The sequence below is a fragment of the Pseudomonas sp. SDO52101_S400 genome (assembly GCF_054071635.1).
On record NZ_JBSVWF010000001.1, the window covers coordinates 1 to 55,687 of the forward strand.

Sequence of the window (55,687 nt, forward strand, 5' to 3'; positions counted from 1 at the left end):
GGCAAAAACTCATGTTGCCTGACACGCCACTTTCGCGAGCAAGCCCGCTCCCACAGTTGCCGTATTACCAAGGCAAGAAGGACTTTTCACCCACCGTCCATCGAACCTGCTGAGCAACACCGACAAACGTGATTTAATAGCCGCCTTTCACGGTTCCGGGACACGGGAGCAACGTGATCCGCGCGACCTGCGCGGCACCCGCCACCCACCCCCATCGCCCTTAAGTCGTTCTCACATAAGGCTGTCATGGATACGGGTTCTCGACTCAAACTAGTACGCGAAAGCTACAAACTCTCCCAGCGCGAGCTGGCCCGGCGTAGCGGCGTGACCAATGCCACCATCTCCCTGATCGAACAGAATCGTGTCAGTCCTTCCGTCAGCTCACTGAAAAAGCTGCTCGAAGGCATCCCGATGTCCCTGGCCGACTTCTTCACCTTCGACCAGCCGCCCCGCGAACACCAATACGTCTTCCGCGCCAACGAACAACCCGACCTCGGCCGCCACGGCCTGCGCCTGCTGCTGATCGGCGCCTCGGTCCCAAGCCGCCAGATGCGCTTGCTGCGCGAGCAATACGCACCGGGCGCGAGTTCCGGGGAAGAGCCGATTGTTCACTCGGAAGGTGAGGAGTGCGGGTTGGTGACCCGTGGCACCGTGGAGTTGACGGTGGATGGGCAGGTGAGCGTTTTGAGTGCGGGGGATGGGTATTACTTCCCGACGACGCTGCCGCATAAGTTCCGGAATATCGGGGCGGATGAGGCGGAGATTATTAGTGCGAATACGCCGGCGAATTTTTGAGAGTGAATCGTTACTAAGCGCTAAGAATAACCTTTTTTCACAAGGATGATGCCGCCAGATTTTTTTTGCCAGCAATAGAATATTTAATTTGCGTAATGCTGAAGGGACTGTCAAAGGAAAAGGGAGAATTTCAATGATAAAGTAAAGACGGAAATTTTATTGGAGCGTTTTTTTGGATTGCGGGTTGCTTTGGTAAAGCTCTGCTAGTTAAAGTTAAAGTGAATTTGTGTGATTTATAAGGATGTATAATTAATGAGTCAGGATCTAAATTTTACTAATTTTTCTACGATTATTTCGGACCTGTACAGTGTAAAAAACTCAGAGCGAGAGTTTGAGGAGATATACTCTTATTTGTGCAGAAATACTTCTTATTTGTCGAGGGCGATTTTGCGTGGAGGTGATGCTAAGTCGTTTTTTATAAAATCATTTTCTTGGCTTTTTGCAGCGGCAAACAAACTTGATATTAACCTAGAGCATGCTTTTAGGAAGAAGTTTCCGAATGTGTGTCCTTATTGTATTGCCTCGCCGTGCCAGTGTGCAGAAACACATAGAGCGCCTGTAAAGCATATCCCTATCGACGAGGTTCGCGTTGAACTTAATGATAAATACAATATAGATATAAATAGATATCCGCAGATTACATTGGATCAAGCAATTTCCAGGATTTCGTTAATATACCCGGCAAATAAATCTATTTGGAAGGCTTTTGGTAGCTTTTATCATTTTTCTAGGGTTTTTGAAGAGTTGGGAGAAGTGCATGAGGCTTTCTCTTCTTACAAAAAAAATGGGAAAAAAGTAAACTTAGAAGAAGAGCTCGCCGACGTCACTGCATGGATGTTGTCAGCTTGGGCTATACATCAATACCCTTTGCAGTTATCTCATGCAATAAAGGATTACTACGCAGATAACTGCCCTATATGCAAGTCTTCCCCCTGTGAATGCAACAAATATTCTGACAGATCTCAAATGCTTTCTGACTCGAAAAGTCTCAAAGAAGTCAAAGAAAAAATAACTGAGTTGCTTGGACTGGATCCGGATTACAAAAAAGAAATTCAAGATGTTTTATCTTCATTTGATAGTGCTATATCTACAGCTTCCACAGTGGATGCTAAGCAAGTTATAACTAGCGCTAGACAAGTTTTGAAAGATTTGGAAGAGAGCATTGAATCTGCAAGTGCGGATGGTGGTTCGGAAAAGATCAAAAACGCAATTCAAGAGGTATATTCTTCCATAGATACAAATAAGTATTTTTGGAAATAGAATGGCATTGATGCCGCTGGTAGCGGCAGCGTATAAGGCACGTTCGAATAAATGCTTTTGCGTAATGTGCAACTAATTGGTGTTGTAAAGAACCGACAGGTGTAGCTTGGATCTGTCGGTTTGTAAATGTGCTTTGTTGATATTGATTAGAGAGTTGCGGTGTATATAGAGCTCAACAATGTCAGTGAGGTGTAAATAAAGGTATAGGTGGTGACATGGATGTAGAGAGTTTTAATCAGTGTTTGATATATATGCAGTCCGTTGCGCCAAATAAATCGCTTATCGAGAAGTTCTTGCCGGCTATTGGTGGCGTTAGTGGAGCCGTATTGGGTTTCTTGCTGACTAGTATGGTTGCGTTCTCGAAAGAGAGGAAGGTTCTTGCAAACAAGTTGATGTGTTGCAATGAGGATGTTGCCAGGGTGCAATCCTCGGTGGAACAGCTCATAAAGGAACTCTTCAAGATCTTGATGTGTATATCTGTAGGCGATTTGCCTAAGGGGCATGGGTTGCCAACAAATATAGGTGCGCTGTGCTTAAGTGAGTACTTCAAAGATGTCGCGCATAAATTCAGCAAGAATCAGCGGTACTTAATTCAAGCGACTCTAGAAAATACTAGTGAGATAAATTCGCTAATAGATGTTCTTCAGAGAAGCTCTTCTTTGGAGGATAAGTACAAGTATTCTCTGGGGTTGCTTAGTGCTATTGGATTGGCGTTGCAGATTTCCAATGGTTGCAAAAATATCATAGGTAATACTAATAAAGAACAACTCGATCAGATAGAGGAACTTGAAAGGATTGGGGTCTCCTCAAGTGAAATCAAAGCTTTTTTATTGTTGAAAAGTAACGCTAGCAATCAGAATGATATTCTTAAGTTGAAGTAAATTTAATAGCTTTTTAGGTTGGTGTGTGCTGCTTGTGGAATAGGAAAAGTTTAAAAAGGTGACAGATTTATTTTATGAGTCTGTCACCCTCAAACTTTCTAGCCAAGAACATTAAACCCTCTTTGCTCTATAACTCGAAACAGATCACTTACGTCTTGCACCATGATTCTGGCGATTGTGGTGACTGTGTTGATGTCATGTTCAGCGTGGTCAGGTAAGTGAATGCAGGCCATGAGATCGAGAAATTTGAGTACGGCATTCAGGCGTTCACTGAGGCAGGCGTGTAAATCGCGCAGTGGGATGTCGGCGTCGATGAGCAGCACCGGGTGGTCGGTGGCTGGATGGGACATGTTCACGCAGTGGCGGAGCGAAGTTTTGCTGGTCATGATGGAGCACTCTTCAATAGATTAAGGAGCGCCACCTTTTTGCTGCGAAACAAATGGGTGGCAGCTGTATGTGGGTTCGCAGACCGGAGAAGAGCTAAACCGGCAGACCTGAAGGTCTCCCACACACAGCCGCCATAAATGAAACTGCGGCGAATTTTGCCACAGTTGTTATTGAGCGGTGTGCGTCACTTCTGAGGGCTGCGAAACCCTATCGCCAAATTTGTTCAGCGACAGACCCACTCTAGGCATCGACCCCTACCGTCGCAATCAGCCTGTAGGACGTGGAATCACCACGTGTGGCCAGCGATTTTGCTCCTGTTCGGTGGCGTAACCCGCGTAAATCAAGGGCTGCGGTGTATCAGGGAAAAATGACTTGCCCGGTTTCGGCCCGCTTCGCAGCCCCGCAAGAACAAGCTCCCTCACCACGCGGAGTGATTTCCTACAGCGTTCTCAGATCAAAAAAATCATCACACATACCAGCCCCGGAACTTTCCTCAAAACCGATGTCAATTTGATGGCGTGTCGCGACGCTCATTCATCGGCTCAAGCAGTGCCAGGCTGTTTCCTGGTCGACCAAGGAAGTGTGTGATGAGACTAGTGCTTGCGATGTTGTTGATGTTCAGCGGATACACGTTTGCCGGGTGCGCCAGCATCAATGACAGTGACCAGCGGGCTTATTGCGAAGCCAGAGAAAAGGGCAGCAGTTGTTCGTACATCCACGACTCGGATTTGCGTTCGGCCTGTGATGCTGAAGTGAACGGTAGATCCTGCTCGTACATCGCCGACAGTGACCAACGTGACTACTGCAACGCCAAGAAGAACGGCAGCAGTTGCGCGTCCATCCATAACTCGGATCTGCGCTCGGCGTGCGAGGCGGAGCAGAAGGGCTATTCCTGTTCATACATCAGCGACAGTGACCAGCGCGCCCTGTGCAATGCCAAGCAGAGTGGCAGCAGTTGCTCGTACATCAGCAATTCCGATCTACGCAACGAGTGCGAAGCCATGAAGCGCTGATTTGAGGGTGCTTCGCGAGACTCATTTAAATCGGATTAAACAGTGCCAGTCTGCTGACTGGAATACCAAGGAAGCGTGTGATGAAGAAAATACTGGCGATGTTGTTGATGTTTGCCTTCGCCGGCCATGCCTTTGCTAGCTGCATGAATATCAACGATCCGGATCAGCGCAGATATTGCGAGGCCAAGTCCGGCAGTGGCAGCTGTAACGACATCAACAATACGGACCTGCGCAGGATGTGCGATGCGGAAAAAGGCAGTGGTAGTTGCAACTCGATCAATGACGGGGATCAACGCCGTTACTGCGAGGCCAAAACCCGTGGCGGCAGTTGCAACAGCATCAACGATACGACTCTGCGCAGGATGTGCGATGCAGAAACAGGAGGCGGTAGCTGCAACTCGATCAATGACACGGATCAGCGTCTTTTCTGTGAGGCCAAAACCCGTGGTGGCAGTTGCAACAGTATCGGCAGCCAGGATCTGCGCAATCAATGCGAAGCCATGAAGCGTTGATTGAGTGTGATTGCGTCAACCAGTGCCAGTCTGTTTACTGGTAAGCCAAGGAAGCGTGTGATGAAGAAAATACTTGCGATGCTGTTGATGTTTGCCTTCGCCGGCCATGCCTTTGCTGGCTGTATGGGCATCAACGATCAGGATCAGCGCAGATATTGCGAAGCCAAGTCCGGTAGCGGCAGTTGCAACGGTATCAACAATCAGGATTTGCGCAGGATGTGTGAGGCGGAAACCGGAAGTGGCAGTTGCAACGGGATCAATGATTCGGACCAGCGTCGTTACTGCGAGGCCAAGACCAACGGGGGCACTTGCAACGGCATCGGTAGTCAGGATCTGCGCAGAATGTGTGAGGCGGAAACAGGCGGTAGCACCTGCAATGGCATCGGCGATTCTGATCAGCGCCGACTCTGTGAAGCCAGGACCAACGGGGGCACTTGCAACGGTATCAGCAGCGAGGACCTGCGCCGTCAGTGCGAAGCCATGAAACGCTGATCCTCGGCCTGATCCAAACGTAAAAAGGGACACCCAACGGTGTCCCTTTTTCGTGGACGCCTGAAACGGAATCCCCGGACCACCCAGTCAAACTTTTCACTTGCCACAACCCGGCTCATCGCCAAAGGTTCCCCCCATCCACACCACGTCGTAGACTGCGAAACAAGTTGTAACGCCTCTCCCACGGACGGAACCGCGCATGATTCAGATCGGCAGCCGCAACAACGCCCCCACGCCGCAGCACAAAACCCAGGACATCTACATCTTCAGCATCGACCTGTCCCGACCGGCGACGCCGTTCTGTTTCGAGCAATCGATTGGCGGCGGGCATGTCGAGCAGGGTGGCGCGCGGTGGCTGGCGCTGGATGAACTGGATGGCTGGCCGGGCGAGTGGCGTGAGCATCTGAAGAAGGCCGGTTGTGCCTGGGTGGCCGAGTTGATGGACGCGCATTCGGGAGACAGTCAGGCTGATCTGGTCTCGCTGATCCTCCAGCGCTACGCCGAGCCGGCGCAGCCAGCCGGGCGTTTGCAGGCGATTGGGCGTTGGTTCAAGCGCCACTTCTATATTGGCGGCCGGTACGGCGTCTGACCCGAGGAAACTTTCATGACCCAGACTCTGGAACGCGCCATCGCGATTGCTGCCACGGCCCACGCGGGGCAGGTGGACAAGGGCGGTGCGCCGTACATTTTGCATCCGCTGAAGGTCATGTTGCGCATGAGCAGCCTGGAAGAGCGCATCGTCGCGGTGCTGCACGATGTGGTCGAGGATTGCGGCATCAGCCTGGATGATTTGCGCAAGGAAGGCTTCAGCGAAGAAGTCTTGTCAGCCATCGAATCGGTCACCAAGGTGCCGGGCGAATCCTACGAGGACTTCGTCGAGCGCGCGGCGCAGAACCCGATCGGGCGGGTGGTGAAGCTGGCGGATCTGGAAGAAAACAGCGACCTGTCGCGGATTGCCTCGCCGAATTGGGAGGATCTGGAGCGGATCGAAAAATATCGACGGGCGATTGGACGGTTGCGCGCCTGATCGCGTTTTGAATCAAATAATCATGGATGAAGAGAGCGGCAGATGGCACGAATTGATTTGAATGTCCCTTTCGCTGAAAAGGATCAAGCCAAACTTCTTGGTGCACGTTGGGATCCTCAAGTGAAGACCTGGTATGTGCCAGAAGGTACGAGCGCGGAGGCTTTTGCGCGTTGGGTGCCACAGTTGACTGCGTTTGGTTTGGAGCATGAGCCGGAATTCCATGTGCGCTCACCGTATTATTTCATCTTGCAGTCGGCTACAGAATGTTGGAAATGCTACTGCCTGACTCGTGTTTTCTCATTCAGGCTTCCAGAAGAACACGAGCAGTTCGAGTTTGCCGAAGAGGACGAAGAAACCGACTTCTCACTGGAACGCGGACTTGGCTACTGGGTATGCGATGGATTCCGGGCTGGATTGTCCGATGTGCTCACCTTGTCGCCTTCAGTCATCAAACAGCTTCGTACCTATACCACTCGCTATCAGCCTGACTACAGCCAAAAGGCGGGAATGGTTTATTACATGAATCACTGCGAACACTGTTCTGCAAAACTGGGTGATTTCTACATGCACAGCGAGCCTGGAGGTGCGTTTTTCCCAATGTCTCCAGATGCAGCAAGTGCGATGACCTTGCACTTGGTCAGGGAACGGTTCGATGGCAACGGCAGCCTGGGATGGTCCACCGAAGACTTCGTAGATTTCATGCAACTCAAAAGCTGTTGACTGCGCGCGTATTGCTCGTACGGCAGTGACCTGCCTTTCTGGTGTCAGGCACTGCATTAGAAAACGAATCACGATTGCGTCCTTTCGACTATTGGAGAGTTGATGAAATCCATTCTGTGTTTGTTGATCGCTGCCGGATTCGGCGCGCTGTTGCAGTTCGAAGGTGTGCCGCACGGTTTGCTGCTGGGCTCGATTCTCGTCACCGCACTGGCCGCCACCAAATTTGGCTTCGCGCCCAGGACCCCTTATGGCTTGGGTTACATTCAGGTCACCCTCGGCATCGCCACAGGCTTGATGTTCGAGGCCTGGGACAGCGCGACCGTCTCGACGATGTTGCCAAGTCTTGGCCTGTTGCTGCTGTGCCTCACAGTACAAGTGGCGCTGTCCGCCTTGTGGCTGGCGCGCGGGGCAGGGTGGAATCGTACCGATGCCTTGCTGGCGGTGTATCCGGGAGCGCTGGCGGCGGTGTTTGATTTGCTGGAATCGCATCAGGCCTCGAGCAAGGTCATCATCGTGCATCTGATGCGTTTGCTGCTGATCACGGTGCTGGTGAGTTTGCTGATTCCCGGTCAGGCAGCAGTCGTGGTTGCGGAGGTCGATCCGCTGTCCACGGGCATGGCGTTGACCGTGTTCTCGCTGATCATTTCGAGCATTGTGGTCGGGCGATTGCTGCTGGCGATGGGTGTGCCGGCGCCGTTCATGTTGACGGCGATTATCCTGACGGCCGTGTTCCTGAAATCGGGATGGCTGCACGGTTTTCACATGCCGGACTGGAGCCTGAATCTGGCGGCGCTGATTCTCGGTGTGCGGATCGGCTCACGTTTTCAGGGCCTTGGCCTGGCGGAACTGGCTCGTCATGGCCGCACGGCGTTGGTGTCGGTGGGTTTGATGATTCTGGTCGCGGCGGGGTTCGCCGAAGTGGCGGCGCGGTTGCTGGGCAGTGATGCGTTGTCGCTGTGGCTGGCGTACATGCCGGGGGCCATTGAGACCATTGCCATCGTTGCGTTTGGTGGCGGGTTGAACGTGGTGTTCATCTTCACTCACCATCTGGTGCGAATGGTGCTGCTGCACTTTGCGCCGGCGTTGTTGGTGCAGGTGCGGCGGGCTCGCGAGGAGGTTTGATCTGCTGGCGTTACCGAACCTGAGGCTCGCGAGCACCCCTCTGAATCACGCATGCCCCAGGGCAATCGCAAACGACACGACGATCATGCACGCAAACGCAAAATTGAGATTCATGGGTGTTCATCCTGAGCCTTATTGAAGTGGTGCCATTCTGAACAGGCCGGATGCAAAGAAAAAATTCGGCTTCATGATTTCAATGATCGAAACAATTGATACCAGCCGGTTTGTGTTTGGCCGAGGCATTGGTTAGTCTCGCCAAACCTGCAATTACAAGCACAAACAGGCATAACCATGCACGATCATTCCACCTCCGAGCTTCCCTCCCTGCGTCGGCAGAAAATCCTCTTGATCCTCGAACGTGACGGCAAGGTCATGGCGTCCGAGTTGAGCCAGCATTTTGCGGTGTCCGAAGACACCATTCGCCGCGATTTGGCCGAGCTGGACAACGCCGGGCTGGTGCAGCGGGTGCATGGCGGGGCGCTGCCGCGACCGAAGGACACAGGCAAGGATTACTTCACGCGGATCAGCGAAACCGACGAGGTGAAAACCAGCCTCGCGCAACTCGCGGCAGGCAGGGTGAAGGACGGCCAGATTGTGCTGTTCGATTCCGGCACCACCACCTTGCAGATCGCCCGTTCGCTGCCCTCGGATATCTCGATCACCGCCGTGACGACGTCACCGATGACGGCGATCACGCTGGCGGAATACAAGGGGATCAAGGTGATTCTGGCGGGCGGGCAGCTGAATCTGGCGACGATGTCGGTCAGCGGTCACGAGACTGTGCGACTGCTGCAAAGCATCAAGGCGGATGTGTTGTTTACCGGTGTATGCGCGATTCATCCGGAGGTGGGGCTGAGTTCGCTGTATTTCGATGAAGTGCCGGTCAAGCAGGCATTGTTCGACAGTGCGGCGCAGGTGATTGCCGTGACCACGGCAGACAAGCTGGGGGCTGTGGAGCCGTTTGTGGTGGCGCCGTGCAATCGGGTGCATACGCTGATTACCGAGCGGCATCTGGCGTCGGGCAGTGCCGAGGATTATCGGCGGTTGGGGATTGAGGTCGAACAGTTGCAGGACTGATGTTTTGCGGCAAATAAAAAGGCCCCACCGTGAACGATGGGGCCAGTTCAATCAGCGCAGTTTTTCCAGCATCTGGTAGTACCACATGCCCGCCGCCAGCATCGGGTTCCCCAGCAGATCCCCCATCGGCACCCGAATGTGCGAGCACGCGGCGAACGTGTCGAACTGCTGCATCTGCCCGGTGATCGCGCGGCTCATGATTTCGCCCATGATGTGGGTCGTGGCGATGCCGTGGCCGGAGTAGCCCTGGCAATACCAGACGTTGTCCGAGAGCTTGCCCAGTTGCGGGATGCGGTTGATGACGATGCCCATCGCGCAGCTCCACTGGTAGTCGATTTTCACCCCTTTGAGTGCCGGGAAGGTCTGTTCGATGCACGGTCGCAGTTCGCCGGCGATGTCCCGTGAGTCCTTGCCGCTGTAGTTGGCGCCGCCGCCGAACAGCAGTCGGCCATCGGCGGTGAGGCGGTAGTAGTCGAGGACGAAGCGGCAGTCGTAAACGGCGAGGTCTTCGGGGTTGATCTGCTTTGCCAGATCCCCCAGCGGTTCGGTGGTGACGATGCCGCCCATTGCCGGGAAAATCTTGCCCTTGAGCTGGCCCGGTTCGAGCTTGTGGTAGACGTCGCCGGCCAGCAGCACTTGATTGGCGTCGATCCGGCCGTGGGCGGTGCGTACGCCAGGGTTGTCGCCGTGAATGATTTCCAGCACTTCGCTGTTTTCGAAGATCAGCGCGCCGAGGCTTTCCGCCGCCCGTGCCTCGCCGATGCACAGATTGAGCGGGTGCAGGTGCATGTTGCGGGTATTCTTGATTGCGCCGTGATAGAGGTCGCTTTGCAGCAGGTCGCGCACCTGGCTGCGGTCGAGCAGGCTGACTTCATCGCCCATGCCGCGACGCACGGCTTCGTCGTAGTCGCTGCGCAGACCCGCCATGTGGCTCGGCTTGTACGCCGCGTGCAAATGGCCGTGCTTGAGGTCGCAATCGATGTCGTATTTCTTGACCCGTTGCTGAATGATTTCGTGGCCGCGCCAGCGCAGGTGCCAGATGAAATCGTCGACCTCATCGCCCAAGGTGTTGCGCATCTGTTTGCGCATCGCGCCGTCGCCGGACAGGCTGCCGGTCACCTGTCCGCCGTTGCGTCCGGTGGCGCCCCAGCCGATCTTGTGGCTTTCGACGATGGCGACTTTCAGGCCTTTTTCGGCGAGTTCCACGGCGGTGGCGACACCGGTGAAACCGCCGCCGATGATCACCACATCGACCTTGTGCCGGCCTTGCAGGGTCGGGTAGTCGGTGTCGCGGTTGAGGGTGGCGGTGTAGTAGGAATTGCTGCGTTCAGTCATGTCAGTGTCCAGATTCGGGAGTCGGTGCACGGACCCTGTGGGAGCGGGCTTGCTCGCGAAAGCGATGCGTCAGTCACCTGAAGTGTTGAATGTGACGACGCCTTCGCGGGCAAGCCCGCTCCCACAGGGGAAGAGTTGTGAAAGATCAGGCTTCGGTCAGGTACCAGCGCCAGTCCTGCTCACCCACTTCGGCCATGAACTGCCGGTACTCCGCACGTTTCACTGCCAGATACACCCCAAGAAATTCCTGCCCCAGCGCATCCCGTGCCCACGCCGAATTTTCCAGCGCCGTGAGCGAGGTCAGCCAGTCGGTCGGCAGCAGTTCTTTCGCCTGCGCATAACCGTTGCCCTGCACCGGTTCACCCGGATCGATGTCCTCTTTTATCCCGCGATGAATGCCCGCGAGAATTGCCGCCGCTGCCAGATACGGGTTGGCATCGGCGCCGCAGATGCGGTGTTCGATGTGTCGGGTGTTGGCCGGGCCGCCGGGCACGCGCAGGCTGACGGTGCGGTTGTCGACGCCCCAGGTCGGCGCCAGTGGCGCGTAGCTGTTGGCCTGGAAGCGGCGGTAGGAGTTGGCGTTCGGGCAAAACAGCAGCAGCGAATCGAGCAACGAGGCGAGCATCCCGCCAATCGCCGTGCGCAGCAGCGGGGTGCCGGCCGGGTCCTCGGAGGCAAACAGATTGCGTCCTTCGGCATCGGCGAGGCTGACGTGCATGTGCATGCCAGTGCCGGCCAGGTGATCGAACGGCTTGGCCATGAACGTCGCCTGCATCCCGTGCTTGTGCGCCACGGCTTTGACCAGCCGCTTGTAGCGCACCGCTTGATCCATCGCTTTCAGCGCATCGCCGTGTTCGAGGGTGATTTCCACCTGGCCTGGCGCGTATTCCGAGATCGCCGTGCGGGCCGGAATGCCGTGCAGTTTGCAGGCGCTGTAGAGGTCGGCGAGGAACGGCTCGATCTGTTCCAGCTCACGCAATCCGTAGACCTGTGTGTGCCTCGGTCGGCCACCGTCGGCATCCAGCGCCGGTTGCGGACGCCCGTTGTGATCGCGCCTGGCGTCGAGCAGATAAAACTCCAGCTCGCAGGCCATCACCGGGTGGTAACCCTCGGCCTTGAGGCTGTCGATCACCTTGATCAGCAGGTGACGCGGATCGGCAATGCTCGCGGGCATGCCTTGCTCCGGGTGCATGCTGACCTGCACCGCGGCGGTCGGAATCTGCCGCCACGGCAGGCGCACCAGACTGCCTTCCAGCGGATAGGCGCGGCAGTCAATGTCGCCGACGTCCCACACCAGACCGGAGTTTTCCACGTCTTCGCCCTGCACGGTCAGGCCGAGGATGGTGCTCGGCAGCGGGCGACCGCTTTCGTACACGGCGAGCAGTTCTTCGCGGTGCAACAGCTTGCCGCGCGGCACGCCGTTGGCGTCGAGGATGAACAGCTCGATCATGTCGATGTCGGGGTTTTGCTCAAGAAAGTTACGGGCGTCTTCAATGGCTGCGAATTTCATAATCAATCACTCACGATGGCGCCGCACAGGCGCGCAGATTCGAACCGGACGCAGCTCGGCAAAAGGCGCGGGCGTCCTGGCAGGGATATCGAAAAAATGAGGAGGGCTGTCGCGATTTTTACCGGCGCGATCAGACGGACAGGCAGATATCCGGCGGGCGTGCGGAGTGACGCAGCTTGGAGCGGCTCAGGGCCATGGGGAGATTGACGATGCGATTCATGCGCGGCCCCTGTGAAAGAGGGCGCACAGTGCAGAGACGTTCAACGATTCTGATTGTTGTAGTGACGTGCTCATGACGCGTGTTTCCGTTGGCGGAAAACGTCGGCGGCGGGAGTGTCCCGCCATGCCGGTGTGGCTGGATAGTAAGGGGGAATTCCCGGATAAGTAAACGCCTGATTCCGAAGGGCGTGGCGAGCCCCCGGTTCAGCGCAACAGGTGAAACCCCAGTCCGACGAGGGCGCAAACGATCAACACCTCGATCACCCCGCGCTTGAAAACAAACAGCCCGAGGGTCGCCGCCAGCGCTAGCAACAGCGCAAAAAAATCAGGCTGTGCGGCAAAACCCTTGGGCCAGAACACATGGTAAGCAAAGAAACACGCCAGGTTCAGGATCACCCCGACCACCGCCGCCGTGATCGCCGTCAGCGGTGCGGTGAACTTCAATTCGTTGTGGGTCGACTCCACCAGCGGCCCGCCGGCGAGGATGAACAGAAACGAAGGCAGGAAGGTGAACCAGGTCACCAGCGTCGCCGCCAGCGCACCGGCGGCAAACGCATGTTCCGGGCCGAACGTCGGTTGCACATAAGCCCCGACGAACCCGACGAACGCCACCACCATGATCAGCGGACCCGGCGTGGTTTCACCCAGGGCCAGGCCGTCGATCATTTGCGTCGGGGTCAGCCAGCCGTAATGCCCGACCGCGCCTTGATACACGTAGGGCAACACCGCGTAGGCACCGCCGAAAGTCAGCAGCGCCGCTTTGGTGAAGAACCAGCCCATCTGCGTGAAAGTCCCGTTCCAGCCGAAGCATGCGGCCAGCAACGCCATCGGCAGACACCACAACAGTGCGCCGACCAGCACCAGACGCAGCAGCCTCGGCAGGCTGAACCGGGCATGTTCAGGCGGTGGCGTGTCGTCATCGACCAACGCCGGGCCGAAGGACTTTTCGCTGCCACGATGACCGCCATTGTTGAACCGCTGAGGCGCCCAGCGTCCGCCCAAATAGCCGATCACTGCTGCACCAAGCACGATCAGCGGAAATGGTACGTTGAAGGCGAAGATCGCCACGAACGCCGCCCCGGCAATCGCCCACAGCCAACCGTTTTTCAAGGCCCGCGAACCGATGCGATGGGCCGCATGCAACACAATCGCGGTCACTGCGGGTTTGATCCCGTAAAACACCCCGGCCACCACCGGCACGTCGCCGAACGCTATGTACACCCAGGACAGGGCAATCAGAATCAGCAGCGAAGGCAACACAAACAGCGCACCGGCCAGCACGCCGCCTCGGGTTCGGTGCAGCAACCAGCCGATATAGGTCGCCAGTTGCTGGGCCTCCGGGCCGGGCAGCAACATGCAGTAGTTGAGCGCATGCAGGAAACGTCGCTCGGAGATCCAGCGCCGGTGCTCCACCAGTTCCTGATGCATGATCGCGATCTGCCCGGCGGGGCCGCCGAAGCCGATGCAGCCGAGTTTGAGCCAGAAGGGCCAGGCTTGGCGCAGGGTGATGGGGTGTGGGCGGGGCAAATCCTTTGGCGTTTGGCTCAAGTGTGGCTCCCGGATTGGTTATTGTCGGAGCGGCTATCTAATCAGGATTTTATGAATTTGTGGGGTCTGCCTTGCCCTCACCCCAGCCCTCCCGAAACGTCGGACCGCCCGGAGGGAGAGGGAGCCGACCGAGTTGTCTTGCGTTATACATCGACCTGAAGAATCGAGTCGATTATGGATTCAACGCCATGCATTCAGGCCAGTATCCGGATTCAGTCCTATCCGTTCAGACCGGCATCCGGATTCAACACTATACGTTCAGGTCGGCGCATTGCTGAAATATCCCCCAATCGGTTCCCTCTCCCTCCGGGAGAGGGCTAGGGTGAGGGCCTTTCGATCGTCAGGCATGCGCCAAACTCCAGCGAACCGCCGCATTCTGATCACTTTCCCGCGCCTCAACCCAATGCGAACCCTCAGGCGTCGTCTCACGCTTCCAGAACGGCGCACGGGTCTTCAGCACATCCATGATGAACGCGCAGGCCTCGAACGCCGCATGCCGATGTTTGCTGCTGACGCCAACAAACACGATCGGCTCGGTCACCGACAGCGCGCCGACCCGATGCACAATCTCCACCGCCAACAGTGGCCAGCGCTCCCGGGCCTGGTCGGCGATCTGCTCCAGAGCCTTTTCGGTCATGCCCGGATAGTGCTCCAGAAACAGTTCGTTAACCGTTTGGCCGACATTCAGATCACGCACGTAACCGATGAAGTTCACCACCGCGCCCACCCGTGGATTGCGTGCATGCAGGTCGGCAATCAACTGACCGGCATCGAAGTTTTTGCGCTGGACTCGAACACCCATGCCTCAACCCCCGGTGACTGGCGGGAAAAACGCGATCTCGTCGAAGTCTTCGATGGCCTGATCCGGCTGGCACAACTCCTGATTCACCGCACACATCAGATTGCCGGCGCCGAGCACTTCACGCCAGAGATCTCCCCGCGCCATCAGCAGTTGCCGCACATCCTCGACACACGCGAGGGTTTCGCTGGCCGGAATTTTTTCACCGCCCAGATTGAGCCGGTCACGGTAGCTGGCGAAGTAGTTGATCAGAATCATTGCGGGTTCTCCCATTGAAAGTGGCCGGAGCGGCCGCCCTGTTTGCTCAGCAGGCGGATGTCGCCGATGACCATCGCCCGGTCCACCGCTTTGCACATGTCATAGATCGTCAGCGCGGCGACGCTGGCGGCGGTCAGGGCCTCGAGTTCGACGCCGGTCTGGCCCGTGAGGCGGCAAGTGCTGGTGATTTGCACGCGGTCCGGCTCGCAGGCCTTGAGCTCGACGTGGATCGAACTGAGCAGCAGCGCATGGCACAGCGGAATCAACTCATGGGTGCGCTTGGCTGCCTGAATCCCGGCGATCCGCGCCACAGCGAACACATCGCCCTTGGGGTGGCCGTTGGACTGGATCATTTGCAGGGTTTCCGGGCGCATCTGCACCCAGGCCTGGGCGGTGGCTTCGCGGCGCGTCGCGGCTTTGTCGCTGACGTCGACCATATTGGCGCGGCCCTGATCGTCGAGGTGGGTGAGGGTATCGCTCATGCGGTGTGCTCCTGGATCGGGCTGTAGATTCGGGGGGCGTTGCGGTGTGGGACGTGGATCAGGTTCAGGCGGTGCTTGAGCGCCCAGCGCACCGTCAGTGCAGTAGGGGCGGACAGGCTGACGAGGGTGCCGAGGCGGGCGCGCACGGCTTTGTGGATCAGTTCGAGGCTGCATCGGCTGGTGACCACGACGAAGCCCTGACGCGCATCGAGGCCTTCGAATTGCAGGGCGCCGATCAGTTTGTCGAGGGCGTTGTGGCGGCCGATGTCTTCGCGGCACAGCAGCGCTTCGCCGTCGGCGTCGAAGTACAACGCCGCGTGCAGGGCGCCGCTGCTGCGGGCCAGTTGCTGGGCCTGCTCGATGCGCTGGCGGATGCCGTCGAAATGCGCGGCCGGTGGCAGCGGTGTCGGCGTCAGGATCTCCAGTTGCGGCAGCGCCTGTTCAAGGGCTTCCACGCCGCAGAGGCCGCAACCGCTGGTGCCGGCCATTTGCCGGCGATGATCTTTCAGGGCCCAGAACGCGCGGCTGGAAATCTGCACGTCGGCCTGGCAGGCCTGGTCGAAGTGGGTCAGGCGAATGTCATGGATATCATCGAGGCTGTCGACGATGGCATTGCTCAGGCTGAAGCCGCGAATGAAGTCCTCGATGTTGCCCGGCGAGACCATCATCACGGCCTGATTCAAGCCGTTGTAGCTGATGGCCAGTGCGATCTCCGCCGCCAGGGCCGCGTGGGACACAGGCGCGTCGTCGAGGTATTCGCGGTAAGCCACTGGCGAAGGTTGTGGCGCGGGGGCGTTGGCGTCGCCCGGTTCGATGAGTTGTTCAACTTGGCACAGCATCTTGAAAGTCCCCGAAGCGCTGAAGTGGGTTCAGGCTACGGGGCAGTGAAAAAAGCGTCCAATCGCTTGTTCCGATGCAGTGATTGGATTGGTCGATGACCGCATGCGGACCTGAAGTCGTTGCACCGAAGTGCAACGTTTCAGGTTACTTCGGAAGGGTTAAACGGCTGGCGCCTCGATCCCGAACATCTTCCGCGCCTCGGCAAAACACTTCTCGGCGATCGCCGAGCGGGGTTCGGTCTTGCGCATCACCAGCCCCAACGGCGCGAGCACGCTGGCATCCGGCAGGTTGATGAAGGCCAGGTGTTCGATCGGCTCCTGCAGACCACTGTCCAGCGGCATGATCGAGCAGCAAAAGCCCTGGTGAATCGCCTGCAGCAGTTGGTAGGTCGAATCGCTTTCCATGATCGGCTGCGGATTGAGCCCGCGACTGCGGAAACTCAGGTCGATGGATTTGCGGTAATGCATGCCGGTGGTGATCATCCCCAGCGGCAATTCGGCGGCGTCTTCCCAACTCATTTCCGGGCCTTCGAAATGGAAGTGGCGGGTGTCGTAAAGCAGGCCGACGCGGGTTTCGCCGATCTCGAAGAAGTCGAAATAGTTCGGGTTGACGTGATCCAGATAACACACGCCCAGGTCCAGCTGATTGTTGCCCAGGCCTTCGATAATCTCGTTGGAGCTCAGCGACGACAGGCTGTATTTCAGTTCCGGATAGATTGCGGACAAACCCTGAATGTAATTGACCGGATTGAAGTTGCTCAGCGGCACCAGCCCCAGGCGCAGGCTGCCAACCAGTTGCCCGCGGCAGGCCGCGGCTTCGGCGAACAACCCGTCGTGGGCGGCCAGCAGGGTGCGGGCCCAGGCCAGTACGCGCTCACCGGCCTGGGTGAAACCTTCAAAGCGCTGGCCGCGATTGACCAGCACCAGATCCAGTTCGTCTTCCAGATTGCGCAGGCGCATTGACAGGGTCGGCTGGGTGATGTGGCAGCGCGCGGCGGCCTGGCCGAAGTGGCGGGTTTCGTCCAGCGCGATCAGGAACTTGAGTTGTTTGATGTCCACGATGGCACCTGCTCGATTGGGAATTTTGATTGAGTATTGACGCAGATGCGTACGGCGCACGGAAAGCGCAGGGGGTGACGATCCCATTGATCGCGTTTTACGTCCAATCGGAAGCGTTTAAGAGGCTATCGAGGGTTTCGATGATGGCCGGTTTCATTGGCTCTGACCGTGGTCGGAGTGTTTAGAAAAGTGACCGATAGATCGGGTCGATAGTGCGGTTGGTTAGAGTGATTAGACAGTCTTGATAAGTGCCACTTAGGCTCTGGCCCAATTGAATTGGCGAATGCCGGAGAGTGTCATGAGTGTTAAAGCGGATGCCTTGTTTGTTCCCTTGAATATTGCCGTGCTGACGGTCAGCGATACCCGCGATTACGCCAGCGATACCTCCGGCCAGTTGCTGGTCAGCCGTCTGCTGGAAGCTGGCCACACGTTGAGCGAACGCAATCTGCTCAAGGACGACCTGTACAAGATCCGCGCCCAGGTCGCGCACTGGATTGCCGACGACAACATCCAGGTGGTCCTGATCACCGGCGGCACCGGTTTCACCGGGCGCGACAGTACTCCGGAAGCGGTGGCTTGCCTGCTGGACAAACAGATCGACGGTTTCGGCGAACTGTTCCGCGCCATCTCGATTCTCGACATCGGCACCTCGACCGTCCAAAGCCGTGCGCTGGCGGGCCTGTCCAACGGCACGCTGGTGTGCTGCCTGCCGGGCTCCACCGGCGCATGCCGCACGGCGTGGGAAGGCATCCTCGCCGAGCAACTGGACAACCGTCACCGCCCGTGCAACTTCGTCCCGCACCTCAAACCGGTGCAAGCCTGCGGGCCACGGGGATGAGCAAGGCTGCGTTGATGCCGGTCGAGGAGGCCCTCGACCAGTTGCTGGCGATGGCCAATGAACAACGTCTGCCGGACAGTGAATCGGTGCCGCTCAATGAGGCACGCGGGCGAGTATTGGCCAGCGATCTGGTCGCCACCCTCGACCTGCCGCCATGGCCGAACAGTGCCATGGACGGCTACGCCTTGAACCTCGCCGATCTGCACCGCCAGCCATTGAGCGTGTCGCAGCGGGTCTATGCCGGGCTGGCGCCTGATGCGTTACTGCCGGGCACTTGCGCACGGATTTTCACTGGCGCGCCATTACCGTCGGGCGCCAATTGCGTGGAGATGCAGGAAAACGTCGAAGTGCTGGAGGACGGCCGAGTACGATTCCTGCAACCGCTGAAGATCGGCCAGAACATCCGTGCCCAGGGCCAGGAAAACCGCGTCGGCGACACTCTGCTGCGTGCCGGAAAACGCCTCGGCCCGTTCGAACTGGCGGTGGCTGCGGGGCAGGGCATGACCCACCTGCCGGTAGTGCGCCGCCCACGAGTGGCATTGCTGTCGACCGGTGATGAGCTGGTGGAACCGGGTCAGCCCCTGCGTCCCGGCAGCATCTACAACAGCAATCGCACCTTGCTCGACCATTGGTTGCGCGAACTGGGCTGCGAGGTGATCGACGCCGGGATTCTTCCGGATCGCCCGGCACAAACGCGGCTCAAGCTTGAGCAACTGCAAGTGGCAGCCGATCTGATTCTGACCACGGGTGGCGTCTCCGCCGGCGATGCCGATTGCCTCGGTCAGGTGCTGCGCGACAATGGCAAGCCGCTGCTGTGGAAGCTTGCGATCAAACCCGGCAAGCCGCTGACGGTCGGGCATTTCGGCAACGTGCCGGTAATCGGTCTGCCGGGCAATCCGACCTCGGCGCTGGTGACCTTCGGCTTGCTGGCGCGCCCGTACCTGCTGCGCATTCAAGGCGTGGAAGAGGTAATGCCGCTGAGCTTTACCGTCGACGCCGGATTCGACTGGCCGAAACCCGGCAGCCGTCGCGAATACTTGCGGGTGCGCCTGGAGGGCGGGCAGGCGGCGCTGTATCCGAATCAGAGTTCCGGGGTCCTGCTCGGCGCGACCTGGGCTGACGGGCTGGTGGAGATCCCGGAGAACAGCACGCTGCGAATGGGTGATCCACTGCGCTTCATTCCGTTCAGCGAGCTGTTCTGAGCACGATCAACAAACTGTCGAAGACTGGGGGCGGCTACCGGGTCAATTTCAGTCGTTCGTGCCATTGGGCAATGGATTCTTCCGGGTAGACCTCGAACTGCTGATCCCTGACGCTTGCCTGCACTTCGACCCACGGTGCCTTGGAGCCAAGCATCAGATGGGTGTGTTCCGGCGGCACCGGCAACGGCGTGTCGATGGCCGAGGCGAACGGGTGGATCAGCTCCGGCCATTCCGGGCTGAACAGCCACAGACCGCTGCCGCACAACGAACAGAAGTGTCGTTCGGCGGAGCTGCGATGGGCGCGTTTATCGCCTTCGTCCTTCATCTTCGCGTGATAAATCGTGATGTGCTTGCGCCCGCGAACCTTGAGGCTGGCCGCGTCGCCGCCGAGGTTGATCGCATAACCGCCACCGCCCTGGGTCTTGCGGCAGATCGAGCAGTAACAGCGCTGATAAGGGTAGGGGTGGGCGCTGTCGAGGGTGAATGAAACCGCGCCGCAGTGGCAGGAACCTTCGAGGTGCATGAGTGGCCTCCGGTGGGTTTTGTCGGTGCGGTTCAGCCTAGAAGAGATGGGGTGAAAGTGCTGCCGCCATCGCGAGCAGGCTCGCTCCCACAGTTGGAACGCATTTCAAGTGTGGGAGCGGGCTTGCTCGCGAAGAACGATAACGCGGTGTAACTGGACGCCCGCGAAAAGCCCGGTCAGCATGGCGCAAAAAATCGGGATCAAAACCCATGCGCCGACTACCTTCCCTGGCCGCCCTGCGAACCTTCGAATGCGCCGCCCGCCACGCGCATTTCGGCCGCGCCGCCGCCGAGCTGTGCGTCACCGACAGCGCCGTCAGTCATCAGATTCGCCAGCTCGAAGAACAACTGGGCGTGTCGCTGTTCATCCGCGAGGGCCGGCAGATCCGCCCGACCATCGCCGCCGGGCGCCTGATGCAAAGCCTGCAACAGGCCTTCGAGCTGATCGGCGATGCCTGCGACGAGTTGCGCGATCCATCCTCCCTCGCCGTGTTGCGGCTGGCGGTGACGGCGGAGTTGGCGCAGAAGTGGCTGATGAGCCGTCTCACCGATTTCTACGCGCGTTATCCGCACATCACCTTGCACCTTTACGAACAACCGATCGACGCCACGGCCCCCGGCGAGGACATCGACCTGGCGATCACCTACGGCACGGGCCCGGCGGACAGCAGTGCGTATTTCGTCCGTCCGTTGCCGGCGTTGCAGTTCTTCCCGGTGTGCAGCCCCGGCCTGTTCAACCAGGGCAACCTGAAAACCCCGAAGGACCTGGCCCGCCATTGCCTGTTGCACGACGATCAGGACGGCAAGACCTGGACCGCGTGGCTGACCAGTCATGCCGGCGACCTGCGCCCGGAGCGCCAGTTGTATTTCGCCCACGCCGGCCTGGCTTTGGAAGCGGCGGCGCAAGGGCAGGGCGTGGCGATGGGCGACAACCTCACCGCGCAGGAGGATTTGCAGAGCGGGCGTCTGGTGCGCCCGTTCACTTCCAGCATGACCGCGCTGGGCCAATACGCGCTGGTCTGCGAACGGGTGCGGCTGGAGCGTCCGGCGGTGGCGCAGATGCTGGAATGGTTCAACGATCAATTGGCGGATTGATGAGTTGAATTCAACTGTTCCGAAATAATCATCGTTGGCGGGCCGACCGCCAGCGACCGTAGCCTGAGGTCATTCCCATCCCGATGACGAGGTTTGACCATGGCGCGTTTGCTCGACACCACCCCGAAACAGGACGGCTTCCGTCTGCCCGGCGAATTCGAAGCCAAGTCCGGTTGCTGGCTCGGCTGGCCGGAGCGCACCGACGTCTGGCGCAACGGCGCCAAGCCTGCGCAGAAGGTCTGGGTGCAGATTGTCACCGCGATCTCCCACAGCGAGCCGGTGACGGTCTGCGCTTCGGCCTCCCAGTTCGCCACCGCCCGCCGCCAGTTGCCGCCGCAAGTACGCGTGGTGGAGATGACCTGCAACGACACCTGGTTTCGCGACAGCGGCCCATGCTTCGTGGTCAACGACCAGAGCGGTGAAGTGCGTGGCGTCGATTTTGAATTCAATGCCTACGGCGGCCTCGATGGCGGGCTCTACTACCCGTGGGACAAGGACGATCAGATCGCCAGCAAGATCCTCGAAATCGAACGCTTCGACCGCTATCGCGCCCCGCTGATTGCCGAACTCGGCGGCATTCAGAGCGACGGCCAGGGCAGCATCCTGACCACCGAGCAATGCCTGCTCAACCGCAATCGCAACCAGCACCTGGGCAAGGACGAAGTGACCCGCCGGCTGACCGACTATCTTGGCGCCGAGCAAGTGATCTGGCTGCCACGCGGTTGCAAGTTCGACGAAACCGACGGCCATGTCGACGACCTCGCGTGCTTCGTCCGGCCCGGCGAAGTGGTGCTGCAATGGACCGACAACCGTGACGACCCGCAATGGGAAATCTATCAGGAGGCCTACGACATCCTGCGCAGCACTCGCGACAGTCGTGGCCGCGAACTGATCGTGCACAAGCTGCCGCAACCGGACGTGCTGGAGTGGACCGCCGAAGAAGCCGAAGGCCTCGATCAGCAGGACAGCACCCACATCCGTCAGGCTGGCACCAAGATCTGCGCGTCGTACATCAACTACTACGCCGGCAACAGCTCGATCGTGGTGCCGCTGTTCGGTGATCGCAACGATCAGGTGGCGCTGGCGACCCTCGCCGAACTGTTCCCGCAGCACAAGATCGTCGGCATCGAAAACTCCCGGGAAATCCTGCTCGGTGGCGGCAACGTCGCGTGCATCACCATGCCGCAATACGCCGGCCAGAAAAAAGGAGCCTGACCATGGGCCTGCACAAACTGAGTAAAGCGTTATTGCTGGTGCTTGCACCCCTGTGTGTGCAGGCTGCCGAAACGGCGCAACCGGTGGTCAACCTGTACATCTGGGGCGAGTATCTGGCTCCGGACACCCTGAAAAATTTCGAGGCGAAGACCGGGATTCGGGTGGTCGCCGATCACTTCGATTCACTGGAAACCGTCGAGACCAAACTGCTCACCGGCCGCAGCGGCTACGACCTGGTGCTGACCGCCGGCCAGCACCTGTCGCGGGCCATCGAGAGCGGCGCGATCCAGACGTTGAACAAGCAGCAGCTCCCGCACTTTGCCGGAGTCGGCGACGAATTCCGTCAGCACATGGCGGTGTTCGATCCGGGCAACCGTTACGCCGGGATCTATGCCTGGGGCACCACCGGCGTCGGTTATCAGGAAGAGGCGGTGAAGCAGCGACTGCCGGAGGCGCCGAGGGATAGCTGGGCGATGCTGTTCGATCCGGCGGTAGTGTCGAAATTCGCCGATTGCGGGGTGAGCCTGCTTAACGATCCGAACGAAGTGTTCGCGGCGGTCATGAAATACATGGGCCTGGACATCAACCGTCAGAGCCTCGATGACCTGAAACTCGCCGAGCAACAACTGGCGAAGATCCGCCCCTACATCCGCTACTTCGACAATGACCTGAATATCAGCGACCTGGCCAACGGCAATACTTGCGTGGCGATGTCGTGGAACGGCAACGTTGCGATTGCGGCGGGCCAGGCTGAAGCGGCGAAAAAACCGTTCAAGTTGAATTACCGGATTCCGAAGGAGGGCACGTTGATCTGGTTCGATGCCATGGTCATTCCCAAGGATGCACCGCACCCCGAGGCCGGGTTGGCATTGATGGATTACTTGATGACACCCGAGGTGATCGCGCCGATCACCGATACCATTCATTACGCCAATGCGATTACGGCGGCGGACGGGTTGATCGATCCGGCGATTCGTAATGATCCGGGGACGTATCCGCCGGAGGCGGTGAGGGCTTCGTTGTATAGCAAGAATGATAATGGGAAGGTGTTTAATCGGGCTTTGATTCGGGCGTTCAGCAAGCTCAAGTCTGGTCTCTGAAAAGCCAACCCTCACCCCAGCCCTCTCCCGGAGGGAGAGGGGGCCGACCGAAGTGTCTTTCGTCATACATCGACCTGAAAGTCCGAGTCGATTATGGATTCACCAAAGTATTGGCAACTATGGATTCACTAACTTCTTGGCGACTATGGATTCACAGTTGCTGTGTCAGGTCGGCGTACTTCTTAAGCATCCCCGAATCGGTCCCCTCTCCCCCCGGGAGAGGGTTAGGGTGAGGGGCTTTTCGGAACCCGCCACAAATACCAAGCCGCCACCGTCCGAAACGGACTCCACCCCAACCCAATCTCAATCATCTCCCTGCGCGCAGGCTGCACCTCCAGCCCCTTCAACCGCCGATACCCCTCGCGCACGCCAAAGTCATCAGCCGGCAGAATATCCGGCCGCTCCAGGCTATAAATCAGCAACATTTCGACAGTCCAGCGCCCAACCCCACGCAGACTGACCAACCGCTCGATCAGCGCCTCATCCTCCATCGCCAGCGCAGTCGGGTAATCCGGCACCACACCGTCCAGAGTCGCCCGGGCAATCCCCTGAATCGTCGCAATCTTGCCCGCCGAAAACCCGCAACTGCGCAACCGGTCGAAGTCCGTAGCCAGAACTTGCTCCGGACGCGGAAACGTCTGCCCGGGAAACAATCCCACCAGCCGCCCCACAATCGCATCGCCAGCCTTGGCATGCAGTTGCTGATAGGCAATCGCCCGCACCAGCGATTCATAGGGATCGCGCGCCGGGTGCGGCTGATGCAGGCAAGGGCCGACTGCCGCGATATGGCGCTGCCAGTCGTCGTCGAGGCTGGCCAGAAACTCGCTGGCCGGTTGGTAGGGATCGGGCATGGCTTACTTCAGCAGACCGTTGACTTCGCCATAGGTGAACGCCTTGAGGTCATGGGTGTCGAGCTTGCCGGTGGCGAGAAAGCTTTTCACCAGTGAGCCCATGGCGCCGTAGAGAAATTCGGCGATGCCGGAGCCGGCGCTCAGGCGGCGCACGCCGAGGGTTTTCAACTCATCGGGGGAGGGCAGGCAAGCGAAACCGAGGACGTTGACCGGCAGTGATGTGCCCTTGCAGATGGCTTCGATTTCGTAGGCGGATGTCACCCCGGCAGCGAACAGCCCATCGGCCCCGGCCGCTTGATAAAGCGCGGCGCGACGCAAGGTTTCGGCGACGCGATCCTCGGCCGGCACCAGGCTTTTGAGGTAAACGTCGGTGCGGGCATTGATGAACAGCTTCACATTGCGCTTGTCGGCAACTTGCCGCGCGACTTCGATCTTGCGTGCCAGCAGTTCCGGCGTGCCGCTGCCGTCTTCGATGTTGATCCCGACCGCGCCGGCGGCGACAACCGCATCGATGACCTCGGCGACCCGCTCGAGGTCATCGGAATAACCGGCTTCGATGTCCACGCTCAACGGCACCTGGATGACACGGGCAATCGACTCCACGGTGCTGACCAAACGCTCCAGCGGCAGGGTGTTGCCATCCGGATAACCGTGGGCCCAGGCAACAGCAGCGCTGCTGGTGGCGACGGCTTTGCCGCCCAACTGTTCGACCAGTCGCGCACCCGTGGCGTCGGCGACGTTGGTCAGGATCAGCAGGCCATCGTGGTGCAACTGGTGAAACTGTGTGTCGAGCGCGTTCATCGAGATCCCTTCTTGTCGGTTTGTCAAAAAGCCAGCGGTTGCGTCAGTTGCACGGCGGCGTTTTCCAGCCGGAGCAAAAACGCCTTGCGCGGTTGCCCGCCACCATAGCCGGTCAGTGAGCCGTCCGCACCGATCACCCGATGGCAAGGCACCACGATCGACAGCCGATTGTGACCGTTGGCCAACCCCACCGCCCGACTGGCCCCGGGCTTGCCCAGCCGTGCGGCGATGGTGCCGTAGGTGCTGGTGTGGCCGTAGGGGATTTGCTGCAGCTCGGCCCAGACCTGCCGGGCAAACTCGCTGCCCGGCAGATGCAGCGGCACGCTGAACTCGCTCAGTTTGCCGGCGAAGTACAGCGCCAGTTCGTTTTCGATCTGCTGCAAATGCGCGTTGTGCCCCGGGGCGACCACGTAGCCGTAGCGGTTTTGCAGCTCTTCGACTTCGCGGGTCAGCGCCGGGCGGTCGAGAAATTCCAGCAGCACCAGCCCGCGTCGTTCGGCCATGGCGATCATCGGCCCCAGCGGCGTGGTCAGGCGGGTGAACAGCAGCGGCTCGCTGGCCGCTGCGCGCCCCGGCGTGATGTGGAACGACTTCTGAAACGCATCGCGAAAGCCGCTGAGGGATTCATATCCGGAGTCGAACGCCGCATGGTCGATGGAGGTGCCTTGCTTGATCCCGCCCAACGCCACGCCGAGCCGACGGGTGCGCAGCCACGTGTGAAAGGTCATGCCGAAATGCTGCTTGAACCAGCGCCGCAGCTTCAGCGGCTCGATGCCTTCGGCGAGCAACTGCGCATCGCTCCAGCGCAGCTCCGGATCGGCGTCGACTGCCTTCAATAGGCGTTGCACCCAGTCCGGGGCGATAGCGGCCGCGTCCAGCGGTTTGCAGCGCAGACAGGCGCGGTAGCCGGCGGACAGGCAGTCGTCAGCGTGGGCGAAGAACTCGACGTTTTCCGGTTTCGGTTTGCGCGCCGTGCAGGTAGGGCGGCAAAAGATCCCGGTGGTTTTCACGGCCGTGAAGAACACGCCTTCATAGGCAGTGTCGCTTGCGAGCATGGCGCGAACCATTTCGGCGTGAGGGGGCAGGACAGCGGTCTGTATGTTCATGGGCCGAGGATAAAACCAGTTATTCGATGGCTCCACCGAAAAATCGACAGTGAATTTTCGGGCCGCTGCACTACAGTGATCGGGTCGCTACAACTCGGGAATTGACTGTATGCCACCGTTCACGATTCACCACATCGATCACATCGTGCTGCGCGTTGCCGATCTGCAACGCAGCATCGATTTCTACGACCGGGTCTTCGGCGCCGAAGTGGTCAAGCGCAACGAAAAGTTCGGCCTGGTACACCTGCGCGCCGGCACGTCGATGATCGATCTGGTCGACCTCGACGGCGAAATCGGCCGCAAGGGCGGCGCCGCGGCCGGCAGCGAACGGCGCAATGTCGATCACTTCTGCCTGCGCATCGAGCCGTTCGATGAAGAGGCTTTGATCAGCCACCTGCAATCCTGTGGTCTGACCGTCGACAAAGCCGCCACCCGTTTCGGCGCCGAGGGCAACGGCCTGTCGTTGTACTGCTTCGATCCGGACGGCAATCAGGTCGAACTCAAAGGCCCGTCCGAGGCTTAGGCCCGTTTGGCCATCAGCAACACCGAAGCCGCCGCCGACAGCAGCCCCGCGCAGCAACGATTGAAGATCCGCTTGCCGCGCGGCTCGGCGAACCAGCGGCGCATGTGCAGGCCCATGTAGGCGTAGGCGCTGATGGCGATCCATTCCAGCAGCAGGAAAAGTACGCCCAGCAGCATGAATTGCGGGGTGATGGCGCGGGCCGGGTCGACGAATTGCGGCAGGAAAGCGGTGAAGATCAGTATTGCCTTGGGATTGCCAGCGGCCACAAGGAATTCCTGACGCGCCAGTGCCAGCAGGCCGCTCGCCGGCGCTGCAACGGCGTCTTCGGCAGCAGGATTGGCCCGCCACAGCTGCCACGCCAGATACAACAGATACGCCGCACCAATGATCTTGATCCCATAGAACAACAACTCGGACGTTTGCAGCACCACCGCCAGCCCCGCCGCCGCGAGGGCGATCATCCCGGCGAACGCCAGCAATCGGCCGATCCCGGCCACACAGGCGCGACGATAGCCATAACGAGTGGCGTTGCTGACCGACAGCAGATTGTTCGGCCCCGGTGCCATGTTCAGGGCAAAACAGGCGGGCAGGAACAGGGAAAGGGTGGCGAGATCCATGGTGCGGGCTCCGGTGACGGGAGCGCTGTTTTTATCACGCGATCGCACGAGCCCGAACCGTACAGTCATGCAGCAGTGTCGCGGTACAGCGACTATCGGGAGTGAATCCGTTCGAACTTTCTGCCGCCCGGTCAACTCTGAATTCGTCACAGGGTGATGAATTCACCATAAAAAACCATCTGCCGGGTCAGAAACTGCAATTGCCGTGTAAGCTTTCGCGCCATGCTTTTCCATTCCCCCATGGCCGCAGGCGGCCCACTGTACGAGCGACCTACATGCAAGCAAAGGCCCGTGAGGTTCATGTGCCACCGGTACTGCAAGATCTGCGGGCCGGCACCGCCAAACTGCACATTGCACTGGAAAAACGCCTTCCTTTTTTCTCTGAATCTCTTGATCTGCACGCTTTCGGGCGACTGATGCGCGCCTATTACGGCTTCTACCAGCCACTGGAAGCCGCATTGCAGGACAGCGGCGCGATCCCCGCCGATTTCGACCTGACTTCGCGCCTCAAGGCGCCGACCCTGCAGCGAGATCTGCAAGCGTTGGGCGCAAACGGCGAGGAGTTTGCGGTCTGCCGCCAGTTACCCTTCATCGACTCCGGGGCCGCCTGCCTCGGCGTGTTGTACGTCCTCGAAGGCGCGACCCTTGGCGGGCAGATCCTGCGCCGGGAAATCGCTACGCGGCTGAGTCTCGGCGCGGACAACGGCGCAGCGTTTCTCGACATCTACGGCGCCGCCACCGGCCGGCGCTGGCGCGATTTCATCGAATACCTGGGCAGCCGCCCGATGGACGCCGACGAGCGTGAAGCCGTCGTGGCGGCCGCCCACACCACATTCAGCTGTTTCGAGCGCTGGCTCGAAAGCCAGGAGGTTCTGGTATGACCCCGCAAGACAAAGAAGCCTTTGAAGAGTTGCTGGCCAACTGCGCCGACGAACCGATCCGCTTTCCCGGCGCGATCCAGCCTCACGGTCTGCTGTTGACCCTGAGCGAACCGGACCTTTCGATCATCCAGATCAGCGCCAACGTCGAGACGTTGCTCGCGCGCCCGGCGCAGGAACTGATCGGCCAGCCTCTGCAAAGCCTGATCGGCGATCTCCACGCCGCGCAGGTTCGAGAGGCGTTGCAGCAGGCGACCTTGTCCGATGCGCCGCCGCTGCACTTTCGCCTTAATGGCACGGCGTTCGAAGGCTTGCTGCATCGGTATCAGTACGTGCTGATCCTGGAGCTGGAAATCCACGTTGAAAACTTCCAGCCACGCAACGTTGCGGGCACCGAAACCCACCTGGGGCGGATGCTCGCGCGCTTGCAAAAGGCCCAGAGCCTGCAGGCGCTGTACGACATCAGCGTCAAGGAAATCCAGGCCATGACCGGTTACGACCGGGTGCTGATCTATCGCTTTGAAGAGGAGGGCCACGGCCAGGTCATCGCCGAAGCGTCCGATCCGTCGATGGAGGTCTTCAACGGATTATTCTTCCCCGCGTCCGACATCCCCGAACAAGCCCGCGAGCTGTATCGCACCAACTGGCTGCGGATCATCCCGAATGCCGACTACCAACCGGTGCCGCTGGTACCCAGGTTGCGCCCGGACACCCAGACCCCGCTGGACCTGAGCTTCGCGACGTTGCGCAGCGTGTCGCCGATCCACTGTCAGTACATGAAGAACATGGGTGTGCTGTCGTCGATGAGCATCTCCCTGCTCAAGGGCGACCGGCTCTGGGGCCTGATCAGTTGCGGCAACCGTCAGCCGTTGCACGTGCCCCATGAATTGCGCACTGCGTGCCAGACCATTGGCCAGGTGCTGTCGCTGCAGATCAGTGCAATGGAAGCGCTGGAAGTCAGCCGTCAACGGGAGGAAAAGGTCGAGGCGCTGGCGTTGCTCAATCAAGCGATGATCGACTCGCCGCAGAATGTCTTCGATGGCCTGGCCAACCAGCCGCAAGTTCTGATGGCGCTGGCCAATGCCGGTGGCATAGCGATCATCGAAGACAAACAATTGCACCGTTACGGCAATTGCCCGGAACCGGAAGAGATTCGTGCCCTGCACAAGTGGTTGCAGGAACGCGGCGAGCCAGTGTTTGCCAGTCATCACCTGGCCAGCGTCTATCCGCCGGCTACGCAGTATCAGCAGGTCGCCAGCGGCGTGCTCGCCATGAGCCTGCCTAAGCCGGTGGACAACGGCGTGCTGTGGTTTCGCCCCGAAGTCAAAGAGAACATCAACTGGAGCGGCGACCCGCGCAAACCGCTGGACCTGGAAAACTCCGACGGCGGTCTGCGCCTGCGGCCGCGTACTTCGTTCGAAATCTGGAAAGTCGAGATGGCCGGGATTTCCACCAAGTGGAGCCACGGCGATCTGTTCGCCGCCAACGACCTGCGCCGCTCGGCACTGGAAAACGACCTGGCCCGCCAGGTTCGCCGCGAGCAGGAAGCGGTGCGCGCCCGCGATGAGCTGGTGGCGGTGGTGTCCCACGACCTGCGCAATCCGATGACGGTGATTTCCATGCTGTGCGGCATGATGCAAAAGGCTTTCAGCTCAGACGGACCGCACACTTCGCGGCGCATTTCCACCGCCATCGACACCATGCAGCAAGCGGCCGGGCGCATGAACACGTTGCTGGAAGACTTGCTCGACACCTCGAAAATCGATGCCGGGCGCTACACCATCGCGCCGCAGAAACTCGATGTTGCGCAGATGTTCGAAGAAGCCCAATCGCTGCTCGCGCCGCTGGCACTGGACAAGGACATCAGCATCTCGTTCGAGGCTGATCCCGATCTGAGCATCCATGCCGATCCTGAGCGGTTGTTTCAGGTGTTGTCGAACCTGGTGGGCAACGCGATCAAGTTCACCCCGCGCCTGGGCACGGTAGGCGTGCATGCCAAGTCAGTCGGCGATGAAATCGTCTTCACCGTGCGCGACAGCGGCGAAGGTATTCCCAAGGAGCATTTGCCGCACGTTTTTGACCGTTACTGGACGGTGAAGGAAGGCAACCCGACCGGCACCGGGCTGGGCCTGTACATCACGCAGGGCATCGTTGAAGCCCATGGCGGGCGGATCGTGGCCGAGAGTGAGCCGGGGCAGGGCAGCGAATTCCGCTTCACCGTGCCGCGTCTGGACTGAGTACCGGTTCGCGGCGGGTGGCCTGCAACAGGGCCACCCATTCGGCGGCGAATCGATGGCAGTCGCCGGGCCAGCGGGCCGTCAGCAGTTGCCCGTCGCGCACCACAAAACCGATTTGCGAGTTCTCTGCCTTGTCGCGTTTGGCAATGAGCGGCCCGCGTATGAAGTCGGACTTGCGGGCCAGTGCGGTTTTCACTTCTGCCTCGACGGTTTGCTTGTAAGTGCGGTAGTAGCGCCCCAGCCACGCAGCGGTCATCAGCCACGCCGGCAACTCCATGGTTGCCGCGAGCAACGCCGTAACCTTGCGCCCGAACAACACCGAACGCCCGGTGTCGGGATCGAGCGTGCGTGCCGGCAACAACACGCCATGACACACCGCCGCCACGGGTTTTTCGGCCTTGAAAAATTGCAGGGCGATCTGCTGGGCCTGCGTGGACTCCAGCAGCGTGCGCATCCCCTTGGCATGACCGCCGGGAATCAATAGACCGTCGAACCGGGTCGTGTCGACATCGGCATACGCCAGCGGCTGGCGAAACGCCTCGGATTCGATCATCTGCGTGTAGCTGTCGAGGTCGGCTTTGCGCGTCATCAGCATCGAACTCAGCAGGCCGAAACCGATGTCCACCAGCCGTGCGTCGGCGTGGGCGGGCAAGCCTTGCGGCGTGGCAAAACGTACCTCGATGCCTGCGTTGCGCAATGCCTGCCAGGGCACGCTGCTTTCGGTGGGATCGTAATCGGCGGAGGGCAACAGAATCAGAATCATCGAGGGCAGACTTCCTGGTCGAGGGTGATCACAGAGTTACAGCGTAGTGGATCTGCCGACGCGGGGGTAATTTCGTTCAATACCGCCCGGTGTGTGCTGGCTACTGTGGGCGCCTTCTTCCTCGATTTGCAGCAGGTGTGCGATGAGTCTGATTGTTTCGATGGCGGCGTTTGCCCTCGCCGCGTCCATTACCCCGGGGCCGGTGAATATCGTGGCGTTGAGCTCCGGCGCGCAGTTCGGCTTTCGCGCCAGTCAGCGGCACGTGGCCGGAGCGACACTGGGGTTTGTGCTGTTGCTGGTTTTGATGGGGTTGGGGCTGCACGAAGTGCTGACACTGTGGCCGTCGCTGACCCGCGTGGTGCAACTGGCCGGGGTGGCGTTTTTGCTGTTCATGGCCTGGAAACTCGCCACCGATGACGGACGATTGAGTACCGGGGACGCCGGCCGCGCACCCTCGATGCTCTACGGCGCGGTCATGCAGTGGCTCAATCCCAAGGCCTGGCTGGCCTGCGTGGCGGGGATGGGCGCGTTTGTCGCCGATGGCGAGGCGCGGCTGGTGTGGCAGTTTGCGGCGGTGTATCTGGTGATCTGTTATCTGTCGGTGGGGTGCTGGGCGTATGCCGGGACGTTCTTGCGTGGGTATCTGGGCAACCCGGCAGGGATGCGCGTGTTCAACCGGCTGATGGCGTCGTTGCTGGCGGTGAGTGCGGGGTATCTGTTGCTGCCGTAAGCAAAAGGTAACGGCCTGCGTGCGTGCCGTACTTGTTGAAGGAACAAGCCCGCCGCCCTGTGTCGGCGGGTTTGTTCGCAATGTCCGGCACTCAGGCGAACGATCGATGCGTCAGAAGATGCCGTTCAACTCGCGAAATACATGGGGGGGCATCGGCGTAAATTTCCCGCCCCGCAATTGGCTGATGGCATACAGCGCGCTCGCGGTGCGACCGTTTCCGTCGCCGAAACCTTGAAAGCCGACCACTGCTGCCAGCAAATGCTTGTCGAAGTGGGCATGCCCGGTATCCAGCAATTTCAAATGATCTTCCAGCAATGCGAAGCCGGTGATACTGCTCCCATATTTCGCCTCGGTGCCGCCGCCGCGTACTTTTCCTGCCAGATGCGGTACCAGTCGCCTGTGGACTTCCCGGATAACGGCGGGGTCGGTCAAGGACTGGTTGTTGCCTGCATATTCGCGCAATAGAGCGACGATGCTGTCGAAATCATTATCAGACGTTGATCCGTTCACCATCCATGCGGCGGCCCTGTCCGAGGACTCGGTATAACCTTTCGGGTTGAAGGTCGAGTCCGGTAAAACGTCGGTCCACGGTGCCTGTCCCAGATCCTGTTTCAGGACATTTTGCTGGTAGGTTTTCATGTAATGGGCTTTTTTGGTTTCCAGTCTGGCCAGTTCGCCCAGGGTATCGACGTAGGTTTGCACCGGGAACACCGCGTTATCGAGTTGAACCGGGTGGCTGCCCAAGCGAGAGGAAAGAAGTTCATCGACGGCAGATCGGCCAATGATTGATTCCAGATCCTTTACATGCGTGTTCTGGAGGGCCGTTTCTTTCACGGCGTTGAATGCCAGTTGTTCCAGTTCGGCCGGTGGGACGCCCTTGAGTGAGGCAATGTTCTTGTCGCTCAGGCGCGTCACAACATCTTGCGCGGTTACGATGCTGTCGCTTTTGAACAGTGCTCGGGCATGTTCCACCGTATCCAGTGACATCCGGATCCGCGATGCCGAGCCGGTGTGGTCGATGGCTTTGAGCAGGTCGTAGCTGTTCGCGCCCGTCAGGTAACGCAACTGCTGACGCGCCTGACGGGTTGCGGAGAGTGTCGAAGCGCTCAGTTTCGACGCGCCGCGAGCGGCCAGCTTGCCCCCACCCTTGAGCAAATCAGGCAGCCCGCTCAGTGGATTGAACAGGCTCAGGGTGCTGCTCGTCAGTACTCGGGTGGCGGACAGTAGCCGGGTGGTTACTGTTGCGGCTTTGGCACTGGTACTGGCAATTTTTGCGGGCACGGCGGCAAAGGCGAACACCAGCGCTGCGGCGTCGACCATGCAATCGACGATGGCGGCTCCCTGCTTCTTGGCATCACCGGAGGTCAGCCCCTCCACGCATCCCTTGAGCGGGATGATCAGGTTGAGAATGACTTCGAAGATGGCTTCGGTTTTCGCAATCGCTCGCTCGCGTTGGGTTTGTTGCAGGCCCAGCTGGCGAATTTCGCTTTCAGTCAGGTACGGGTTGTTTTCGGCAACCAGCCTGCTCAACTGTTCTTTGCGTGGCGAGCGGAAGGACGGTGTCGGATAGGCGGGGTCGGCATCTCCCGTCGGAGCCTTCAACTCTCCCAACTTTTGCAGGTAAAACCTGGATTTGATGTTGCTGCGAGGGGCGACGTTTTGCAGGTAGGCCTGCAAGTCGACAGGGGCACTTTCGAGTTTGCCGGTCTTGGCGAACCGGGTATTCAGGTCATCGTAGTTTCCGGATACCAAGGGTTCGAAGAAGGTTTCGAGATCCGGGTTGTACCGGCATTCCATTCTCATGGGGAACAATTCAAAACAGGCAATTCTGTTGTGAGTGAACTGTGCGCAGACGATGACGCCATAGCGACCGGTGTCGCCCGGCAATTCAGCGGCCGGGATTGTGACGCCTGGTCGACCGGAGGCTGATTCCGCACGGTAATCCACTTTCCGCAGTGCGTAGATGCCCAGGGCTCCGTACTCAAGAGCGCCGGCATCTGTCGATGGGATTTGTGAAAGTGCGATTTCCATATTGTGGGTCAGTGCATCGGTGATGCCGTTGAAATAGTCTGAAACAGCTGATTCATAAAGCTCCTCGACGGGGAACAGTTCGGCCAGTCCCGGAAACGATTCATAGATACTCGTGCCTCGGATCCGGTCCCAATCGCGGGTGTGAAGTTCATCACCCATATAAAGGTCGAGCACTGAGACTTTTCGTCCGGCACCGCCTCCACTGCCCCGGTGCTTGACCAGAAGTTCGTCGGGATCGCAGTCCGGAACATCGGACTTCAGTTGCCGCAGTGCGATTTGCTTGCGGTCAGGCAGGGGGCTGGAAAACTTCTCGGCGGCGCTCAAAAACTTGTCGAGATACAGGTTGTATTCAGCAATGGCTCGAGTGATGGACGCCTGACTCATGGATTTGTCGGCCTCCCGGGTGATGAGCTTGTTCATGACCGCCCAGTTGATCACCGGGTCAACGGCCCCGTTGGATTGCAGCGATGACAGCACTGGCATGGCCTTCGCCGCCTGCCCGAATCCCAGGAGCTGTTCATAACTCATTTTGCGGGAAACACCGGGAATCAACGCTTCGGCGAAGTGCACGGCCTGGGTGCCGATCACCCAGGCCGGCGTGCCGAGCCTGACCTCGGAAGGCCAGTGATGGAACTGGTATTCGGGCGCCATCCCCCCGAGCACCCACTGCGCCACCAAAGGTGCGAGGATTGGATGCAGATCCAGTGTGTCGACCAGATGCTGTTCGAATTGTTTGCGAACGGCGGAAGGATGACGCAAGAAAAGGTCGCTGGCGTACAGGTCGAAACCGGCAAAGTGGGTATTGGAATCGTCGAGAGCAGGGTCCAGGTCGAGCAGCATCGCGGCAATCAGTAGCTGTTCGACGAGCTCCGGCGTCGGGGCTGGCCCTGCTGCGTCAGAGAACCAACCCAGCGCACTGATATGCGCTGCGGCGTGATCCGAATCCCAGTCGGCAATTTCGAGCAATCTCTGTAACCGGTAATCCACGCTGGTGGGCAACTGGTCAGCGGAAGCGCTTTCAAGTATCAAATGGGCGCCAAAGCGATCGATGAGAAAGTCATAGCCTTCCTTCATTGCCTTGCTCACCTCTCCAATGATCGCGCGATGTTTGTCGTCGATCTTGAACGGAGAACCGTCGGGGGCGTTCAGCAATTGCCAGTAGTCGCCATACTTTGGGGCGTCTGGCAGGGTCGAAAAGTTCAGCAGATCAATCAGACCCCTGACAGCGTTTTCGTTATTCGGCAGTTTCAGGCCCTGGAAACGTAACCACTGGCCGACAAGGATCTGTTCTCCGGACGTCACCCAGCCACCACTTGAACGTGCGGCGCTGCCCAGTAACTTCAAATCCTGGGTGAAGTCGCTCAGGTGGGCGACATCGGCAGTGATGTCGCGGGGAGAAACATAGTGGGTCCCGGGTTTATCGCCATATCCCACGAGGTTTTGATAAGAAAAGAAGAGACGGCTGTTTTGATCAACCAGAAAGATTGCAGTTTCCGGAATGGAGCGCTGACGGCGAACAGCCGCGAATCCAGGGTGCCGGACAAGAATGGCCAGAGAAACCCGGGCGGGGCGGTGGATCTGGTCAAAGGGGGTGAGCCCGATATTCGGGGTCAGCAGCCGATCCCATTCCCAGCCCAGAGTCGTGACCGCATCTTTGTTGTCAATGAAGTGACGGAGCACTGTTGTAATGTTTTGTTTTTGTTGCGCGTCCAGAGACTCCGCAGATTGAATGTCATTTGATTGCATGGATAAAAACCGATTTGCACTCAGTACTTTGGAGTAATGAGTTTGGGTGGTTGGGCTGGATCGGTTTTATATTAATGAGATGTGCGAAAGGAAAAACATGGATTGTGTGTTTGGATATTTGTTGTATGTGAAAGTGTAGAGGGATGCTGATTTTAAATAATAGTTGTTTTTGGCTGGGTGAATTTGATGGTTTTTTGGGAGGAAAGACTGTTCGCGAAAGTTGCATCGCGCTGTCTGGTAGTTGTGATGAAGTTGGCTGTTCGTGACCGTTTCAGGTTGTTTTTTAACCCCGATACTGCCCCGGCGTAGCCGCCAGATGCTGTTTGAACGCCCGCTGAAAATGCGCCTGATCGGCAAACCCGGCCTCCAGTGCCACATCCGCAATCAATTGCCCGCGCCTTAAACACTCACGAGCAAACTGGATACGCTGGTTGACCAAAAACGCATGGGGCGTCATGCCGAAGTGCTGTTTGAAGGCGCGGATCAGGTAGGACGGTGACAGCTCGGCAGCGGCGCAGATGTCGTCGAGGCTGAGCAGGTCGGTGCAGTGCTGGCGAATGAAGTCGGCGGCGCGTTCGAGTTTGAAATTCGGCTCGCGAATGGGCTGATCGATCGGGTTCAGGCGCAGTTGCAGGTCGCTGAAGAACTCCACGGCCGCGCTCTGTTTGCGCAGCACGTCGTGCTGATCGTCGACCAGAACGTCGTACAACGCATTCAAGTCGCGAAACAGGCGAACATCATTCAGGTGAGTATCGGAAAACCGCCGAAACTCAAGTTCCGCGCTGAACCCCAGCTGATGCTGCAAGTCCGTCAGCCACGGCGTTTCCACGTACAACATCAGATACGACCACGGCTGATCATCGATCGGGTTGCACGCGTGCACGTCCCCCGGATTCATCAGCACCACGGTGCCGGCCGCCACTTCGAACGATGATTGCTCATGCACATAGGTGCTGCGCCCGGCAGTGATGGCCCCGATGGAAAAGTGCGCGTGGGAGTGCCGTGAATAGCAGACCTCGCGCCCATCGGCGATGGCCCGGGCTTCAATGAAGGGCAGGGCGTCATCGCGCCAGAAGCGCGGGGCTTTTTCGGGGTTCTTGGCAGCAGCGTGTTTCATTGTTGTGATTCCCGGCAGTCAGGCTTGAGTTTAGCGAGCGCTGACTGTCGGTGGTCAGTCATCGTTATTGCGTGAGTTGCAGCTCATCGATTAGCACATTATCACCGGGGACTTCGATCTGAACCCTCGTAAACGATGGCTTGATGGTGCGTCCGCATGCTTTCTCGCCAGCACCATGCGGAGGTTCATCAAATTCGTAGATCTTAGAACCATCCTGCGCAAAAAAGCGCACAGTCATTCCTTTATCTGCGTTTACATACCAAAAGCTCAAGCTGTCTTGGGCCTGGCCCAGATTGATGTCCAGAATGCCTCGGCGCATGACCAAGACCTTCCCTTTAACGTGCGTACCGTTTGATTCGATAATGGACATCGGGGCTGCAGAGCCTGACAAAAGGTGAAAGCTCGTCCCGTTGCTGGTGAATTGCTCTCCGGGAGCAAAGTCTTTTGATGCCTGATCTTCAAAATCCACTGTAGTGAGGTTGTTCATGGCGGCATACCTTCAAATGGAGGAATAGCCATGCTCGATTAACCTCAGAACAAAAAACACCTGTCATATCTGACAGGTCACGAGCATTCCCGATGAGCGGTTCTCTGCGTTCAGCCGCTCAGATCTGCCCGGCGAAGGCTCGCTCCAGTTCGGCGATGTCGAGCTTTTTCATCCCGAGCATGGCCTGCATCGCTCGTTGGGCTTTGCTCTGGTCGGCGTCGGTCATCATGTGCATGAACGCCACCGGCACGATCTGCCACGACACGCCGAACTTGTCCTTGAGCCAGCCGCATTGTTGCGCTTCCACCGGCCCCCCAGCCGACAGGTTGCCCCAGAAATGGTCGACTTCTTCCTGGTTCTGGCAATTGACCTGAAACGACACCGCCTCATTGAATTTGAACATCGGGCCGCCATTAAGGCCGGTGAAGGTCTGGCCGTCGAGCTCGAAGCTGACGGTCATCACCGAGCCTTCCGGACGGCCGTGAAACTCCTGGCCGACCTTGCTGTAATGGGTCAGGGCGGTGATTTTCGAGTGATCGAAGATCGAGCAGTAAAACTTCGCCGCCGCTTCCGCCTGATCGTCGAACCACAGGCACGGAGTCAGCTTTTGAAAGCGTTGCATGGCAGTCTTCCTCGGCAGGTTGGACACGCTGGATTATTAGAGTAGCCAGTCTGTGCTCGGCTGACGGTGCCGCGGATCGATGGTTGGATGCAATGAAGATGGAATGTAGTCGTATTGACTTTTTTGTTTGTCAAAATGACTCTTTTGTATTTGTGTCAAATTGACTCGTGTTTCCGCAACTGACTGATATTGCTGGGCTAATAATCTGGCACGCAAGTTGAAGGGTCTTGCATACAAACTGATCCGCTCAGGAGTACGAAACATGTTCACTGTCTTCGAGAATCCGCTGAACGTTCTGCACCTGTCGAGCAAAGTGCTCGTCGCCGGCCTGGTCATGTTGCTGGCCGGAATCTACGGCGCTTATCTGTATCAGGGCCCTGTGCCGATTGCGTTGCTGGTAGCGATGCACGCCATGACCATCGTCGGCCCGACGCTGATCAAGATCGGCTATGTGATGCGCCTGCTGTCGCAGTATCGGTTGGGCCAGTCCCCTGCATTGGCGGTGGCCTGAGATGCGCAGACTCGCGGCGGCGCCTGTGTTCAGCCTGGGCTTTCGGCCGCTGTTTCTGGCCGGCGCCGGATTCGCTGCTCTGGCGATTCTGATCTGGGGTTTGTGGCTTTACGGTCACTGGTTCGATCTGCAAGCGGCGGGCGGCATGCTCGCCTGGCATCGACATGAAATGCCGTTCGGTTTCGCGGCGGCAATCGTTGCCGGGTTTCTGCTGACGGCGGTACCCAACTGGACCGGGATTCCCGGCGTGCGCGGCGGGGCGTTGATCGCTTTGGTATCGGTCTGGCTGCTCGGCCGTTTGGCGTGGTGGATGCCGTTGCCCGATGGATTGATCCTCGCGCTGCAGTGGATTTTTCTACCCCTGCTGGCGGTGATGTTGGCGCGGGATCTGATCACCGCGCGCAAACGCGACAACTACCCGATTGTGCTGGTGCTCGCGCTGATGGCGGGCTGTCAGGCGCTGACCCTGATCGGCATCTTCAGGGACGATGCCGGCCTGCAACGCCAGGGTGTGCTGGGTGCGTTGTGGCTGATTGCCGCACTGATGACCGTGATCGGCGGTCGGGTGATTCCCTTCTTTATCCAGCGCGGCTTGAACCGTCTGCCGGCGCCTGCTGCCAACCCACTGCCAACACGCTTGCTGTTGATCGGCAGCCTGCTAACGGCCGTCACCTTCGCGGCAGGTCTCAATGATTCGCCACGACCGTGGCTGGCAGCCTTGTTCGTGCTGACCGGCAGCTTGCAAGGGCTGCGGTTGATTCGCTGGCATGATCGGGGAATGTGGCGGGTGCCGCTGCTCTGGTCGTTGTACCTGGCTTACGGCTGGATGGCGTTGGCGATCTGGGCCATGGCGGCGTGGCATCTGGGGCTGCTCGGCCAGCAAAGTCTGGCAACCCATGCGCTGGCCGTTGGCGGGGTAGGCGGGTTGATTCTGGCGATGATTGCGCGGGTCAGCCTAGGCCACACTGGCCGGTTGCTGCAGCCACCGAAAATCGTGGTACTGGGCTTTGCACTGGCGCTGATCGCGGCGGGTTGCCGGGTGTTGCTGGTGCCGTTTTCCAGTCTTGGGCTGGGGTTGTCCGTGGTGCTCTGGTGCGCGGCTTTTGTTTTGTTTTTACGGCATTACACCGGGATTCTGCTCAAACCCAGGTTGTAGCGTTTTATCCGCGACGCTCGGCAATCATCAATAACGACTGCGGCACCGGGCTTTGCGGATGTTGTGGCTCCCGCAGGCTGCTCAACTGAAAGCCCGCCATGTCCAGCGCATTGAGCCAACTGGACAAGGTACGGAAATACCACGGCATTGGTTGCCACTGGCCCTTGAATCCATCGAAGGTTTCTTCCCGCCAGCCATCCTGATAATCACCCGCTGCCACCGACCACGGATGCAGCGTCTGGATCACCAGAGCGCCACCGGGCACAAGCAGAGCGTTCATGGCGGCGAGCAGCGGAATGATGTCCTGATGCAGCAATGAGAAATTGGCGCAGATCAGCTCGTAATCACAGCCGATATCGACTTTTGCCTCCACCAGTTCTTCGTAGCTGGCGACATGCGCCTGCGCTGATCCTGCCGCCTGGGCGGCGTCAATCAGCATCGCATCACCGTCCACGCCGACCGCTTTGATACCTCGCTCGGCCAGCGCCCGCAACAGCCAGCCTTCGCCGCATCCCAGATCCAGCACGCGCTCGGGTTGGCGCCCCATTATGGCCAGCAGAATGGCCTGATCGGTGACCTGCCGGCGGCTCTCGATAGCGCCGCTGCGGACGGCTTCGGTCCAGGCACGGGCGTTGTGGTGCCAGCTCTGGAGCAGGGTGGTTTCCGGCGAGGACATGGCGAACTCCGGTGTCACGGGATGCAGGCAAGGATAGGTCAGGTGTAGTCGGCCAGGCGAATCCGGTTGCGACCGCCGCGCTTGGATTCGTAAAGCGCGCTGTCACCCTGTTCGATCAATGCCGTGAGGCTGGCCGGCGGCTGCTCGAACACCTTGGCGCCGATGCTCAGGGTGACCGCTTGCGGGGTGGTGTAGGTCTGCGAAGTCATCTGCTGAAACTGCTCACGCAACTCACTGCCCAGCACCATGATCTGTTCGTGGGACGTATCGCCCAGCAGCATCACGAATTCGTCGCCACCCAGCCGTGCCGCGAGCGCGCCCTTGGGCAGCACTGTGCGGACCATTTTGCTGAGGGCGATGAGCAGCCGATCGCCGGCGGCATGGCCGTACAGGTCGTTGATCAGTTTGAAGTTGTCGATGTCGATCAGCAGCAGGGCGCCGGGGCGGGCGCTGGAGACTTGATCGAGCAGGCGCGGCGCGCGGACTTCGAGGGCGCGGCGGTTGTACAGCGCGGTCAGCGGATCCCGGGCGGCCAGTTCGGCGATCTGCTTTTCCCGGCGGTAGCGCTCGGTGCCGGTCATCGACAGCGCGATCAGCATGATTGCCATTGCACCTTCGACCAGGGAAATCTGAATGATCTCGCCGCGCAGCGACGCCAGATCAATCAGCGTGCCCGGAATCACCGCGATGATCGCCTTGGTGAAATAGAACGCGCCGTGGATCAGCAGCACATAACGCAGTTGCACCGCACCGATGCTCAACGACTTGCCGTGAGGGCGCAGCAACAGGCTGGCACGCAACATCAACAAGGCAATCAGCAGTGAGTTGGCCATCAGCATGATCTTCGACCACGACGGATCTTCCGGTAACAGCAGCAACGCCAGCCACACCAGGAACATCAAGTACCAGGCCCGTGACAATCGCTTCTGCGTAAACCGCGCAACCCCCAACAGAAACAGCCAGTGCGCGACCACCAGCAAGCCGTTGGCGAACCAGATGCCGATCAGCGGATAGCCATTGGCGCGCAGCAGGGCCAGGCTCGAGCCGACGGTGATGGTGGCGAAACCGGCGCTCCAGAACAGCAGGGAAGGTTCGCGGATGCTGCGCCATTCGACCGCCAGATACAGAGCGGCCGCCGCGGCCAGGGCGGTGGAAATGGTGAGCATCGTGAGGGGATCGAGCGCCATGAACGGACGGGTCTGCCTGGATAGTGGTAATGGGCCACGATTGTAAGCGTTCCCCCAATGGGCTGCTATTTTCACTCACCGGTTATTCCATTTTCAGGCGAGGTGCCCCATGGAGCGATTGACCGGTGGTTGTCTGTGCGGCGATGTGCGGTTCGAGGCGGCGGGGCGGCCCTACAGGGTCGGCGTTTGCCATTGTCTTGATTGCCGTAAACACCATGGCGCGCTGTTTGCGTCGGCAGCGATCTTTCCCGTAGACGCGGTGACGATCACCGGGGAAACCCGTGACTATGCGGGGCGGCATTTCTGTCCGCGCTGCGGCTCGTCGGTGTTTGGTCGCAATGGTGATGAGATCGAGGTGAGTCTGGGGGCGCTGGATGCGCCCGATCAATTGACGCCGACCTATGAGCTCTGGACGGTGCGGCGGGAGTCGTGGTTGCCTGCGTTCCCCCTCGCCAGGCACTACGTGCGGGATCGTGAGGGTGACGGGCGAAGTGAAGAGTAGAGGGCAGTCGGGGTCAGGTGTATCGCAGGACTTGCGCTGACAACCGGAATCAACGGTGGGAGCAAAGTCGGCACGTTGGTCGATGAATGCCCGGACGGTGCTGCATGACCGGTGGTCGCGGCGGCTGGTCGTCGGGTCAAAATGCGCTTAGCTGAAAGGGATAAGCCGAGGCGCGCCCAGCGTTCAAGAGCTGTAGCAGCGCCCTTCAGAACACCGTGAGTCTGAGGAAATCCCCGATGCTGACCTTGAACATCAATGGCAAGGATCAGGAGCTCGATGTCCCCGCGGACATGCCGTTGCTCTGGGTTCTGCGCGACGTCGCGCACCTGACGGGCACCAAATTCGGTTGCGGCATGGCCCAGTGCGGGGCCTGCACCGTGCATGTCGATGGCGCGCCGCTGCGTTCGTGCATCACGCCGGCCACCGCCGTCGCCCACGGCCAGAAAATCCTCACCATCGAAGGTCTCTCGACCGACGGCTCGCACCCGGTGCAACAGGCCTGGGCCGAACTGGACGTGGTGCAATGCGGTTACTGCCAGTCCGGGCAGATCATGTCCGCCGCCGCGTTGCTGGCGAAAATCCCCAAACCCACCGACAGCGACATCGATCAGGCGCTCTCCGGCAACATCTGCCGCTGCGGCACGTATCCAAGAATCCGCGCCGCGGTCAAACGTGCCGCCGACATCGGCTGAGCGAGGGGAGGTGAGTGATGAACAGTCCTGTATCCCGTCGCGGATTTCTCAAAGGTAGCGCCGTGCTTGGCGGTGGTCTGGTGGTGGCCTTCGTGGTGCCCGGCGGCAACCGCTTTGCCATGGCGGCCGAGAACGAAGGCAAGGTGTTTGCGCCCAACGCGTTCCTGCGGATTGCGGCGGACAACAGCGTTACCGTGCTGCTCGGCCATTCGGAAATGGGCCAGGGCATCTGGACCGGTCTGACCATGTTGATCGCCGAAGAGCTCGACGCCGACTGGTCGAAGATCCGCGTCGAGCATTCGCCGGCCTCGGCCGCCGATTACGGCATGCCGGCGTTTGGCGGGATGCAGATCACCGGCGGATCAACCTCGACCTGGATGGAGTTCGACCGTTATCGCCTGGCCGGGGCCACGGCGCGGCAGATGTTGATCGAAGCGGCGGCCAAGCGTTTCAACGTGGCCCCCTCGACGATCCGCACCGAATCCGGCGTGGTGATTGCCGGCGACAACCGCGCCACTTACGGCGAGCTGGCGGACGCCGCCGGGCAACTGCCGGTGCCCGATCCCAAGTCGATCGCCTTCAAAGAAGCCAAGGACTGGAAAGTCATCGGCAAACCGACCAGGCGCCTCGACACTCCGGAGAAAATCACCGGCCGCGCCAGGTTCGGCATGGACGTGCAGTTCGACGGCCTGATGACCGCCATGGTCGCCCGGGCGCCGGTGTTCGGCGCCAGCGTCAAGTCCTTTGAAGGCGCGCAGGCGCTGGCCATTCCCGGCGTGCGCAAAGTGGTGCAGGTGCCGACAGGCGTGGCGGTGATTGCCGATCATTACTGGGCGGCGAAACTGGGGCGCGATGCGCTGAAGGTTGATTGGGATCTGGGGCCGCACGCGGATCTGAGCAGTGAAAAACTGCTGGAGAGTTTTCGCAAACTCGCCGCTACGCCGGGCACTTCCGCTGGTCAGACCGGGGATGCCAAGGGCAATTTCGATAAAGCGGCGAAGAAAGTCGATGTCGAATACAGCGTTCCCTATTTGGCTCATGCACCGATGGAACCGCTCAACTGTACGGTGAAGATCAGCGCCGACAAGTGCGAAATCTGGACCGGCACGCAATTTCAGACCCTCGATCAAATGGTCGCCGGCAAGATCACCGGGCTCAAACCCGAACAGGTGGAAATCCACACCGAATTCCTCGGCGGTGGTTTCGGGCGGCGGGCCAACCCGACTTCGGACTTTGTCGCCGAAGCCGTGCAAGTGGCCAAGGCTGCGGCGATGCCGGTGAAAACCGTGTGGTCGCGCGAGGACGATATCCGGGGCGGGTATTACCGTTCGATGTTTCTGCATCAGGCGCGGATCGGTCTGGGCGCCGATGGCATGCCACTGGCCTGGCAGCATGTGCTGGTCGGGCAGTCGATCATGGCCGGCACCATGCTGGAGAAAACCATGGTCAAGAATGGCATCGACCAGACGTCCGTCGAGGGGGTGGCCGACAGCCCTTACATCACGGGCCTGGCCCATCATCAGGTCGATCTGCACTCGCCGGCCACCGGGATCAACGTATTGTGGCTGCGCTCGGTGGGGCACAGTCACACCGCGTTTGTCATGGAGTCGCTGATCGATGAAATGGCAACGGCAGCAGGCAAGGACCCGGTGGAATACCGGCGAACGTTGCTCAAGGATCACGCCCGGCACCTTGGAGTGCTGAATCTGGCGGTGGAGAAGGCCAACTGGAAAGCACCGCTGCCGGACGGCCATGCGCTGGGCGTGGCGGTGCACGAGTCATTCGGCAGCTATGTGGCACAAGTCGCCGAGGTGTCCCAGGACAATCTGAAGATTCGCGTGCACCGGGTGGTGTGCGCGGTGGATTGCGGCATCGCCGTCAACCCGCAGAGCATCGCGGCGCAAATGGAGTCGTGCATCACCTTCGGCCTGGGCATGGCGCTGCACAGCAAGCTGACGCTCAAGGACGGTCAGGTCGTACAGTCCAACTATCACGATTATCAGGTGCTGCGCCTGAACGAGATGCCGGTGGTCGAGGTGCACATCGTGCCGAGCAGCGACAAGCCCGGCGGCATCGGCGAGGCCGGCGGTGGCCAACGCGGTGTTCGCCTTGACCGGGCAGCGCCTGCGGGAACTGCCGCTGCAACTGTCGGGGGTGTGAGATGAAACGACATCTGTTGTTGGGCACGGTGATGCTGGTCGGTCTTGGCGGCTACGCTTCGGATCTGTTCGCTGATGATCAGGAAGCCCTGAAAGCCTTTGGCACGGTGCAGAAAGTCTTCCAGAGCCCGCGCTGCCAGAACTGCCACATCCCCGGCGATTCGCCGTTGCAGTTCGACGCCGGCACGCCCCACGCGATGAACGTGGTACGCGGCATGGACGGCAAGGGCGCCGCCGGTTTGCCTTGCGCCACCTGTCACGCCGAGAGCAATCCGCCGGCCAGCTACGGCCCCCACGCGCCACCCGGCGCACCTCACTGGAGCCTGCCGCCGGCTTCGCACAAGATGGCCTGGATCGGCCTGCCGCCGGATCGCCTGTGCGCGATGATCAAGGACCGCAGCAGCAACGGTGACCGGGACTTCGCCGCCCTGATCAAGCACGTCAGCGAGGACAAACTGGTGCTCTGGGGCTGGAATCCCGGAGCGGGGCGGCAACCGGTGCCGGTGCCGCATGACATCTTTGTCAGCCAGTTCAAGCTGTGGGCGGATGCAGGCGGGCCATGCCCTGCGGCTGGAGGATGAGTATTTGAGTCAATGCCGAATCGGTCTACGCTAAAGGCCACTGATGACAATGGAGTGTACTGATGCTGGTTCCAGGCAAACCCGCCAATGAGGCGGCCCGGGTTCAGGCGCTGTATGGACTGAACCTCCTCGATTCCGCCCCCGAAGAACGCTTCGACCGCCTGACCCGTCTGGCCAGGCGGCTGTTCAACGTACCGATCGCGCTGGTGACGCTGGTGGACAAGGATCGGCAGTGGTTCAAGTCCTGCGTGGGCCTGGACGCCACGCAAACCCCTCGGGACGTTTCATTCTGCGGTCATGCGATCCTCAAGGATGAACTGCTGCTGGTGCCCGATGCTCGCCAGGACGAACGTTTCCACGACAACCCGCTGGTGATCGGCGACCCGAACATCCGTTTCTACGCCGGTTATCCGCTGACGGTGCCCAACGGCAACAAGATGGGCACCTTGTGCCTGATCGACACCAAACCCCGGGAACTCGACGACGAAGAGCGCGACCTGTTGCGCGATCTCGCCGGTATGGCCGAACAGGAACTGATGGCCGTGCAGATGGCGAGCATGGACGAACTGACGCTGCTGTCCAACCGTCGAGGCTTCAAGATGCTGGCCCAACATGCGCTGGATGCCTGTGCACGGATGGGCAAGCCGGCGACGCTGCTGTTTTTCGATCTCAACGATTTCAAGCAGATCAACGACCTCTACGGCCATGCCGAGGGTGACAGTGCGCTCAAGACCTTCGCCGATGTGTTGCGCATTGCGTTTCGCGAAAGTGACGTGGTGGGGCGGCTCGGTGGTGATGAGTTCGTGGCGCTACTGACCGGCTCCAGCCACATCGAAACCACAGCGATCATGGCGCGGCTCAAGGAGATCCTTGAGGAGCGCAATGCCACGCTGCACCGGGGATATGCGATTCGCTTCAGTGTCGGCCAGATCGAGTACGACCCACGGCGGCATGACACCGTGGATAAACTGTTGGCAGATGCGGATGGGGCGATGTATGCCCACAAGCAGGCCCTGAAGCGAATCTGACGCTTATTTGGCAAACAACTGCCCGATGTCCTTGAACGCCTTGAACTCCAGGGCGTTCCCGCAGGGGTCGAACAAAAACATCGTCGCCTGTTCGCCCACCAGTCCCTGAAAACGAATCCCCGGCTCGATCACGAACCGCGTGCCCAGTGATTTCAGGCGCTCGGCCAGTGCATGCCATTGCTCCATCCCCAGCACCACACCGAAATGCGGCACCGGTACGTCATGACCGTCCACGGCGTTGGTGTGGGCGGCTTCCTGCGAGGAGTTTTTCGGTGCCAGGTGAATCACCAATTGATGGCCGAAGAAGTTGAAGTCGACCCAGTGATCGCTGGAGCGACCCTCTTCGAGGCCGAACACGTCACGGTAAAAATGCCGGGCGGCGGCAAGGTCGTACACTGGAATGGCCAGGTGGAAGGGGCTGAGTGACATGGGGCAGGTCTCGATCAACGGTTGGGTGAGTTGAGTTTAGCGCTGTGTATTTCGATTGAAAGACGATAGTTTTTGCGCCGAGCTCAAATTATTTCGATCAATCGAGGTGCCCATGCTGCGTGAATTGAAAACCTTTCTGGCGGTGGCGCAGCACGGCACGTTTGCTGCGGCGGGCCTGCATGTCGGCCTGACGCAATCGGCGGTCAGCGCGCAGATCCGCAATCTGGAACAGACTTTGGGTGTGCGCCTGTTCGATCGCACCGGCCGTCAGGCGATTCTCAACCCAGCAGGGCAGCGCGCGGTGCCGATGGCGCAGGAAATGCTCGCCACCTTCAGCCGCATGGCGATCAGTGAAGACGCCAGCGAGTTTCGCGGCGAGCTGAGAATCGGTGCCGTGGCCACCGCACAGACGGGATTGTTGCCTCAGGCCTTGTTGCGCTTGCGCCAACAGGCGCCGGGTGTGGAGCCGAAACTGGTGCCGGGTGTGTCGCTGAACCTGCTGAGCCAAGTGGATGCAGGGCAGGTCGATCTGGCAGTCATGATCAGGCCGCCGTTCGAATTGCCCAAGGAGCTGTCAGCGCAGGTGATCCGACGCGAACCGTTTGTGCTGATCGTACCGACAACGGTCGAGGGCGATGATCCGCTGCAATTGCTCGCCGAGCATCCTCATGTGCGCTACGACCGCAACTCGTTCGGGGGGCGACTGGTGACGCGCTTTCTGCGTGAGCAGCGGATAGATGTCAGTGTGGCGCTAGAGCTGGATGAACTGGAAGCGATCGTGAAGATGGTCGAATGCGGGCTCGGGGTTTCCTTGCTGCCCATGGCTGGGCTGTGGCTGGAGCATCCGCTGAGGGTGAGGGTGATCGAACTGGGCGAGCTGAAGTTTTATCGGGAGATGGTTCTGTTGCAGCGTTACAGCCAGCGCAGCCAGCCGATTCAGCAGTTGTTCGCCCGTTGCCTGGAATCGCAGGCATGAAAAAGCCCGCCAATCGGCGGGCTTTTTATCGGCAGCGCGAAGATTACTCCTCGATGTTGCCCATGGCGGTGGTGTTGAAGCCGCCGTCCACGTACATGATTTCACCGCTGATGCCCGACGCCAGGTCGGAGCACAGGAAGGCGCCGGCGTTGCCGACTTCTTCGATGGTGACGTTGCGACGCAGCGGGGTTTGCGCTTCGTTGGCGGCCAGCATCTTGCGGAAGTTCTTGATGCCCGAAGCTGCCAGTGTGCGGATCGGGCCGGCCGATACGCAGTTGACGCGGGTGCCGTCCGGGCCCAGGGAGCCGGCCAGGTAACGTACGCCGGCTTCCAGCGAAGCCTTGGCCATGCCCATCACGTTGTAGTTCGGCATGGTGCGCTCGGCGCCCAGGTACGACAGGGTCAGCAGGCTGCCGTTGCGGCCTTTCATCATTTCGCGACCGGCCTTGGCCAGGGCCACGAAGCTGTAGGCGCTGATGTCGTGAGCGATGCGGAAACCTTCGCGAGTGGTGGCTTCGGTGAAGTCGCCGTCCAGTTGATCGCCCGGGGCGAAGCCGACGGAGTGCACGATGCAGTCCAGGCCGTCCCACTTCTTGCTCAGTTCTTCGAAGACCTTGGCGATTTCTTCATCGCTGGCCACGTCGCACGGGAAGCACAGCTCAGGGCTCGAGCCCCAGCCCTGTGCGAACTCTTCGACACGACCTTTCAGTTTGTCGTTCTGATAAGTGAAGGCAAGCTCAGCGCCCTCGCGATGCATGGCGGCAGCGATGCCGGATGCGATGGACAGCTTGCTGGCGACACCGACGATCAGTACGCGCTTACCGGCGAGAAAACCCATGTGTTGCTCCTCTTTCAGGTTATTGCGCAGTGGCTGGTGCCAGAAAAGCGGCTTCCAGCAACTGCTGTGTATACGGATGTTGGGGGGCGGCAAAGATACTTTGCGCGTCTCCCTGTTCGACCACTTGGCCATGCTTGACCACCATCAGCTGGTGGCTCAGCGCTTTCACAACAGCCAGGTCATGGCTGATGAACAAATACGTCAGGTTGTACTTGGCTTGCAGTGAACGCAACAGCTCCACCACTTGCCGCTGCACCGTCCGGTCGAGGGCCGAAGTCGGCTCGTCCAAAAGGATCAGCGCCGGCTTGAGCACCAGGGCCCGGGCAATGGCGATACGCTGCCGCTGCCCACCGGAAAATTCGTGGGGGTAGCGGTGCCGGGTTTCCGGATCCAGACCTACCTCCTTCAATGCCGCAATGATCGCCGCTTCCTGCTCGGCGGCGGTACCCATCTTGTGAATCCGCAAGCCTTCGCCAACGATGTCGCTCACGCACATCCGCGGGCTCAGGCTGCCGAACGGGTCCTGAAATACCACCTGCATCTCCCGACGCAACGGGCGAACCTCGTTCTGCGTCAGGCAGTCTAGCTGCTTGCCTTCAAAACGGATCGCGCCTTTGCTGCCGATCAACCGCAAGATCGCCAGGCCCAGGGTGGATTTGCCGGAACCGCTTTCCCCCACGATCCCCAGGGTCTGACCCTGAGGAAGGCTGAAATTGATGCCGTCCACTGCCTTGACATGATCCACCGTGCGTTTGAGCAGGCCTTTCTTGATCGGGAACCAGACTTTCAGGTCCTCGACCTGCAGCAGCGGCGCGCCGATTTTATTGCTCGCCGGGCCTCCGCTGGGCTCCGCCGCCAGCAGCTCCCGAGTGTACGGATGCTGCGGAGAACGGAACAGCTCTGCGCACGATGCCTGTTCGACGATGCAACCGCGCTGCATGACACATACGCGATGCGCAATTCTTCGCACCAGGTTCAAATCGTGACTGATCAGTAGCAGCGCCATGCCCAATCGAGCCTGCAATTCCTTGAGCAGGTCGAGGATTTTCAGCTGAACGGTCACGTCCAGCGCGGTGGTCGGCTCGTCGGCGATCAGCAGTTCCGGCTCGTTAGCCAGGGCCATGGCGATCATCACCCGCTGGCGCTGGCCACCGGACAATTCGTGGGGCAGGGCCTTGAGGCGTTTGTGCGGCTCGGGGATGCCGACCATTTCCAGCAGCTCCAGCGTGCGTTTGGTCGCTACCTTGCCGGTCAGGCCCTTGTGGATGCCGAGGATCTCGTTGATCTGTTTTTCGATGGAGTGCAGCGGGTTGAGCGAGGTCATCGGCTCCTGAAAGATCATCGCGATCCGGTTGCCACGGATGTGACGGATGGTCTTTTCGCTCAGTTCCAGCAGGTTCTGCCCGGAATAAGTGATGCTGCCGGCCGGATGGCGGGCCAGCGGGTAGGGCAGCAGGCGCAGGATCGAGTGCGCCGTCACCGACTTGCCCGAGCCCGATTCGCCGACCAGCGCCAGAGTCTCGCCACGCTTGATGTCGAAGCTCACACCTTCGACCACCCGATGGGCGCGATCGCCCGTGCCGAATTCGACGGCGAGGTCGCGGATTTCGATCAGATTGTCCTGATTCATTTCACTTCCTCGGGTCGAAGGCATCGCGGGCGGACTCGCCGATAAACACCAGCAGGCTCAGCATCAGCGCCAGCACCGCAAACGCGCTCATGCCCAGCCACGGGGCCTGCAGGTTGGATTTGCCCTGGGCCACCAGCTCACCCAGCGACGGACTGCCGGCCGGCAAGCCGAAACCGAGGAAGTCCAGCGCGGTGAGGGTGCCGATGGCGCCGGTCAGGATGAACGGCATGAAGGTCATGGTCGAGACCATGGCGTTGGGCAGAATGTGGCGGAACATGATCGCGCCGTTCTGCATCCCCAGCGCCCGGGCCGCACGCACGTATTCGAGGTTGCGCCCGCGCAGGAACTCGGCGCGCACCACGTCCACCAGGCTCATCCACGAAAACAGCAGCATGATCCCCAGCAGCCACCAGAAATTCGGCTGGACGAAACTGGCGAGAATGATCAGCAGGTACAGCACCGGCAAACCCGACCAGATCTCCAGGAAACGCTGGCCGGCCAGGTCGACCCAGCCGCCATAGAAGCCCTGCAACGCGCCGGCGATCACGCCGATGATCGAGCTGAGCACGGTCAGCGTCAGGGCGAACAGCACGGAAATGCGGAAGCCGTAGATCACCCGCGCCAGCACATCGCGGCCCTGATCGTCGGTGCCCAGCAGGTTCACCGTCGAGGGCGGGGCAGGGGCCGGGACCTTCAGGTCGTAGTTGATGCTCTGGTAGCTGAACGGAATCGGCGCCCACAGCACCCACGCATCCTTGGCCTTGAGCAGTTCCTGGATGTACGGGCTCTTGTAGTTGGCTTCCAGCGGGAACTCGCCGCCGAAGGTGGTTTCCGGGTAACGCTTGATTGCCGGGAAATACCAGTTGTTGTCGTAGTGCACCACCAGCGGCTTGTCGTTGGCGATCAGTTCGGCACCGAGGCTCAGGCCGAACAGGATCAGGAACAGCCACAGCGACCACCAGCCACGCTTGTTGGCCTTGAACAGTTCGAAGCGCCGACGGTTGAGAGGGGACAGGTTCATCTCAATGCTCCCGGCTGGCGAAGTCGATGCGCGGATCGACCAGGGTGTAGGTGAGGTCTCCGATCAGTTTCACCACCAGCCCCAGCAGGGTGAAGATGAACAGGGTGCCGAACACCACCGGGTAATCACGGTTGATCGCCGCTTCGAAACTCATCAGGCCGAGGCCGTCGAGGGAGAAGATCACTTCCACCAGCAGGGAGCCTGTGAAGAAGATGCCGATGAACGCCGACGGGAATCCGGCGATCACCAGCAGCATCGCGTTACGGAATACATGGCCGTAGAGCACGCGATGGCGGGTCAGGCCCTTGGCTTTGGCGGTGACTACGTACTGCTTGTTGATCTCGTCGAGAAAGCTGTTTTTGGTCAGCAAAGTCATGGTCGCGAAGTTGCCGATCACCAGCGCCGTCACCGGCAGCGCCAGGTGCCAGAAGTAGTCGAGGACCTTGCCGCCCAGGCTTAGCTCGTCGAAGTTGTTCGATGTCAGCCCGCGTAAAGGAAACCAGTCCAGATAACTGCCGCCGGCAAACACCACGATCAGCAGGATCGCGAACAGGAACGCCGGGATCGCATAACCGACGATGATCGCCGAGCTGGTCCAGACGTCGAAGTGGCTGCCGTGCCGCGTGGCCTTGGCGATCCCCAGCGGGATTGACACCAGGTACATGATCAGCGTGCTCCACAGCCCCAGCGAGATCGATACCGGCATCTTTTCCTTGATCAGGTCGATGACCTTGGCGTCGCGGAAGAAGCTGTCGCCGAAATCCAGTCGGGCGTAGTTCTTGACCATGATCCACAGCCGTTCCGGCGCCGACTTGTCGAAGCCGTACATGTGCTCGATTTCCTTGATCAGCGCCGGGTCCAGGCCTTGCGCACCACGATAGGCGGAACCGGCCACCGACACTTCGGCACCGCCGCCGGCGATGCGGCTGGTGGCGCCTTCGAAGCCTTCGAGTTTGGCGATCATCTGCTCGACCGGCCCGCCGGGCGCGGCCTGGATGATCACGAAGTTGATCAGCAGAATGCCGAACAGGGTCGGGATGATCAGCAACAGTCGCCGAAAAATGTACGCCAGCATCTGATTACTCCGTGCCCACAGGGTCGGCTTGCAGTTGGGTTTGCACTTCTACCGCAGGTTTCGTGTCGGGTTTGACCCACCAGGTGTTAATGCCGATGTCGTACTTGGGGGAGACTTTCGGATGGCCGATGTGGTTCCAGTAAGCCACGCGCCAGCTCTTGATGTGCCAGTTGGGGATCACGTAGTAGCCCCATTGCAGTACACGGTCCAGCGCCCGGGCGTGGGCGACCAGGCTTTTGCGCGAATCGGCGTTGATCAGGCTCTCGACCAGGTGATCGACGATAGGGTCTTTCAGGCCCATGGAGTTGCGGCTGCTCGGTTTGTCGGCGGCGGCGCTCATCCAGAACTCGCGCTGCTCGTTGCCCGGCGAGTTGGACTGCGGAAAGCTGCCGACGATCATGTCGAAGTCCCGCGAACGCACGCGGTTGACGTATTGCGAGACGTCGACGCGGCGGATCACCAGATCGATGCCCAGGTCGGCGAGGTTGCGCTTGAACGGCAGCAGCACCCGCTCGAATTCGGTCTGGGCCAGCAGGAACTCAATGACGACAGGCTTGCCAGTGGCGTCGACCATTTTGTCGTCGACGATCTTCCAGCCGGCCTCTTGCAGCAATTGATAGGCCTCGCGCTGCTGCAAGCGGATCATGCCGCTGGCGTCGGTCTTCGGGTTTTCGAAAGCTTCGCTGAAGACCTGCGCCGGGAGCTGGCGGCGGAACGGGTCGAGGATCGCCAGTTGATCGGCGTCCGGCAGGCCGGTGGCGGCCATTTCCGAGTTCTCGAAGTAGCTGCGGGTGCGCACGTAGGCGCTGTTGAACAGTTGCTTGTTGGTCCATTCGAAGTCGAGCAGCAGACCCAGTGCCTGACGCACGCGAACGTCCTGGAACACCGGGCGGCGCAGGTTGAAGACGAAACCCTGCATGCCGGTCGGATTGCCGTTGGGGATCAGCTCCTTGACCAGCCGGCCTTCGGTAACGGCCGGGATGTTGTAGGCGTTGGCCCAGTTCTTCGCGGTCATTTCCAGCCAGTAGTCGAACTGCCCGGCCTTCAGCGCTTCCAGCGCAACGGTGTTGTCGCGGTAGTAATCGGTGGTCAGCACGTCGAAGTTGTAGAACCCGCGATTGACCGGCAGGTCCTTGCCCCAGTAATCCTTGACCCGCTCGTAACGTACCGAGCGACCGGCCTTCACTTCGGCGACCTTGTACGGGCCGCTGCCCAGCGGGATTTCCAGATTGCCCTTGTTGAAGTCGCGACTGGCCCACCAGTGTTTCGGCAGCACCGGCAACTGGCCGAGGATCAGGGGCAGTTCCCGATTGTTGTTGTGTTTGAACTTGAACAGTACCGTGAGCGGGTCTTCAGCGACGGCTTCTTCGACATCGCTGTAGTAACCGCGAAACATCGGCGAGCCTTCCTTGGTCAGGGTCTCGAAGCTGAAAACCACGTCCTCGGCGCGTACCGGGTGGCCGTCATGGAAACGTGCTTCGGGGCGCAGGTAGAAGCGCACCCAGCTGTTGTCCGGGGCCTTCTCGATCTTGCCGGCGATCAGGCCGTATTCGGTGAACGGCTCGTCGAGGCTGTGCTTGGTCAGCGTGTCGTAGATCTGCCCGACATCGTCCGCCGGCACGCCTTTGCTGATGAACGGGTTGAGGCTGTCGAAGCCGCCGAAACCGGCCTGACGGAAGATCCCGCCCTTGGGCGCGTCGGCGTTCACGTAATCGAAGTGCTTGAAGTCGGCGGGGTATTTCGGCGGCTCGTTGTAGAGGGTCACGGCGTGTTGCGGGGCGGCGCAGGCCAGCCCGGCGAATAACAGGCCGCAAGCCTGCACGAGCAGGGTGCGAACGGCGTTCATTGACCTTTCTCCGAAGATTTCAGCCACCACGCGCTCAGGCCCAGGGTATAGGGCGGCGTAGTGACGAAGGCGAACCGGTTGCGGTACGCCAGACGGTGATAATTGAGGTACCAGTTGGGAATGCTGTAGTGCTGCCAGAGCAACACGCGGTCCAGCGCCTTGCCGGCGGCGACCTGTTCATCGCGGGTGCGGGCGGCGAGCAGCTGCTCAAGCAGATGGTCGACCACCGGGTTGGCGATGCCCGCGTAATTCTTGCTGCCCTTGACCCCGACCTGGCTGGAGTGGAAGTACTGCCACTGTTCCAGCCCCGGGCTGAGGGTCTGGTTGAGGGTCATCAGGATCATGTCGAAATCGAACTGATCCAGACGCTGTTTGTACTGGGCGCGATCCACCGTGCGCAGGCGCGCATCGATGCCGATGCTGTTGAGGTTCTCGATGTACGGCTGGAGGATCCGCTCAAGGTTCGGATTGACCAGCAGCAGTTCGAAACTCAGCGGTTGGCCGGCAGCGTTCTGTAAACGCTGGCCATTGAGCTTCCAGCCAGCCTCGGCCAGCAGCGCCAAAGCCTTGCGCATGGTTTCACGGGGAATGCCGCGCCCGTCGGTCTGCGGCAGCGTGAACGGCTCGGTGAACAGCCGGGCCGGCAGTTGATCCTTGTAGGGTTTGAGCATCAGCCATTCGTGACCGACCGGCAGCCCGCTGGCACTGAATTCGCTGTTCGGGTAGTAACTGGTGGTGCGCTTGTAGGCATCGCTGAACAGCGCGCGGTTGGTCCACTCGAAGTCGAACATCAGGCCCAGCGCTTCGCGGACCTTGACCTCGGCGAAAGTCGGCCGCCGAGTGTTCATGAACAGGCCCTGGCTCTGGGTCGGGATCTGGTGCGGGATTTGCGCCTTGATCACGTCGCCACGACGGATCGCCGGGAAGTTGTAGCCGTTGGCCCAGTTTTTCGCCTGATGTTCGATATAAATGTCGAACTCGCCGGCCTTGAAGGCTTCGAAGGCCACGTCGCTGTCGCGGTAGAACTCGACTTCCATGCGATCGAAGTTGTACTTGCCGCGATTGACCGGCAAGTCCTTGCCCCAATAATCCTTGACCCGTTCGAACACCAGTTGCCGGCCCGGCGTCACCGAGGTGATGCGGTACGGTCCGCTGCCCAGCGGCGGCTCGAAGGTGGTGGCCTTGAAGTCGCGGCCCTTCCAGTAATGTTGGGGCAGCACTGGCAACTCGCCCAGGCGCAGGATCAACAGCGGGTTGCCCGAGCGTTTCATCACGAAACGGATGCGCTGCGGGTTGAGGATGTCGACCCGCAACACTTCCTGAAGCGCGGTGCGATACAGCGGATGACCTTCCTTGAGCAGCAGGCGATAGGAGAACGCCACGTCGTAGGCGGTGATCGGCGTGCCGTCGTGGAAACGCGCTTCCGGGCGCAGGTTGAACACCACCCAGCTGCGGTCTTCGCTGTACTCGACCGATTGGGCGATCAGTCCATAACTGGAAGCCGGCTCATCACCGGATGGCGAATACTGGCCGGTGCCGACCATCAGCGGCTCGTTCAGCTCGT

The 55,687-nt window shown here is 59.8% G+C and carries 55 protein-coding genes and 1 pseudogene (1 of these 56 cut by a window edge); 27 read left to right on the forward strand and 29 right to left on the reverse strand.

From position 1 onward, the window contains the following. Positions 1–246 precede the first annotated feature (246 nt). The 3 genes from ACW9HX_RS00005 (at position 247) to ACW9HX_RS00015 (ending at position 2,936) form a co-directional block, all read left to right on the forward strand. Positions 247–795 (forward strand): cupin domain-containing protein, encoded by a 549-nt coding sequence (locus ACW9HX_RS00005; protein ID WP_007957093.1) that lies wholly within the window; start codon positions 247–249, stop codon positions 793–795. A 252-nt stretch (positions 796–1,047) separates the two neighbouring features. Further along, positions 1,048–2,055 (forward strand): hypothetical protein, encoded by a 1,008-nt coding sequence (locus tag ACW9HX_RS00010; RefSeq protein ID WP_457378951.1) that lies wholly within the window; start codon positions 1,048–1,050, stop codon positions 2,053–2,055. Between the two features lie 215 nt (positions 2,056–2,270). Continuing rightward, positions 2,271–2,936 carry a hypothetical protein gene (locus tag ACW9HX_RS00015; RefSeq protein WP_457378952.1) on the forward strand — a complete coding sequence of 222 codons (666 nt, stop codon included), beginning with the start codon at positions 2,271–2,273 and terminating at the stop codon, positions 2,934–2,936. 98 nt (positions 2,937–3,034) lie between these two features. On the opposite strand, the gene ACW9HX_RS00020 is transcribed toward ACW9HX_RS00015, so the two are convergent. After that, on the reverse strand, positions 3,035–3,322 hold the full coding sequence (locus ACW9HX_RS00020) for a fructose-bisphosphate aldolase (RefSeq protein WP_457378953.1): 288 nt from the start codon (positions 3,320–3,322) through the stop codon (positions 3,035–3,037). Between the two features lie 588 nt (positions 3,323–3,910). Here ACW9HX_RS00020 and ACW9HX_RS00025 point away from each other — a divergent pair. Beyond that, a complete protein-coding gene (locus ACW9HX_RS00025) occupies positions 3,911–4,336 on the forward strand; it encodes a hypothetical protein (protein WP_457378954.1) in 426 nt (141 codons plus the stop codon). 35 nt (positions 4,337–4,371) lie between these two features. On the opposite strand, the gene ACW9HX_RS00030 is transcribed toward ACW9HX_RS00025, so the two are convergent. After that, on the reverse strand, positions 4,372–4,827 hold the full coding sequence (locus ACW9HX_RS00030; RefSeq protein WP_457378955.1) for a hypothetical protein: 456 nt from the start codon (positions 4,825–4,827) through the stop codon (positions 4,372–4,374). Between the two features lie 81 nt (positions 4,828–4,908). Between ACW9HX_RS00030 and ACW9HX_RS00035 the strand changes: the two genes are divergently transcribed. From ACW9HX_RS00035 to ACW9HX_RS00060, 6 genes are all read left to right on the forward strand, one after another. Further along, positions 4,909–5,340, forward strand: coding sequence for a hypothetical protein (locus ACW9HX_RS00035; protein ID WP_457378956.1), 432 nt, complete (start codon positions 4,909–4,911; stop codon positions 5,338–5,340). A 199-nt stretch (positions 5,341–5,539) separates the two neighbouring features. Next, on the forward strand, positions 5,540–5,929 hold the full coding sequence (locus ACW9HX_RS00040) for a hypothetical protein (protein WP_457378957.1): 390 nt from the start codon (positions 5,540–5,542) through the stop codon (positions 5,927–5,929). A gap of 15 nt (positions 5,930–5,944) precedes the next feature. Continuing rightward, complete coding sequence (locus ACW9HX_RS00045; RefSeq protein WP_457378958.1) at positions 5,945–6,367, forward strand: HD domain-containing protein; 423 nt, start codon at positions 5,945–5,947, stop codon at positions 6,365–6,367. Positions 6,368–6,409: 42 nt separating this feature from the next. Beyond that, a complete protein-coding gene (locus ACW9HX_RS00050; protein WP_247842410.1) occupies positions 6,410–7,087 on the forward strand; it encodes a DUF5710 domain-containing protein in 678 nt (225 codons plus the stop codon). A 102-nt stretch (positions 7,088–7,189) separates the two neighbouring features. Next, positions 7,190–8,209: an AbrB family transcriptional regulator gene (locus ACW9HX_RS00055; protein ID WP_457378959.1), complete on the forward strand. Its 1,020-nt coding sequence runs from the start codon at positions 7,190–7,192 to the stop codon at positions 8,207–8,209. 291 nt (positions 8,210–8,500) lie between these two features. Next, on the forward strand, positions 8,501–9,286 hold the full coding sequence (locus tag ACW9HX_RS00060; protein ID WP_457378960.1) for a DeoR/GlpR family DNA-binding transcription regulator: 786 nt from the start codon (positions 8,501–8,503) through the stop codon (positions 9,284–9,286). Between the two features lie 51 nt (positions 9,287–9,337). On the opposite strand, the gene ACW9HX_RS00065 is transcribed toward ACW9HX_RS00060, so the two are convergent. The 8 genes from ACW9HX_RS00065 to ACW9HX_RS00100 form a co-directional block, all read right to left on the reverse strand. Then, positions 9,338–10,621: an NAD(P)/FAD-dependent oxidoreductase gene (locus ACW9HX_RS00065; RefSeq protein ID WP_457378961.1), complete on the reverse strand. Its 1,284-nt coding sequence runs from the start codon at positions 10,619–10,621 to the stop codon at positions 9,338–9,340. Positions 10,622–10,766: 145 nt separating this feature from the next. Further along, positions 10,767–12,131, reverse strand: a complete 1,365-nt coding sequence (locus ACW9HX_RS00070) for a glutamine synthetase family protein (RefSeq protein ID WP_457378962.1) — start codon at positions 12,129–12,131, stop codon at positions 10,767–10,769. A 423-nt stretch (positions 12,132–12,554) separates the two neighbouring features. Further along, complete coding sequence (gene chrA / locus ACW9HX_RS00075) at positions 12,555–13,898, reverse strand: chromate efflux transporter (protein ID WP_457378963.1); 1,344 nt, start codon at positions 13,896–13,898, stop codon at positions 12,555–12,557. Between the two features lie 340 nt (positions 13,899–14,238). Beyond that, positions 14,239–14,700, reverse strand: a complete 462-nt coding sequence (gene moaE, locus ACW9HX_RS00080) for a molybdopterin synthase catalytic subunit MoaE (protein ID WP_457378964.1) — start codon at positions 14,698–14,700, stop codon at positions 14,239–14,241. Between the two features lie 3 nt (positions 14,701–14,703). Then, a complete protein-coding gene (locus ACW9HX_RS00085; protein WP_457378965.1) occupies positions 14,704–14,955 on the reverse strand; it encodes a MoaD/ThiS family protein in 252 nt (83 codons plus the stop codon). Continuing rightward, entirely contained in the window at positions 14,952–15,437 is a 486-nt protein-coding gene (moaC, locus tag ACW9HX_RS00090; RefSeq protein ID WP_085698780.1) for a cyclic pyranopterin monophosphate synthase MoaC, read from the reverse strand. Before moaC ends, ACW9HX_RS00085 begins: the two co-directional genes overlap by 4 nt. Continuing rightward, positions 15,434–16,276, reverse strand: a complete 843-nt coding sequence (fdhD, locus tag ACW9HX_RS00095) for a formate dehydrogenase accessory sulfurtransferase FdhD (protein ID WP_457378966.1) — start codon at positions 16,274–16,276, stop codon at positions 15,434–15,436. The genes moaC and fdhD overlap by 4 nt, the downstream gene beginning before the upstream one ends. Before the next feature lie 159 nt (positions 16,277–16,435). After that, positions 16,436–17,335, reverse strand: coding sequence for a LysR family transcriptional regulator (locus ACW9HX_RS00100; protein ID WP_096820498.1), 900 nt, complete (start codon positions 17,333–17,335; stop codon positions 16,436–16,438). Between the two features lie 298 nt (positions 17,336–17,633). On the opposite strand from ACW9HX_RS00100, the gene moaB reads away from it, so the two are divergent. Together moaB and ACW9HX_RS00110 are read left to right on the forward strand one after the other, a co-directional pair. Continuing rightward, positions 17,634–18,173, forward strand: a complete 540-nt coding sequence (gene moaB, locus ACW9HX_RS00105; protein ID WP_065260324.1) for a molybdenum cofactor biosynthesis protein B — start codon at positions 17,634–17,636, stop codon at positions 18,171–18,173. Further along, positions 18,170–19,375: a molybdopterin molybdotransferase MoeA gene (locus ACW9HX_RS00110; protein ID WP_457378967.1), complete on the forward strand. Its 1,206-nt coding sequence runs from the start codon at positions 18,170–18,172 to the stop codon at positions 19,373–19,375. Before moaB ends, ACW9HX_RS00110 begins: the two co-directional genes overlap by 4 nt. A gap of 34 nt (positions 19,376–19,409) precedes the next feature. Here ACW9HX_RS00110 and ACW9HX_RS00115 read toward each other — a convergent pair whose 3' ends face one another. Then, positions 19,410–19,898: a GFA family protein gene (locus ACW9HX_RS00115; protein ID WP_457378968.1), complete on the reverse strand. Its 489-nt coding sequence runs from the start codon at positions 19,896–19,898 to the stop codon at positions 19,410–19,412. Between the two features lie 209 nt (positions 19,899–20,107). On the opposite strand from ACW9HX_RS00115, the gene ACW9HX_RS00120 reads away from it, so the two are divergent. From ACW9HX_RS00120 to ACW9HX_RS00130, 3 genes are all read left to right on the forward strand, one after another. Then, a complete protein-coding gene (locus ACW9HX_RS00120; RefSeq protein WP_457378969.1) occupies positions 20,108–20,992 on the forward strand; it encodes a LysR substrate-binding domain-containing protein in 885 nt (294 codons plus the stop codon). Positions 20,993–21,091: 99 nt separating this feature from the next. Then, a complete protein-coding gene (aguA, locus tag ACW9HX_RS00125; protein WP_457378970.1) occupies positions 21,092–22,207 on the forward strand; it encodes an agmatine deiminase in 1,116 nt (371 codons plus the stop codon). A 2-nt stretch (positions 22,208–22,209) separates the two neighbouring features. After that, positions 22,210–23,307: an extracellular solute-binding protein gene (locus ACW9HX_RS00130; RefSeq protein ID WP_457378971.1), complete on the forward strand. Its 1,098-nt coding sequence runs from the start codon at positions 22,210–22,212 to the stop codon at positions 23,305–23,307. Positions 23,308–23,531: 224 nt separating this feature from the next. On the opposite strand, the gene ACW9HX_RS00135 is transcribed toward ACW9HX_RS00130, so the two are convergent. From ACW9HX_RS00135 to ACW9HX_RS00145, 3 genes are read right to left on the reverse strand one after another with little or no spacing between them, the layout of a single operon-like run. Beyond that, positions 23,532–24,158 carry a DNA-3-methyladenine glycosylase family protein gene (locus ACW9HX_RS00135; protein ID WP_457378972.1) on the reverse strand — a complete coding sequence of 209 codons (627 nt, stop codon included), beginning with the start codon at positions 24,156–24,158 and terminating at the stop codon, positions 23,532–23,534. 3 nt (positions 24,159–24,161) lie between these two features. Beyond that, positions 24,162–24,959 (reverse strand): isocitrate lyase/PEP mutase family protein, encoded by a 798-nt coding sequence (locus tag ACW9HX_RS00140; RefSeq protein WP_457378973.1) that lies wholly within the window; start codon positions 24,957–24,959, stop codon positions 24,162–24,164. Positions 24,960–24,982: 23 nt separating this feature from the next. After that, complete coding sequence (locus ACW9HX_RS00145) at positions 24,983–26,065, reverse strand: bifunctional transcriptional activator/DNA repair enzyme AdaA (RefSeq protein ID WP_457378974.1); 1,083 nt, start codon at positions 26,063–26,065, stop codon at positions 24,983–24,985. A gap of 109 nt (positions 26,066–26,174) precedes the next feature. Here ACW9HX_RS00145 and ACW9HX_RS00150 point away from each other — a divergent pair, with 109 nt between their 5' ends. After that, complete coding sequence (locus tag ACW9HX_RS00150) at positions 26,175–26,588, forward strand: VOC family protein (protein WP_423205382.1); 414 nt, start codon at positions 26,175–26,177, stop codon at positions 26,586–26,588. Here ACW9HX_RS00150 and ACW9HX_RS00155 read toward each other — a convergent pair. After that, positions 26,585–27,205: a LysE family translocator gene (locus ACW9HX_RS00155; RefSeq protein ID WP_457378975.1), complete on the reverse strand. Its 621-nt coding sequence runs from the start codon at positions 27,203–27,205 to the stop codon at positions 26,585–26,587. The two genes, ACW9HX_RS00150 and ACW9HX_RS00155, sit on opposite strands and share 4 nt — an antisense overlap. A gap of 275 nt (positions 27,206–27,480) precedes the next feature. On the opposite strand from ACW9HX_RS00155, the gene ACW9HX_RS00160 reads away from it, so the two are divergent. Both ACW9HX_RS00160 and ACW9HX_RS00165 read left to right on the forward strand, forming a co-directional pair. Continuing rightward, positions 27,481–28,086 (forward strand): biliverdin-producing heme oxygenase, encoded by a 606-nt coding sequence (locus tag ACW9HX_RS00160; RefSeq protein WP_457378976.1) that lies wholly within the window; start codon positions 27,481–27,483, stop codon positions 28,084–28,086. After that, positions 28,083–30,320 carry an ATP-binding protein gene (locus ACW9HX_RS00165; RefSeq protein ID WP_457378977.1) on the forward strand — a complete coding sequence of 746 codons (2,238 nt, stop codon included), beginning with the start codon at positions 28,083–28,085 and terminating at the stop codon, positions 30,318–30,320. The genes ACW9HX_RS00160 and ACW9HX_RS00165 overlap by 4 nt, the downstream gene beginning before the upstream one ends. Here the strand turns inward: ACW9HX_RS00165 and ACW9HX_RS00170 are convergent. Next, positions 30,298–31,083 carry a type 1 glutamine amidotransferase domain-containing protein gene (locus tag ACW9HX_RS00170; RefSeq protein WP_457378978.1) on the reverse strand — a complete coding sequence of 262 codons (786 nt, stop codon included), beginning with the start codon at positions 31,081–31,083 and terminating at the stop codon, positions 30,298–30,300. The genes ACW9HX_RS00165 and ACW9HX_RS00170 overlap by 23 nt on opposite strands. 142 nt (positions 31,084–31,225) lie before the next feature. Here ACW9HX_RS00170 and ACW9HX_RS00175 point away from each other — a divergent pair, with 142 nt between their 5' ends. Continuing rightward, positions 31,226–31,813: a LysE family translocator gene (locus ACW9HX_RS00175; RefSeq protein ID WP_457378979.1), complete on the forward strand. Its 588-nt coding sequence runs from the start codon at positions 31,226–31,228 to the stop codon at positions 31,811–31,813. Between the two features lie 111 nt (positions 31,814–31,924). Here ACW9HX_RS00175 and ACW9HX_RS00180 read toward each other — a convergent pair whose 3' ends face one another. The 4 genes from ACW9HX_RS00180 to ACW9HX_RS00195 all read right to left on the reverse strand — a co-directional run bounded on the left by ACW9HX_RS00180 (position 31,925) and on the right by ACW9HX_RS00195 (position 37,816). Next, positions 31,925–35,590, reverse strand: a complete 3,666-nt coding sequence (locus ACW9HX_RS00180) for a hypothetical protein (protein ID WP_457378980.1) — start codon at positions 35,588–35,590, stop codon at positions 31,925–31,927. Positions 35,591–35,873: 283 nt separating this feature from the next. Next, the gene (locus ACW9HX_RS00185) at positions 35,874–36,707 is read right to left on the reverse strand and encodes an AraC family transcriptional regulator (protein WP_457378981.1); all 834 of its coding nucleotides are present in this window, start codon (positions 36,705–36,707) and stop codon (positions 35,874–35,876) included. A 64-nt stretch (positions 36,708–36,771) separates the two neighbouring features. Further along, positions 36,772–37,194: a hypothetical protein gene (locus tag ACW9HX_RS00190; protein ID WP_457378982.1), complete on the reverse strand. Its 423-nt coding sequence runs from the start codon at positions 37,192–37,194 to the stop codon at positions 36,772–36,774. Between the two features lie 118 nt (positions 37,195–37,312). Next, a complete protein-coding gene (locus tag ACW9HX_RS00195) occupies positions 37,313–37,816 on the reverse strand; it encodes a VOC family protein (RefSeq protein ID WP_457378983.1) in 504 nt (167 codons plus the stop codon). A 262-nt stretch (positions 37,817–38,078) separates the two neighbouring features. On the opposite strand from ACW9HX_RS00195, the gene ACW9HX_RS00200 reads away from it, so the two are divergent. After that, positions 38,079–38,327 (forward strand): transmembrane sensor/regulator PpyR, encoded by a 249-nt coding sequence (locus ACW9HX_RS00200; protein WP_457378984.1) that lies wholly within the window; start codon positions 38,079–38,081, stop codon positions 38,325–38,327. Position 38,328: 1 nt separating this feature from the next. Next, positions 38,329–39,483, forward strand: coding sequence for an NnrS family protein (locus ACW9HX_RS00205; RefSeq protein ID WP_457378985.1), 1,155 nt, complete (start codon positions 38,329–38,331; stop codon positions 39,481–39,483). A gap of 4 nt (positions 39,484–39,487) precedes the next feature. Here ACW9HX_RS00205 and ACW9HX_RS00210 read toward each other — a convergent pair whose 3' ends face one another. Together ACW9HX_RS00210 and ACW9HX_RS00215 are read right to left on the reverse strand one after the other, a co-directional pair. Beyond that, complete coding sequence (locus tag ACW9HX_RS00210) at positions 39,488–40,159, reverse strand: class I SAM-dependent methyltransferase (RefSeq protein ID WP_457378986.1); 672 nt, start codon at positions 40,157–40,159, stop codon at positions 39,488–39,490. 38 nt (positions 40,160–40,197) lie between these two features. Further along, on the reverse strand, positions 40,198–41,346 hold the full coding sequence (locus ACW9HX_RS00215) for a GGDEF domain-containing protein (RefSeq protein WP_457378987.1): 1,149 nt from the start codon (positions 41,344–41,346) through the stop codon (positions 40,198–40,200). A 109-nt stretch (positions 41,347–41,455) separates the two neighbouring features. Between ACW9HX_RS00215 and ACW9HX_RS00220 the strand changes: the two genes are divergently transcribed. The 5 genes and pseudogenes from ACW9HX_RS00220 (at position 41,456) to ACW9HX_RS00240 (ending at position 46,308) form a co-directional block, all read left to right on the forward strand. Next, the gene (locus ACW9HX_RS00220) at positions 41,456–41,848 is read left to right on the forward strand and encodes a GFA family protein (RefSeq protein WP_457378988.1); all 393 of its coding nucleotides are present in this window, start codon (positions 41,456–41,458) and stop codon (positions 41,846–41,848) included. Between the two features lie 236 nt (positions 41,849–42,084). Then, positions 42,085–42,540 carry a (2Fe-2S)-binding protein gene (locus tag ACW9HX_RS00225; protein WP_085708608.1) on the forward strand — a complete coding sequence of 152 codons (456 nt, stop codon included), beginning with the start codon at positions 42,085–42,087 and terminating at the stop codon, positions 42,538–42,540. Positions 42,541–42,557: 17 nt separating this feature from the next. After that, positions 42,558–44,700 (forward strand): annotated as a pseudogene (locus ACW9HX_RS00230) (molybdopterin cofactor-binding domain-containing protein). Between the two features lies 1 nt (position 44,701). Continuing rightward, a complete protein-coding gene (locus tag ACW9HX_RS00235) occupies positions 44,702–45,280 on the forward strand; it encodes a hypothetical protein (protein ID WP_457378989.1) in 579 nt (192 codons plus the stop codon). 62 nt (positions 45,281–45,342) lie between these two features. Further along, entirely contained in the window at positions 45,343–46,308 is a 966-nt protein-coding gene (locus ACW9HX_RS00240) for a sensor domain-containing diguanylate cyclase (protein ID WP_457378990.1), read from the forward strand. Positions 46,309–46,311: 3 nt separating this feature from the next. Here the strand turns inward: ACW9HX_RS00240 and ACW9HX_RS00245 are convergent, their stop codons facing one another. After that, entirely contained in the window at positions 46,312–46,737 is a 426-nt protein-coding gene (locus ACW9HX_RS00245) for a VOC family protein (protein WP_457378991.1), read from the reverse strand. Between the two features lie 112 nt (positions 46,738–46,849). Here ACW9HX_RS00245 and ACW9HX_RS00250 point away from each other — a divergent pair, with 112 nt between their 5' ends. Then, the gene (locus ACW9HX_RS00250) at positions 46,850–47,713 is read left to right on the forward strand and encodes a LysR family transcriptional regulator (protein ID WP_457378992.1); all 864 of its coding nucleotides are present in this window, start codon (positions 46,850–46,852) and stop codon (positions 47,711–47,713) included. Between the two features lie 43 nt (positions 47,714–47,756). Here ACW9HX_RS00250 and fabI read toward each other — a convergent pair whose 3' ends face one another. The 6 genes in view from fabI to ACW9HX_RS00280 are tightly spaced (at most 19 nt apart) and all read right to left on the reverse strand, a layout consistent with a single transcriptional unit that may run on beyond the window. Further along, positions 47,757–48,551: an enoyl-ACP reductase FabI gene (gene fabI / locus ACW9HX_RS00255; RefSeq protein WP_003202751.1), complete on the reverse strand. Its 795-nt coding sequence runs from the start codon at positions 48,549–48,551 to the stop codon at positions 47,757–47,759. Positions 48,552–48,570: 19 nt separating this feature from the next. Further along, entirely contained in the window at positions 48,571–50,181 is a 1,611-nt protein-coding gene (locus tag ACW9HX_RS00260) for an ABC transporter ATP-binding protein (protein ID WP_134827261.1), read from the reverse strand. 1 nt (position 50,182) lies between these two features. After that, positions 50,183–51,202 carry an ABC transporter permease gene (locus tag ACW9HX_RS00265; protein ID WP_085708601.1) on the reverse strand — a complete coding sequence of 340 codons (1,020 nt, stop codon included), beginning with the start codon at positions 51,200–51,202 and terminating at the stop codon, positions 50,183–50,185. A gap of 1 nt (position 51,203) precedes the next feature. Further along, positions 51,204–52,277: a microcin C ABC transporter permease YejB gene (locus ACW9HX_RS00270; protein ID WP_085708600.1), complete on the reverse strand. Its 1,074-nt coding sequence runs from the start codon at positions 52,275–52,277 to the stop codon at positions 51,204–51,206. Positions 52,278–52,281: 4 nt separating this feature from the next. Continuing rightward, entirely contained in the window at positions 52,282–54,123 is a 1,842-nt protein-coding gene (locus ACW9HX_RS00275; protein WP_457378993.1) for an extracellular solute-binding protein, read from the reverse strand. Then, a protein-coding gene (locus tag ACW9HX_RS00280) for an extracellular solute-binding protein (RefSeq protein WP_457378994.1) crosses the window boundary here: on the reverse strand, positions 54,120–55,687 show its 3' portion. Its footprint extends 265 nt past the window's final position; only the last 1,568 of its 1,833 coding nucleotides appear in the window; its start codon lies beyond the right edge, outside the window — the gene reads right to left on this strand; the stop codon is at positions 54,120–54,122. Before ACW9HX_RS00280 ends, ACW9HX_RS00275 begins: the two co-directional genes overlap by 4 nt.

Coding starts and splice junctions, on each gene's coding strand:
- ACW9HX_RS00245 (WP_457378991.1), bottom strand. CDS start 46,737: ATGTCACTCAGCCCCTTCCACCTGGCCATTCCAGTGTACGACCTTGCC.
- ACW9HX_RS00240 (WP_457378990.1), top strand. CDS start 45,343: ATGCTGGTTCCAGGCAAACCCGCCAATGAGGCGGCCCGGGTTCAGGCG.
- ACW9HX_RS00190 (WP_457378982.1), bottom strand. CDS start 37,194: ATGAACAACCTCACTACAGTGGATTTTGAAGATCAGGCATCAAAAGAC.
- ACW9HX_RS00155 (WP_457378975.1), bottom strand. CDS start 27,205: ATGGATCTCGCCACCCTTTCCCTGTTCCTGCCCGCCTGTTTTGCCCTG.
- ACW9HX_RS00060 (WP_457378960.1), top strand. CDS start 8,501: ATGCACGATCATTCCACCTCCGAGCTTCCCTCCCTGCGTCGGCAGAAA.
- ACW9HX_RS00235 (WP_457378989.1), top strand. CDS start 44,702: ATGAAACGACATCTGTTGTTGGGCACGGTGATGCTGGTCGGTCTTGGC.
- ACW9HX_RS00205 (WP_457378985.1), top strand. CDS start 38,329: ATGCGCAGACTCGCGGCGGCGCCTGTGTTCAGCCTGGGCTTTCGGCCG.
- ACW9HX_RS00215 (WP_457378987.1), bottom strand. CDS start 41,346: ATGGCGCTCGATCCCCTCACGATGCTCACCATTTCCACCGCCCTGGCC.
- ACW9HX_RS00265 (WP_085708601.1), bottom strand. CDS start 51,202: ATGAACCTGTCCCCTCTCAACCGTCGGCGCTTCGAACTGTTCAAGGCC.
- ACW9HX_RS00140 (WP_457378973.1), bottom strand. CDS start 24,959: ATGAACGCGCTCGACACACAGTTTCACCAGTTGCACCACGATGGCCTG.
- ACW9HX_RS00250 (WP_457378992.1), top strand. CDS start 46,850: ATGCTGCGTGAATTGAAAACCTTTCTGGCGGTGGCGCAGCACGGCACG.
- ACW9HX_RS00210 (WP_457378986.1), bottom strand. CDS start 40,159: ATGTCCTCGCCGGAAACCACCCTGCTCCAGAGCTGGCACCACAACGCC.
- ACW9HX_RS00020 (WP_457378953.1), bottom strand. CDS start 3,322: ATGACCAGCAAAACTTCGCTCCGCCACTGCGTGAACATGTCCCATCCA.
- ACW9HX_RS00050 (WP_247842410.1), top strand. CDS start 6,410: ATGGCACGAATTGATTTGAATGTCCCTTTCGCTGAAAAGGATCAAGCC.
- ACW9HX_RS00055 (WP_457378959.1), top strand. CDS start 7,190: ATGAAATCCATTCTGTGTTTGTTGATCGCTGCCGGATTCGGCGCGCTG.
- ACW9HX_RS00005 (WP_007957093.1), top strand. CDS start 247: ATGGATACGGGTTCTCGACTCAAACTAGTACGCGAAAGCTACAAACTC.
- ACW9HX_RS00135 (WP_457378972.1), bottom strand. CDS start 24,158: ATGCCCGATCCCTACCAACCGGCCAGCGAGTTTCTGGCCAGCCTCGAC.
- ACW9HX_RS00225 (WP_085708608.1), top strand. CDS start 42,085: ATGCTGACCTTGAACATCAATGGCAAGGATCAGGAGCTCGATGTCCCC.
- ACW9HX_RS00145 (WP_457378974.1), bottom strand. CDS start 26,065: ATGAACATACAGACCGCTGTCCTGCCCCCTCACGCCGAAATGGTTCGC.
- ACW9HX_RS00175 (WP_457378979.1), top strand. CDS start 31,226: ATGAGTCTGATTGTTTCGATGGCGGCGTTTGCCCTCGCCGCGTCCATT.
- moaB (WP_065260324.1), top strand. CDS start 17,634: ATGAGTGTTAAAGCGGATGCCTTGTTTGTTCCCTTGAATATTGCCGTG.
- fdhD (WP_457378966.1), bottom strand. CDS start 16,276: ATGCTGTGCCAAGTTGAACAACTCATCGAACCGGGCGACGCCAACGCC.
- ACW9HX_RS00085 (WP_457378965.1), bottom strand. CDS start 14,955: ATGATTCTGATCAACTACTTCGCCAGCTACCGTGACCGGCTCAATCTG.
- aguA (WP_457378970.1), top strand. CDS start 21,092: ATGGCGCGTTTGCTCGACACCACCCCGAAACAGGACGGCTTCCGTCTG.
- moaE (WP_457378964.1), bottom strand. CDS start 14,700: ATGGGTGTTCGAGTCCAGCGCAAAAACTTCGATGCCGGTCAGTTGATT.
- ACW9HX_RS00065 (WP_457378961.1), bottom strand. CDS start 10,621: ATGACTGAACGCAGCAATTCCTACTACACCGCCACCCTCAACCGCGAC.
- ACW9HX_RS00170 (WP_457378978.1), bottom strand. CDS start 31,083: ATGATTCTGATTCTGTTGCCCTCCGCCGATTACGATCCCACCGAAAGC.
- ACW9HX_RS00160 (WP_457378976.1), top strand. CDS start 27,481: ATGCAAGCAAAGGCCCGTGAGGTTCATGTGCCACCGGTACTGCAAGAT.
- ACW9HX_RS00270 (WP_085708600.1), bottom strand. CDS start 52,277: ATGCTGGCGTACATTTTTCGGCGACTGTTGCTGATCATCCCGACCCTG.
- fabI (WP_003202751.1), bottom strand. CDS start 48,551: ATGGGTTTTCTCGCCGGTAAGCGCGTACTGATCGTCGGTGTCGCCAGC.
- ACW9HX_RS00180 (WP_457378980.1), bottom strand. CDS start 35,590: ATGCAATCAAATGACATTCAATCTGCGGAGTCTCTGGACGCGCAACAA.
- ACW9HX_RS00150 (WP_423205382.1), top strand. CDS start 26,175: ATGCCACCGTTCACGATTCACCACATCGATCACATCGTGCTGCGCGTT.
- ACW9HX_RS00220 (WP_457378988.1), top strand. CDS start 41,456: ATGGAGCGATTGACCGGTGGTTGTCTGTGCGGCGATGTGCGGTTCGAG.
- ACW9HX_RS00015 (WP_457378952.1), top strand. CDS start 2,271: ATGGATGTAGAGAGTTTTAATCAGTGTTTGATATATATGCAGTCCGTT.
- ACW9HX_RS00260 (WP_134827261.1), bottom strand. CDS start 50,181: ATGAATCAGGACAATCTGATCGAAATCCGCGACCTCGCCGTCGAATTC.
- ACW9HX_RS00025 (WP_457378954.1), top strand. CDS start 3,911: ATGAGACTAGTGCTTGCGATGTTGTTGATGTTCAGCGGATACACGTTT.
- ACW9HX_RS00195 (WP_457378983.1), bottom strand. CDS start 37,816: ATGCAACGCTTTCAAAAGCTGACTCCGTGCCTGTGGTTCGACGATCAG.
- ACW9HX_RS00275 (WP_457378993.1), bottom strand. CDS start 54,123: ATGAACGCCGTTCGCACCCTGCTCGTGCAGGCTTGCGGCCTGTTATTC.
- ACW9HX_RS00010 (WP_457378951.1), top strand. CDS start 1,048: ATGAGTCAGGATCTAAATTTTACTAATTTTTCTACGATTATTTCGGAC.
- ACW9HX_RS00130 (WP_457378971.1), top strand. CDS start 22,210: ATGGGCCTGCACAAACTGAGTAAAGCGTTATTGCTGGTGCTTGCACCC.
- moaC (WP_085698780.1), bottom strand. CDS start 15,437: ATGAGCGATACCCTCACCCACCTCGACGATCAGGGCCGCGCCAATATG.
- ACW9HX_RS00120 (WP_457378969.1), top strand. CDS start 20,108: ATGCGCCGACTACCTTCCCTGGCCGCCCTGCGAACCTTCGAATGCGCC.
- ACW9HX_RS00040 (WP_457378957.1), top strand. CDS start 5,540: ATGATTCAGATCGGCAGCCGCAACAACGCCCCCACGCCGCAGCACAAA.
- ACW9HX_RS00110 (WP_457378967.1), top strand. CDS start 18,170: ATGAGCAAGGCTGCGTTGATGCCGGTCGAGGAGGCCCTCGACCAGTTG.
- ACW9HX_RS00070 (WP_457378962.1), bottom strand. CDS start 12,131: ATGAAATTCGCAGCCATTGAAGACGCCCGTAACTTTCTTGAGCAAAAC.
- ACW9HX_RS00185 (WP_457378981.1), bottom strand. CDS start 36,707: ATGAAACACGCTGCTGCCAAGAACCCCGAAAAAGCCCCGCGCTTCTGG.
- ACW9HX_RS00045 (WP_457378958.1), top strand. CDS start 5,945: ATGACCCAGACTCTGGAACGCGCCATCGCGATTGCTGCCACGGCCCAC.
- ACW9HX_RS00165 (WP_457378977.1), top strand. CDS start 28,083: ATGACCCCGCAAGACAAAGAAGCCTTTGAAGAGTTGCTGGCCAACTGC.
- ACW9HX_RS00035 (WP_457378956.1), top strand. CDS start 4,909: ATGAAGAAAATACTTGCGATGCTGTTGATGTTTGCCTTCGCCGGCCAT.
- ACW9HX_RS00115 (WP_457378968.1), bottom strand. CDS start 19,898: ATGCACCTCGAAGGTTCCTGCCACTGCGGCGCGGTTTCATTCACCCTC.
- ACW9HX_RS00200 (WP_457378984.1), top strand. CDS start 38,079: ATGTTCACTGTCTTCGAGAATCCGCTGAACGTTCTGCACCTGTCGAGC.